A 57,367-nucleotide genomic window follows, 5' to 3' on the forward strand; every position below is an offset into this window, starting at 1 on the left:
GCGGCAGCAGGTTCCCGGTCGCTTCGCGCAGCGCGTCACGCATCGCCGCGCGCGGGGCCGGCCGGCCGGTGAAGTGCTCGGCCTGGCCGAACGCCTGGTGCAGCAGCATGTCCAGCCCGGTCGCGAGCTTGCCGCCGCGGACGGCGACGGCGTCGGCGAGCGGCGTCGGCCACGGGTGGTAGATGACGTCGAGCACGTGCGCGACGGCCGCGAGGTCGGCGACGTGCGCCGAGACGGCGTCCGGCGGGACGGTGTTCACCAGCACCGCGGCTTCGGCGGCCAGCGCCGCGAAGTCCGTTTCGGCCCACCGCAGCACCTCGACGTCGAGCGACGCCCGCTTCGCCGCGTCGAGGGTTTCGCCGGCCCGCGCGGGTTCCCGCACGACCAGCCGCACCTGACGCACACCCAGCGCCGCCAGCCCGACGACCGCCGCGGCCGCGGTACCGCCCGCGCCGAGCACGATCGCCGTGTCCGACGGCGACGGGCTGTACCCGCCCGCCGCGCGCAGGGCGCCGGTGACGCCCTCGACGTCGGTGCAGTCCGCGAGCCAGCCCTTCGCCGTGCGGACCAGCGTGTTGGCCGCGCCGACAGCGGCCGCGCGCGCCGTCACCTCGTCCGCGTGGTCGAGTGCCGCGCGCTTGCCCGGCATCGTGACCGAGAGCCCGGCCCACTCCGGGCCGAGGCCCTCGACCAGCGCCGGGAGCTCGTCGGCGGCCGTCTCGATGCGCTCGTAGGTCCAGCCGGTCAGGCCGAGCGCGGCGAACGCGGCGCCGTGCAGCACCGGGGACAGCGAGTGCGCCACCGGCTTGCCCAGCACGGCCGCCCTGCGCGGCTCAGATGACACCGCGATCCCTGGCCAGGTCCCGGTTCTTGTTGTGCTCGTCGTTCGTCACCGCGAAGCAGGACAGGCCGTTCTTCTCGCACTTGACGAAGTAGACCCAGTCGCCCGCGACCGGGTGCACCGCGGCCTGGATGGCCTCGGGGCTGGGCACCGAGATCGGCGTCGGGGTCAGCCCGGTGTTCTTGTACGTGTTGTACGGCCCGGCCTTGATCCGCTCGGTCTCGTCGGTCAGCAGGGTCGGCTTGTCCAGCACGTAGTTGACCGTGGAGTCCATCTGCAGCCGCATGTTGATCGCCAGCCGGTTGTAGATCACCCGGGAGAGCTTGCCGAAGTCGGCCTTCACCGCTTCCCGCTCGATGATCGAGGCGATGATCAGCGTCTGGTACGGCGTCATGCCCGGACCGGTCGACTGCGGGCTCAGCCCGGCGTTCTGGATCGCCTCGGTCGAGCTGCGGACCAGCTGGCCGATGATCTCGAGCGCGGTCGCCCCGGGCTTGACGTCGTAGAGGCCCGGCGCGATCAGGCCCTCCAGCCTGCGGTCCTTGCGGTCGGCCTTGTTCGCGTCGGCGACCGCCCAGTCGGGCACGCCGAGCGTCTTGAGGTCCGCCCCGTCGACGGCCTTGCGCAGGTCGTCGGTGGTCACGCAGGTGCTCTTGCCATCGATCTGCGCGCACGACGCCTTCGCCATCAGGCTGTACACGCCGGGCGTGATCTTGCCGTCGGGCTGGGTGATGTCGTCGAACTGCGTGTACGGCCGGACCTCCAGCTGCCCCACCCGCGAGGTCGGCGCGACGATCCGGTCGACCGCGCTGGCCCCGGACATGTGCGACTTCATGACGTAGAAGCCGTGCTGGATCTTCGACAGCTTCGGGTTGTCCGCGCCGGCCTTCACGAAGGCCTTGCTGCTGGCGACGACGCCCGCCGTCGTCAGCTTGGCGCCGATCGCCGACGTCGAGTCGCCGTCGTCGACCTGGAACAGGACGTCGCCGTCGCCGGCGCCGTCGTAGTCCTCGTAGCCGAAGAACCGGTTGAAGCCGTAGTAGGCACCGCCGGCGAGCAGGACGATCACCGCGACCGCGGCGATCCAGCCGAGCGCGCGCTTGCCCTTCTTCTTCCGGGGCTTCTTCGGCTCTTCCTCGTAGTCGTCGTAGTCCTCTTCGTACTCCGGCTCGTCGTAGCCGTCTTCGGCGTACTCACCGTCGTAGTCGTCGTCGTACTCCGCGTACTCGTCGTACTCGTCCTCGGCGAAGAGGGCGTCCCCGGCCGGCTGCTCCTCGCGCGGCGCGCGGACGGGCTCGGGCGCCGGGGGCGGTGCGGTCTGCGCGGGGATGATGTCGGTGACCGGCTCCTCGCGCACCGGCGGGGGCGGCGGGCGGCGTCGGCGCGGCGGCTCGGCGCCGGGCGCGGGCACGCCGGCAGGGCGGTCACCCGGCTGGACGGACCGTCGCGCGGGCGGCTGGGCGGCGGCGGGCGGCTCGGCGGCCGCACGACGGCGCTGCGGAGCCTCGCTTTCGACCGGTTCCGGGGCGGCGCGACGCCGTCTCGGGGCCTCGGCCGGCTCTTCGGGTTCCGGGCGACGACGCCGAGGCGCCTCGGCCACTTCTTCGGGTTCCGGGGCCGGACGACGCCGTCGTGGCGGCTCGGGAGCCTCTTCCGGCTCGGGAGCGCGGCGCCGTCGGGGGGCCTGGACCTCCGAACCCTCGTCGAGGCCGTGCCGGGCGTGGGCGGCGCGCGCCGGGGCGGCCCGGCGGGCCTGCGGGTCGAGCTCGTCGTCGACCGGGGGCAGCGCGTCCGGCGGTTCGAGCCGGCGACGGCGCCCGGTCGGCGGCGCGTCGCGGCGCGGGTCGGCGGCCGGGGGTTCGGCGGGCCGGCCCTGCCGGGACGGTTGCGGCAGATCGTGGTAGCCGCTCGGCTGCTGCTGCGCGCGCCGCGGCGGCACCTCGTGCCGGTCGCTCGGCTGCTGCGGACGGCGCGACGGCTGGGGCAGCTCGTGGTAGCCGCTCTGCGGCTGCGCACGGCGCTGTTCGGCGGCCCGCGGGTCACGCGGATCCGCGCGGCGGGCCGGCGGCGGGGCCGCGTCTTCCGGCTCCCGCAGCCTCCGGCGGCCTCGCGGGCGCTCAGGCTCCTCGTCGTTCATCGGTCTCCCTCCCGGGCGCGGTGCGCAGCAGCGGCGTCGATCCAGGCCTGCAGGATCTCGACGGCGGCGGCCTGGTCGACCACCGCTCGCTGCTTGCGGCCTTTGACCCCGCGCTGGGAGAGGATGCGGGATGCGGTGACCGTGGTCAGCCGCTCGTCGCCCAGCCGGACCGGCACGGGCGCGACGCGCCCGGCCAGACGTTCAGAATACGCGATCGCCAGCTCGGCCGCCGGACCCTGCCGGTTGGCGAGCGTGCGCGGCAAGCCCACGATCACCTCGACCACCTCGTGCTCGGTGACGAGGGCGGCCAGCTGGTCCAGATCACTGTCGTCGGTCGCATCGCGGGAGAGGGTAACCAATGGCGACGCGAGCACGGGCGCCGGATCGCTCAGAGCGACCCCGACCCGGACGGATCCGACATCCACCCCGAGCCGCCGGCCACGGCCCGGATCGCCGGGGCCGGGGCGATCCGGGCCGCGGTTTCCGCGGTTAACCAATGCCGGCGATCGCCGCGCGCAGGGCCGTGACCGCGTCGGCCGCGCCGGCCGGGTTCGTGCCACCGCCCTGGGCCATGTCGGGCTTGCCGCCACCGCGGCCGCCGATCTTCCCCGCGAACGACGGGACGAGCTTGCCCGCGGCGACGCCCTTGTCCTGGGCCGCCTTCGTCGTCGCGACGACGAAGCTGAGCTTGTCACCCGCCGGCGAGAACAACGCCACCACGCCGGGCCGCGAGCCGAGGCGGCCGCGCAGGTCCGAGGCGAGCGCGCGCAGGCCGTTGCCGTCGACGTCCGGGACGACCTCGGCGACGACCGTGACGCCGCCGACGTCCTGCGCCTTGTCGAGCAGCGCGCCCGCCGAGCCCAGCACCTGCTGGGTCTTCAGCTGGGCGATCTCCTTCTCGGCGTTCTTCAGCCGGGTCAGGACGTCCTCGATGCGGCCCGGCAGCTCGTCCGAGGGCACCTTGAACGTGTTCGCCAGCTGCGAGACCAGCAGCTGCTCCTTGCGGACGTACTTCAGCGCGTCACCGCCGACGAGCGCCTCGACGCGGTGCACGCCGGAGCCGATCGACGCGTCGGAGACCAGCTTGACCAGGCCGAGCTGGCCGATCCGGTCCACGTGCGTGCCACCACAGAGCTCGCGGGAGTACTCGCCCATGTCGACCACGCGGACGTCGTTGCCGTACTTCTCGCCGAACAGCGCGACCGCGCCCAGCTCGAGGGCCTTGTCCTTGGTCGTGGTGAAGCTGTTGACCTCGATGTCGGTCTGCAGGTAGTCGTTGACCTCCTGCTCGACCTCGGTCAGCACGTCCGCCGAGACCGAGCCGGGCGTGGTGAAGTCGAACCGCATCCGGCCCGGCGAGTTCAGCGAACCCGCCTGCGCCGCGCGCTTGCCGTAGGCGCCGCGGACCGCCGCGTGCACCAGGTGGGTCGCGGAGTGCGAGCGCTCGATGGACAGCCGGCGGTGCGCGTCGACCGAGCCGGTGACCTTCGAGTCCAGGCCGACCTCGCCGTCGAGCACCTCGACGCGGTGCACGAACAGCCCCGGGACGATCTTCTGGACGTCCAGGACCTTCAGCTCGACGCCGTCGCCGAGCAGCACGCCGGTGTCGGCGACCTGGCCGCCGCTCTCGGCGTAGAACGGGGTGCGGTCGAGGACCAGCTCGGCCTTCTTGCCCGCCGAGACGCTGCGGACCGGCTGCCCGTCTTCGAGCAGCGCGACGACCTTCGCCTCGGCCTGCAGGTCGGAGTAGCCGAGGAACTCGGTCTCGCCGTGCTGCTCCAGGACCTTCCGGTACTCCGAGAGGTCGCCGTGGCCGGTCTTGCGCGCCGCCGCGTCCGCCTTCGCGCGGGTGCGCTGCTCGTTCATGAGCGTGCGGAAGCCGTCTTCGTCGACGCTCAGGCCCTGCTCGGAAGCCATTTCGAGGGTCAGGTCGATCGGGAAACCGTAGGTGTCGTGCAGCTGGAACGCCTTGTCGCCGGCCAGGACGTCACCGCCGCCGCGCTTGGTCTCCTCGGCCGCCATGTCGAAGATGCGCGAACCACTGGTCAGCGTGGCGAGGAACGCCTCCTCCTCGATCCGGACGACCTCGTTGATCCGGTCGAAGCCGCTGACGAGCTCGGGGTAGGTCGGGCCCATCGTGTCGCGCACGACCGCGGCGAACGACTGCAGCACCGGCTCGTGCACACCCAGCAGGCGCGAGGAGCGGACGATGCGGCGCAGCAGCCGGCGCAGCACGTACCCGCGGCCGTCGTTGCCCGGGGTGACGCCGTCGCCGATCAGCAGGACGCCGGTGCGGGCGTGGTCGGCGATCACGCGGAAGCGGACGTCGTCGGCGTGGTTGCCGCCGTAGCGGCGGCCGGAGAACTCCTCGGCGCGGCCGATCACCGGGCGCACCAGGTCCGTCTCGTAGACGTTCTCGACGCCCTGCAGGATCGTCGCGACGCGCTCGACGCCCATGCCGGTGTCGATGTTCTTCTTCGGCAGCTCACCGATCGGCTTGTGCCCGAGCTTGGGGCTCAGCTCGCCGCGGATGTCCTGCATGAAGACGAGGTTCCAGATCTCGATGTAGCGGTCCTCGTCCGCGACCGGGCCGCCCTCGCGGCCGTACGCCGGGCCGCGGTCGTAGTAGATCTCCGAGCACGGGCCGCCGGGACCGGGCACGCCCATGTCCCAGTAGTTGTCCTTGCCGTCGCGCACCTGGATGCGCTCGCCGGGCAGGCCGGTGAGCTTGCGCCACAGGCCGGCCGCCTCGGCGTCGTCCTCGTAGACCGTCGCCCACAGGCGGTTCGGGTCGAGGCCGTAACCGCCGTCGCTCTGGGGCTTGGTGATCAGCTCCCAGGCGTACTCGATGGCGCCTTCCTTGAAGTAGTCGCCGAAGGAGAAGTTGCCGGCCATCTGGAAGAACGTGTTGTGCCGGGTGGTCTTGCCGACCTCGTCGATGTCCGGGGTGCGCACGCACTTCTGCACGGAGGTCGCGCGCGGGTACGGCGGCGGCGCCTCACCGAGGAAGTACGGCTTGAACTGGACCATGCCGGCGTTGACGAAGAGCAGGTTCGGGTCGTCGAGGATCAGCGGCGCGCTGGGCACGCGCGTGTGACCCTTGCTCTCGTAATGGCGCAGGAAACGGTCGGTGATTTCGTGTGTGTCCACGGGTCAGGTCCTTGTGCTGGTGCCGGAGTACGGGATGACGACGGCGGCGGAGCGGCTTCCGGGTCGCGAAGACGCGACCGGTCAGCCCTCCGCCCGGCGAGCTCGCCGGACGGGCCGCCGGGCTTCGGCGGCGTGCCGGCCCGAGGCCTGCGGCGTCACCACACCCGACCGCTGCTCGACCATCTCGTGCAACTCCTGCTCCCGCTCGCTCATGCCCGCGCGTACCTCGGCGCCGAACGAACCCACGGCGCCCGCCAGCTCGCGCACGGCGTCACCCAGGTTCGATGCTATCCCGGTGGGAGTGGCCTGACGAGCGGTTTCGGCGGCCTTGCGGGACAGCGCGACCCCGGCGACCACGCCGACGCCGAGCCAGAACAGCCGCTTCACTTCGCGGCCTTCTTCGCGGCCTTGGCGGCGTTCTTCTTCTTGCGCGCCCGGATCGCCTTGCTGAGCCCGTAGGACAGCGCGGCGGTCTTGACCAGCGGCCCGCCCAGCGTCGCGGTGAACACCGACGTCAGCGCGGAGACGTTCCCGGTGACGGCCTGCGCGTTCGACGTGATCCCGTCCACCCGCTCGAGCTGGGCGTTGACGTGGGTGATCGTCTGGTTCGCGCCGACCAGCAGCGGATCGGTGTTGCTGTTGGTGCGCTCGATCGCCTCGGTGGCCGCGTCCAGCGTCTTGCCGAGCTTGATCAGCGGGATCGCCAGCAGGACGACCAGCACCACGAATGCTCCTGCGGCGATCAACGCGGCGATCTGCCCTGCCGACACGGGCCCTCCTCGGTTCACTGTGACTTGGAGTCTTGGGTGCTGGTGAGGTTACCGCCTGGCCGGGTCCCCGACCGTGTCACCCCGCCGCACTGTCACGGTCCGCACCGGGGGCCGCGGACGTGGACCACTCAGCCACGCTCCTTGAGCACCGCCCGGTAGAGGGCCGCCATGTCCTCGTCGCCGTGGCCGGCTTCGACCGTCGTCTCCAGGTGCGACAAGACCGCCCGGGCGCCCGCCACGTCTACGGTGTCGCCTGCGGCCTCGACGACCAGGCCGGCGTCCTTCGCCGCCAGGCTCGCCGGGAACGACGGCTCGTAGTCGCCCGACAGCATCGCCGCGCCCTTCACGTGCGCGTAGCCGACGTCCAGGCCGCCGCCCTTGATCGTCTCCAGGAACAACGCCGGGTCCAGGCCCAGCGCGCCGGCCAGGCCGAGGCTCTCGGCCGTGCCGTTGGTGAGCGTCAGCACCCACGCGTTCAGCACCAGCTTCAGCCGGCTGCCCTGGCCGGCCGGGCCGAGCCAGCGCGTGCGGATCGCGACGGCGTCGAACACCGGCGTCGCGGCCGGGCGGGCCTCCTCCGGGCCGGACGCCAGGACCTGCAGCTGCGCCTGCTCCGCCGGCTGCCGGGTGCCGAGGACCGGCGCGTCGACGAACACCACGCCCGCTTCCGCCGCCAGCGCGGCGAGCCGGTCGGTCCAGTCGAGCCCGACCGTGCTCATCTGCAGCCACAACGTGCCCGAAGCGGGCGAAGCGGCTTCGAACGCCGACGCGACGGCGGGACCGTCGGCCAGCATCGTCACCAGGATGTCGGCGCCGTCGGCCGCCGCGGCGGCCGAATCGGCCACCGTCGCGACGTCGGCGAGGGGCTCGGCCTTCGCCCGCGTCCGGTTCCAGACGCGGACGTCGAAGCCCGCCTTCGCGATGTTGGCCGCCATGGCGGCGCCCATGATCCCGGTACCGAGGAACGCGATGCTCATGCGCCCCATCGTGCCGAAGACTCCGCCGCCGCGCAGTCCACGGACGGATGAGCGAGGGAGTTCCGCGCCACCGAAGGCTTCTACGGCAAGCACTTCGCGGCGGAAGTACCCGCGGTCAGTAGTCGCCGAGGAGGCAGAACGGGTGGCCCGCCGGGTCGGCGTAGACGCGCCAGCCCCGGCCGCCGAGGTCGGGGTCGAGCAGCCGGCCGCCGTACGCGAGGACCTGGTGGTGCGTCTGGGCGAGGTTGTCGACCTCGAAGTCGAGGTGGAACTGCTGCGGGTGGGCCGGATCCGGCCAGCGCGGCGGCTGGTGGCCGGGAGCGCGCTGGAACCCCAGGACCATGCCGTTCACGTGCAGGGTCGACCAGTCCTCGTCCACCCGCCAGCGGGGGTCCGGGAGATCCACCTCGCCGCCCATGATCGCTTGGTAGAAGTACGCGAGCACGACGGGTTCCGGACAGTCCAGGACGATGCACTGCAGCGTCGCGGGCACGGGGATGCCTCCTGCCTTCGCTGGGCCGCCCCCCTGTGTTCAGGCCGCCCCAAGCCGCGAAGCTTACGAAACCCGATGATCTTGCTGCCTCCGGCCCACGTTCGGTGCCCGTTCCCGCACGGGCCGTGCGGGAGCGGGCCCGCGATCCTCAGGCGTCGCCCGGGTCCGCACCGACCTGTGCCGAGCCACCGGAACCGCCGAAGCCGCCCGTCGCGGTGTGCAGGCCCGCGGTGCGGCGCAAGGAGAATCTGTCGATTTCGACGCCGTCGTTGCGCAGGGTCCGCACGGTCAGCGTGGTCTTCCGGCCGAACCACGCCGGCTCGACGTCGATCGCGAGGAACGAGTAACCGGTGTAGCGCACCCGCGACCAGCCGACGGTCTCCGTCTCCTGCCCGCCGCCCTTCACCCAGTGGTAGCTGGTGAATTCGCCGTCGAAGGTGTCCGGCACCGGGAAGCTGTAGACGCTGCGGCCGCCACCGCCGCAGGTGGCGTAGACCGTGCCGTCGCGGTCCGGGTCGACGGTGTCGCCGATGGCGACCTTCTTCGTGACGCGGCCGCCGCGCAGCGCGTCGGTGCGCTCGTAGATGTGGTTGTACCCGTTGACGACCAGGTCGACGTGGAACTGGTCGAACAGCGGCACCCACTCCTCCCGCACGCCGCCTTCGGACGCGTGCTGGTTGGTCGTCGAGTAGGCGCAGTGGTGGAAGAACACCACGATGAAGTCGACGTCCGGCTGCAGGCGCAGGTACCGCAGGCGGCGCTTGAGCCACGCCGTCTGGGAGCCGTGCGAGTAGCCGCGGTTGGCCGGGATCTCGTACGAGACGTCGTTGGCGTCCAAGGAGATCACGCCGACGTTGCCGTAGATGAACGAGTACACGCTCGGGCAGTCGGCCGGGCCGCTGCCGGGGAAGTCCCAGCGCTTGGTCTGGCCGCCGTAGCCGTCGGGCGAGTACAGCGCTTCCATGTCGTGGTTGCCGGTCGTGACCATCCACGGCACGGACGCGGCGACGCCCTCGATCTGGTTGTAGTAGGCGTCCCAGACCTTCGGGTCGTACAGGTCGTGGGTGCCGTCGGCGACCGGGCCGGGCGGCAGGCCCGCGCCGCTCGGGTCGGCGTAGGCGATGTCACCGGCGAGGAGGTGGAAGCGCGGGTGCTGCTTGGCGACCGCGCCGTCCTGGGCCAGCGCGGTCGTGGAGACACCCTGGTCGCCGAACGCGGTGAAGGTGAACTTCCCCGCCGGGAAGCCGCGCGCGGGTGCGGTGGTGAACGTCGAGAGCGCGGCGGGGCCGCCGTCGCCGTTCGCCGGGTCGTAACCGTCGTGGCCGACCGCGTAGGTGTAGGTGCGGCCGGGCGTCAGGCGGCTCGCTTCGGCGTGCAGGTAGTACTGGTCGTACGGCGCGATGACCCCGGCGACCTCGGAGTGCAGCGCCCGCGTCTCGGCCGGGATCCGGTGCCCCCACTGGTATCCGTGCCGGTCGTGGTGCTGTGCCGATGGGTTCTCGCCGGGAAAGCGTGGCTCGAACTCGGCGACGCGCAGGAAGGGGTTCTTCACGCGCGTCGGCACCTGCCAGGCGACGCGGACGTCCGTGCGCGGGTTGCGGCCGAAGGCCAGGTGACGCCCGGCCGGGGCGACCTTCGCGCCGTCGGCGTAGGCCGTGCCGGGCAGCAGCATCGGGCCGGCGGCGAGCAGGGCACCGGTGGCGGCGGCGCCCTTCAGCAGGGAACGACGGGAGAGGTACTCGTGCTGCTCGGCCATGGTGAGGCGGGCAGCCAGTGCGTCGGGAACGCCGACTCTCGGGATTTCCATGCGCGGATGCTCGCCGACGCACGTGCCCGGATCGCGTCGGCCGGGCGAACACCAGCCGTCCAGTTCCCCCGGGCTCCCCCAAGGGATTCCCAAGCCGCCTTTACCGCTCGCCGCGGATGGTCCGGCGCAGCTTCGGGACGCGCTCGGCGAGCGGGCGTTCCGCACCGCGCTGGGTCGGCTCGTAGTAGTCCCTGCCGACCAGCTCGTCCGGCGGGTACTGCTGCGCCAGCACGCCTTCCGGGACGCCGTGCGGGTAGCGGTAGCCCTGGGCGTTGCCGAGCTTCTTGGCGCCCGCGTAGTGGCCGTCGCGCAGGTGCGGCGGGACACTGCCGGCCAGCCCGGCCCGGACGTCGGCCAGCGCGGCGTCGATGCCGGTGACGACGGCGTTCGACTTCGGGGCCGTGGCCAGGTGGATCGTCGCCTGCGCGAGCGCCAGCCTGCCCTCGGGCATGCCGATGAACTGGACGGCGTGCGAGGCCGCGACCGCCGCCTGCAGCGCCGTCGGGTCGGCCATGCCGATGTCCTCGCTGGCGTGCACGACCAGGCGCCGGGCCAGGAAGCGCGGGTCCTCCCCCGCCTCGATCATCCGGGCCAGGTAGTGCAGCGCGGCGTCGACGTCGGACCCGCGGATCGACTTGATGAACGCGCTGATGATGTCGTAGTGCTGGTCGCCGTCGCGGTCGTAGCGCACCGCCGCCTTGTCCACAGTGGACTCGACGATCGGCAGGTCGATGGTCTTCGCCTCGGTGGCCGAAGCCGCGTCCGCCGCCGCTTCGAGCGCGGTCAGCGCGCGGCGGGCGTCACCGCCGGCGAGCCGGACGAGGTGGGCGCGGGCGTCCTCGGTCAGCGTCAGCTCGCCGCCGAGGCCGCGGTCGTCGGTCAGCGCGCGCTCGATCAGCCGTGTGATGTCCTCGTCGGTCAGCGGGCGCAGCTGCAGCACGAGCGAGCGCGACAGCAGCGGCGAGACGACGGAGAACGACGGGTTCTCGGTGGTCGCCGCGACCAGCAGCACCGTACGGTCCTCGACCGCGCCGAGCAGGGCGTCCTGCTGGGTCTTGGAGAAGCGGTGCACCTCGTCGATGAACAGGACGGTGTTCTCGGTGTTGTACTGCCGGCGCCGCCGGGCCTCCTCGATGACCCCGCGCACCTCCTTGACGCCCGCCGAGAGCGCCGACATCGCGACGAACCGGCGTCCGGTGGCGATCGAGACCAGGTTGGCCAGGGTCGTCTTCCCGGTGCCGGGCGGGCCGTAGAGCAGCACGGACGCCGGAGCGGCGCCCTCGACCAGCCGGCGCAGCGGGGCGCCTTCACGCAGCAGGTGCTGCTGGCCGACGACCTCGTCGAGCGAGCGCGGCCGCATCCGCACGGCCAGCGGGGAGCTCGCCGGGTCCGCCTGCCGCTCGTCCGCGTTCGACGTGGTGCGTTCAGGTGGGGGCGCCACGTCGGCGTTCACGGTGAAGAGCTCGTCTTGTGCCACCCGGATGACGTTAACCGACGCCACCGACAGAACCCTTGCCCCGGGGTTCGGGGGCGCGCTACCGTCGTGATGACCGGTTGACCAAAAGTGCGAATCCGGTCAACAGGTCAAACCCTCGACGGAAGAGCGGCATGAGCCATCCCAACCGCGAGCGCGGCGACCGCATCCTGGACGCGGCGGGCGAACTGCTGCTGCGCATGGGCTACCGCAAGGTGGCCGTCGACGACATCGCGCGCGCGGCCGGCATCGGCAAGGGCACCGTCTACCTGCACTGGCGCACCAAGGAACTGCTGTTCCAGGCGCTGATGATGCGGGAGTCCGCCGACCTGACCGAGGTCATCCTGGACGGGATCAAGGCCGACCCGGCGATGATCCTGCCGCACCGGATGATCTCGTCGTCGTTCCTCGCCACCCACCGGCGGCCGCTGGTGATGGCGATGATGCGCGGCAACGCGGAGCTGTTCGGCTCGCTCGGCGACCTGGCGCTGCGCAAGCAGCAGCAAGAGCTGAGCGGCCACTTCGAGGACGCCATGCGCCGGCACGGGCTGGTCCGCACCGACGTCCCGAACCTGGACTACGCGCTCAACGCCACGTCGATCGGCTTCTACCTCACCGACGTGGTGTCCGCCAAGTTCGAGGGCATCCCGATCGAGGAGCGGGCCGACGCCCTCGCGCACACGATCCGCGTCGCGTTCGAGCCGCCAGGGGAACCCGATCCCGCGGCGGTCGCGAAGGTGGCCGCGGAGCTCACAGCGGCGCTCGAGGAGCTCGTCTCGGGCTACCGGCAGGGGATCTACGCGCACGATCCGACCGAGGATCCCGGCTGATCCCGGGCCCACAAAGGGAAAAGGGGCGGACATGACCACCACACTCGCCGACACCTGGGGACTGCACGAATCCCAGTTCTGGCGGCGGGGGAAGCAACCGGCCGAACGCGTGCGGCACGCGGCCGACCTCGGGTTCTGGAACGTCTACGGGCACCCGGAAGCCGAGGAGATCCTCCGCGACCCGGGGACCTACTCCTCGGACACCACCCGGCTGGTGCCGAAGGAGCTGCTCGAGGACGTCGACCTGGCGGCGATGTCGGCGGGCAACCTGCTGCAGCTGGACCCACCGCTGCACAACAAGATGCGCAAGCTCGTCAGCCGCGCGTTCACGCCGAAGGTCGTCGCCGACCTCGAGCCGCGCATCGCCGCGGTGACGACCGAAATGCTCGACGAGGCCGGCGGTTCCGGCCGGCTGGAGCTGGTCGAGGACCTGGCCTACCCGTTGCCGGTGATCGTGATCGCGGAGCTGCTGGGGGTCCCCGCGAGCGACCGGCACCTGTTCAAGGGCTGGGTGGACAAGCTGCTCAACGCCTCCGAGCAGTTCTCGCTGAAGGAGCAGAGCGAGGAGAACCAGGCGTCGGTCAAGAAATCCCTGGAAGGCCAGAAGGCGCTCGTCGAGTACCTCGGTGAGCACGTCGACGAGCGGCGCACCCGGCCGCGCGACGACCTGCTGACGAAGCTCGTCGAGGCGGAGCTCGACGGCGAAAAGCTGACCCGCAACGAGGTCGTCAACTTCGCGAACGTGCTGCTGCTGGCCGGGCACATCACCACCACGATGCTGCTCGGCAACGCCGTGCTGTGTCTGGACACGCACCCGGAGTGGGACGAGCGGGCCCGCGCCGACCGGGCCCTGGTGCCGCCGCTGATCGAGGAGTCGCTGCGCTACCTCTCGCCGTTCGCGGCGGTGGCCCGCACGACGAATCGCGAGGTGCGGCTGGGCGGCACGACGATCCCGGCCGAGCAGATGCTGATGGTGTGGGTCGCCGCGGCCAACCGCGACGAGCGCGTGTTCGCCGAGCCGGACACGTTCAACCCGCTGCGCGATCCGAACCCGCACCTGGCGTTCGGCCGCGGCATCCACTTCTGCATCGGCGCGCCGCTCGCGCGGCTCGAAGGGCGGGTGGCGCTGAACACCCTGTTCGACCGCTACCCGGCGCTGCGCACGATCCCGGGTGAGCCGCCGAAGTTCCAGGTGAACCCGAACATGACCGGCGTGCGGGAGCTGCCGCTCACCACAGGCTGAACCGGTTGCGCCCTGGGCGAAACCACTCGCCCGGGGCGCGTCCGTGCCCGAGGGTGGGCGGATGCGGATCGCGGTGCTCTCGGACATCCACGGCGTCCTGCCGGCGCTGGAAGCGGTGCTGGCCGAACCGGACGTCGTCGCGGCGGACCGGATCGTGCTGCTGGGCGACATGCTCGCCGGGCCGATGCCCGTCGAAACCTTGGAGCGCCTGGTTTCTCTGGGCGAGCGCGCGGTGTGGGTGCGCGGCAACGCCGACCGCGAGCTGGCGGCGTCCGCGCGCGGCGACGGGAAGTTCGTGCCGGACCCGATCTTCCCGTGGGCGGCGCGGCAGCTGCGTCCGGGCGATCTGCCGGTCCTGGACGCGCTCCCGCTGACGGTCACGCTCGACGGCGTCCTGTTCTGCCACGCGACCCCGCGCGACGACACCGAGATCGTGCTCGTCGACAGCGCGCTGGAACGCTGGGCGGAGGTCCTGGACGGCGTTCTTGCGGCCACGGTGGTGCTCGGTCACACCCACATGCCGTTCACGCGGCTGGCGGACCGGCGGCTGATCGTGAACCCCGGCAGCGTCGGAATGCCTTACGGGACCGGGGGTGCGCACTGGGCGTTGCTCGGCGACGGCGTCGAACTGCGGCGCACGAAGTACGACGTCGAGGCGGCGTGCCGGTTCCTGGCCTCGCGTTCCGCTTATCCGGACATCGGGGAGTGGGCGGACTTCTTCGTCCGCAACCCGGCTTCGGACGCCGAGGCGTTGCGGGTGTTCAGCGCGTCCGGACCGAGTTCCACATGATGACCGCGGCGTAGGGCAGGAACTCGCGGCCGCGGCGCCACAGCCACGGAATCCCCTTCAGCACCAGCCATCCCACGTGCCCCGTGGTGCTCGGCTCGACCCCGCCACCGCAGGTGAGGCTCACCGGCTCCGGGACGTCGAACCCGGCGTCGGCGAGCAGCCCGGTGAAGCCGTCCGCGAGCATCCGGTGCCCCAGTTCGGACGGGTGCAGCCGGTCGACGCTCCACGCCGTCAGGTCGTACGCGCCGGGCAGCCGGCCGAGGTCCAGGCAGGGCACGCCTTCGCGGGCGACGACGACGTCGATGGCCGCGTTCAGCTCGGCGACGCGGGCGCTGAGGGCGCGCTTGAGGGCCGGCGGGAGGCGGAACACCTTGCTGTGGTCGTGGAACCGGACGGGGATGACGGTGGTACCGACCGCACCGAGCCGCCGCACGACCTCGGTGAGATCGGCGGCGATGGCACCGGCGTCGAAGTCGGGCCGCAGGGTGTCGTTCATCCCGGCGACCACGAGCGCCACATCGGGCCGGTGCGCCACGGCGGCGGGCACCTGCTCACCGAGCACACAGCGCATCCGGGCGCCGGTGAAGGAGGGATTGAGGTAGCCGTCGGCCCCGACCCCGAGCGCCGCGGCGACCAGCGGGCCGACACCCCGCCACCCCCCACGCCGAGGCAGGGGATCCCCCAGCCCCACGGCGGTCGAGTCCCCGAGCACGACGAGCCGCCGCGCTCGCCTGAGCGACGGAAGGCTCGGACTGTTCGGGACTTTCGGGATGTTCGAGACGTTCGGGACCGCTTTGAGCGCGGGCCGGGAGGGTTCGGGACAGGGAGTGACTTCGAGGCTGGTCACGGTCACGCCCAAAACCATCGGCCACGGAGACTCACCTGCGGTGAGGACGAGGTAACGCGACCACGACACCACGCCGAATTCTTGACACTCAGCTCACGAATGTCCGAAATGTCCCGCGCCTGCCGCCCCTAAAGCAGCCCCCACCCTCCCTGGGGGCCGGCCCCGCATCCAGCGTATCGCCAGGGCCCGACGAAAGGCCGGGAGAAGCCCTGCCTGGGCCCGCTTGTCCACATCACGGTCGGGCTGTGGACAAGCGGGCCTGCCGCGGCCTGTCGTGAGCGGTCAGTCGGGTTAGAGCGGACCCGCCCTTGGCGACCTACCGATTCCGGCTGTGGTTTGTGGTTACCGAGGCGGGTGTGGTCGCTGGGGCGTTGCGGCTGGGGGTCGTGAGTGTTTAGGAGGGTTAGAACCCTCCTAAACACTCACGACCGGTACCGGTGTGGCGCGTGTGACTTCTGGTGCGGCGAGGTTGGCTTGCGGCGGCTGAGTGCCGGGCCTGCGTGACGCTGGCCAGCGGTATCCCGGTCGTGAGTTGGCGGTCGGGTTCTGACCCGACTGACCCCTCGCGTGGAGACAGAGCCGCGGAAACCGGACAGCACGCTGGGCTTAGCGAACTGCGTAGGCTGGGCGGAAGAACTGGTTGTTCGCCGGCCAGCGCGACCGGGCCGTGGACGAGTCCGGCCGAGGTCAGCAAGATGCCAAGCCGGACGCCGGGTCAGGCGACCCGACGCACGGCGTCTGCCCGGGGGATCTCGCCACCGGATCGCGGTCGTTGCGCCGCGCAAGCCGGGCCGGACGAACCGACCGAACCCGTCAGCGGAAGGCCGGGTAGAACGCCAGGTCCGCGTGCGGGCCCAGCCGTGCCGCCAAGGCTGCCGCCACCTTTGACGAGAACTCCGAGACCGCCGTCATGCGGACGTAGCCCGCGTGCTTGGCCAGGTCGCGCCACCACGTCACCAGGGCCGCCTCGCGGCTTACCGGGGCCGCGTGGCGGGAGAGGTCCAGGGCGCCCAGCTCCTCGCCCGTGATCAGCCAGACCCGCAGCAGCTCGCTCGACGTCAGGTGGCCGGCCAGCGCTTCGTCGTCGGCGAAGGCGGGCCACACGCCCGCCACCTCCGCGCGCCACGCCGCGATCATCGCCTCGCTCATGCCTGCGGGCAGCGCCAGCGCGTCCGGCCAGCTGGCGAACGGCAGGCGGAGGTTGGCGGCGTCGACCAGTGCCGAGCGGACCCGGCCGTACTCGAAGTCGAGGAACCGCACCCCCTCGCCGGTGACCAGGTTGTTGTCGGGGCTGAGCTCCACCGGGCTGAACGCGCGGAAGGCCGTCGACCGGGACTGCTCGACGGCGTGCGTGACCGCGTCGAGCACCGCTTCCGGCACCGGCGTGCCCAGCCGGTCCTGGATCAGCGACGGCACGCGCGCGCAGATCTCGTCGACGTCGTCGTGGTCGCACTTCGCCGGTCCGCCGAGCCGGCGCAGCAGGGCGTTGAAGTCGGCCTCGCGCCCGGCGGTGTTCGCGTGCAGCCGGCCCAGCGACCGGGCCCAGGACAGCAGCGCGCGCTCGGCGGCGCGGGAGTCGCGGGCGTGGAGCTTGTCCTCCAGGGTCGCCGTGCGGCCGAGGTCCTCCAGCACGAGCACGCGGTCGCGGCCGTCGTGGGCCAGCAGTTCCGGGCACATCCGCTCGTCCGGGGACAGCGCCGTGAACAGCTGGTAGCTGACCGCCTCCTGGGCGAACGAGTCCTCCTCGCCCGGCGCCGGACGATCCGGGTAGTGCTTGATGACCAGCGTGCGCGGCAGCGCGAAGGACGACGACACCACTCTCGCGCGGACGACCGTGGCCGGTCCGCTGCCCGCCAGGTCCTCGGGCGAAACCAGCGTGATCGCACTGCCGAACCGGCGCGAGAGAACGGACTCGCCCGCCGCGACCGCGGCGGCGATGTCCTGCTCGGCTCCTGCCCCGACCCCAGCGTCGCCGGTGGAGGAGGTGTCGACTGTCATTGTCACCGACCCTACTCGTGACTGAGCAACCATGACTACTGACATCCGGACAACAAGGAGCATCCCGCCCGGATCCGGGTCACCCGCGTGAAAGCGGACGCAGCTCCTTCAGGGAACCTTGCCCATTCCGGCGCACGATCAACACGACGGCCGCCGCTGCAACGATTCCGAGAAGGTTCACGAGCAGCTGCCCGATCGACTGGAGACACCTGCTCCACTCCCCTGCCACGGCCGCCACGACCGCGTATCCCGCGGCCGGCACCGTGGTCACCGAGATGAAGACCCCCACGAGCGCGGCCGATTTCGCCGACGTCATGGCGAGCATCCCGGCCGCTCCGGCGAGCATCGCCACGACCAGCGACGGTACGCCCACCGAGAACACGAAGTCGACCTCGTTGTGCTGCTTCAGCTCGAACGCCTGCGCGCCGAAGACGCCCGTCACCCGGACCAGCAGCGCACCGCCGAGCGTGACGACGATGGCCAGCGGGAAGCCGATCGCGAGCGCCGCGCCCGCCTGCCGGACCAGGTCCCAGCGCCGCAGTACGAGACCGACCGCGAGCGCGGCGAGAGGCCCGAACTCGGGGCCGACGACCATCGCGCCGACGATCGTCACCGCCGAGTCGGTCAGCACACCGACCGCGGCGAGCAGGCACGCGATGATGAGGAACGCCAGGAACGTCACGTTGAGCCGCGACTCCTCGCCGGTGCGGGACAGCAGCTCCTGCCACACGACGGCGTCGGCCCCCTCCCCCGGCGCGGCTTCTTCCGCCTCGTCGGCGGCGTCGGACAGCGCGGTGTCGAGCGCCTCCAGGGTGATCCCGCCGGTGCGGTCGAGCTCGAGCACGCACAGCGCGTCCACGATCTCGTCCGCCGCTTCGCGCGCGATGTCGGCCTCGAGCAGATCTCCCGCGGGCGAAACGGCGGCACCGCGGTGCACGATCAGGTGCGCGGTGCCGGCGTGTACCCGCAGGACGTCGAGCGCCTGAGCGGTCTTGTCCGGCGGGCACACGGCCCTGAGGTGCAGCATTAGTGCTGCGGAGCGGGGGCGGCCGGCTTCGCGTCGATGCCGGCCTCCTTGCGCTGCTGCGCGGTGATCGGCGCGGGCGCCGCGGTCAGCGGGTCGTAGCCGCCGCCGGTCTTCGGGAACGCGATCACGTCACGCAGCGAGTCGGCCTTGGCCAGCAGCATGACGATGCGGTCCCAGCCGAACGCGATGCCGCCGTGCGGCGGCGGGCCGAACGCGAAGGCGTCGAGCAGGAAGCCGAACTTCTCCTGCGCCTCTTCCTCGCCGAGGCCCATCAGCGAGAAGACGCGCTTCTGCACGTCGCCGCGGTGGATACGGATCGAGCCACCGCCGATCTCGTTGCCGTTGCAGACGATGTCGTAGGCGTAGGCCAGGGCGTTGCCCGGGTCCTGCTCGAACTTGTCGATCCACTCCGGGGTCGGCGAGGTGAACGCGTGGTGCACGGCGGTCCACTTGCCGGAGCCGACGGCGACGTCGTCGCCGATGTCCTCGACCGGCGCGAACAGCGGGGCGTCGACGACCCACACGAACGACCAGGCGTCCTCGTCGATCAGGCCGAGGCGCTTGCCGATCTCGTCGCGCGCGGCGCCGAGCAGCGGCTGCGTGCTCGCGGCCTTGCCGGCGGCGAAGAAGACGCAGTCGCCGGCCTTCGCGCCCGCCGCGGCGGCGACGTTCTCGCGCTCGGTCTCGGACAGGTTCTTGGCGACCGGGCCGCCGAGCGTGCCGTCCTCGTTGACGAGGATGTACGCGAGGCCACGCGCGCCGCGCTGCTTCGCCCACTCTTGCCACGCGTCGAGCTGGCGACGCGGCTGCGAAGCGCCGCCGGCCATCACGACCGCGCCGACGTAGGGCGCCTGGAACACGCGGAACGGCGTGTCGGCGAAGAACTCCGTCATGTCGGTGATCTCGAGGTCGAAGCGCAGGTCCGGCTTGTCCGAGCCGTACTTGGCCATCGACTCGAGGTAGGTGATGCGCGGGATCGGCCGCGGGATCTCGTGCCCGATCAGCTTCCACAGCGCGGTGACGATGTCCTCGCCGACCTTGATGACGTCGTCCTGCTCGACGAAGCTCATCTCGATGTCGAGCTGGGTGAACTCCGGCTGGCGGTCGGCGCGGAAGTCCTCGTCCCGGTAGCAGCGCGCGATCTGGTAGTACCGCTCCATGCCGCCGACCATGAGCAGCTGCTTGAACAGCTGCGGCGACTGCGGCAGGGCGTACCAGGACCCGGGCTTGAGCCGGGCCGGGATCACGAAGTCGCGGGCGCCTTCCGGGGTGGAGCGGGTCATCGTCGGCGTCTCGATCTCGACGAAGTCCTGCTCGTGCAGCACCTCGCGGGCGGCGCGGCTGACCTCGCTGCGCAGCCGCATCGCCGCGGCCGGGCCGCTGCGGCGCAGGTCCAGGTAGCGGTGCTTGAGGCGGATCTCCTCGCCGACGTCGACCCGGTCGTCGATCGGGAACGGCAGCGGCGCGGCCTCGGACAGCACCTCGAGCTCGGTCGCGAGGACCTCGATCTCGCCGGTCGGGATCTCGGCGTTCGCGTTGCCGTCGGGGCGCTTCGCGACCTCACCGACGATCTTGACGCAGAACTCCGAGCGCAGCGCGTGGGCGCGCTCGGCCATCTCGCCCTCGCGGAAGACGACCTGGGCCACACCGCTGGCGTCGCGGAGGTCGATGAAGATGACGCCGCCGTGATCTCGCCGCCGGGCCACCCATCCGGTGAGGGTGACGGTCTGTCCGGCCTGCTCGGCACGCAGGGTGCCGGCGTTGTGAGTGCGGAGCACTGCGACTGCTCTCCTTCGACATGGGCGGTTCTCGCTGCCTGGAAAGGCTAACGAACCACCCACTGCTTGCGGGGGTCCGGGTGGCGGAGCCCCCGGCTCGGGGCGAAGTCCCGAATGTCCCAGCCTACGACGTCGGCAGGTTTGACTTGCCCGCGGTGCCGGGCGTCAGAGCACGAACTTGGGGCGGGCCTCCAGCGCGGCCACCAGCCGGTGGGCCTGGGCGAGGTAGGCGGCGACCTGGTAGATCCGCCCGCCGGGGTGCGAGACCAGCCAGTTCGCGGCCGCCGACGCCGACGCGAAGAACGGCTGCCCGGCGCAGGCGACGGCGTCCACGCGGTCGAGGTCGAAGCCGAGGTCGACCGCGGCGACGACGGCGGAGGCCGGGTCGGCCTGCAGGATCCCCCACGGGGTGAGCTCGATGCGGATGCGCGTGCCGGTGACCGGGCAGGTCGCGACGGCGTGCACACGCTCGTTGGTCGCCAGGGCCAGCAGGAACATGTCGACGGAGCCGTCCGGGCCGGCCCCGAGGGTGCCTTCGGCGGGCTCGAGCCGCTGGTGGCTCCCGCGCGGCGCGGGTCCGGTCGAGACGAGGTCGCGGTGCAGGGTGAAGCCGATCAGCTCGACGAGCCGGCGCGCTTCGGCCGGGGTGACGCCGACGGTCCCGGCGAGCCGGTCGACGCCCACCGGGTGACGGCCGGCCCGGGTCAGCTTCAGCGCGGCCCAGGCGAGCCGGGCCGCCGCGACACGGTCGGTCTGCGAGGTCGTCAACGTCCGGCTCCTTTCGGATCGATCCCTTCGACGTTAGGCGTCGGTGAGGGGGCCCGACAACGACACGATCGGACATTTTCCCGCAAGCACCCGACACCACCCGCCGGGTTACGGCGAACGGTGCAGTGTCACGGTTGTCGGGGGTGACGGCCTCACTCACACGGCCGCCCGGTGGGAGGATCACGTACCGCAATCGTGGTCCATAAAGGACAGTCAAAGGACTCGCTGCGGACGCTGACCCACTGGGCCATCAGAGTAGCCGGAATCGCCCGGCGAGCGGGAGCCGTCCCGCTGAGTGAGCACCGGACGCGCTCCGCCGTGACAGGGCACCGCGGGGCCGTCACAGCAACCGCAGCTGTTCGGCGGGCGGTACGTCCTCCCCCTGCGACGACACCGACGGCACCGGCGGCTCCGGCGTCCGTACTTCGTACCCCGTCTTCGGGGCCAGCCCGTGCCGCCTCAGCAGCGGCGCCACCCGCTCGCCGAGCCGCTCGCGGTACGCCTTCTGCACGTAGCTCCCCTTCGCGTACAGCTCCCGGTAGCGCGGGACCAGCGCCGGGTACGTGCCCGCCAGCCAGCGGCCGAACCACTCGCGGGCGCCCGGGCGCAGGTGCAGCGGGATGACCGTCACGCTCGTGGCGCCCACCTCGGCCAGCCGCGCGAACAGCGCGTCGAGGGCCTCGGCGGAGTCGGTCAGCCACGGCAGCACCGGCGCCACCAGTACCGAGCACGGCAGCCCGGCCTCGCGGGCCTTGCGGACGAGCTCCAGCCGCGCCTGCGGGCTCGGCGTGCCGGGTTCGAGACGGTGCTGCAGCTCGCGGTCGAGCAGCGCGATCGACACGGCGAGGCCGACCGGGACGTCCGCCGCGACGCTCTGCAGCAGCGGCAGGTCCCGGGCCAGCACGGTGCCCTTCGTGAGCACCGACAACGGCGTGCCGGACCGCGCGAGCGCCGTGATGATGCCCGGCATCAGCCCGTAACGGCCCTCCGCGCGCTGGTACGGGTCGGTGTTGGTGCCCATCGCGACGGGCTCGCGCCGCCAGGACGGCCGCTTCAGCTGCGCCGCCAGCACCTGCGGGGCGTTGACCTTGACGACGACCTGGGTGTCGAAGTCGCGGCCGGCGTCGAAGTCCAGGTAGGTGTGGGTGTTCCGGGCGAAGCAGTTGTGCGACACCATGCCGTCGGCGATGAAGTCGCCGGTGCCGGTGGTGATGTCGAACAGCGGGAGCTGCAGGCCCAGCGGCTCGATCGCCTCGACGCGCCGCCGGCTGGCGCCGATCACCGAGCCGTCGAGCGAGCGTTTCCAGGCGACCGCCGGGTTGCTCAGGTGCAGGAACCGGAGGACCTCGCCGGCGCCGCCGAGCAACCGGACCTCTTGGCGCGTCGGGAACTTCGGCACTTCGTCGAGCTGGTGCGCGAAGCCGAAACTCGTGAGGGCCGCCACGAAGGCGTCGGCGATCTCCGGCTCGTCGTGCGCGACGGACAGCATCCCGCGGCCGTGGCTGCCGGCGAGGTCGAAGACGCCGGCGAGGAACCCGCGCCGCCAGTGCGCGTCCGGGTCGGCGGGCACCTTCAGGAAGCCGACCGACGCCCCGAAGTCGGGCAGGTACTCCAGCGCCCGCGCGGCCGCGTCCGCCTCCGCGCCGAACCCGCCGGAGCGCAGCATCCCGCACAGGTAGCCGGCGCGGTAGCCGAGCGTCTCGTCGGGCGTCGGCGCGAACCGGCCGACGCCGATCAGCTCGGCCCCGGGGGTCAGGTGCGGCCGCTGGGCGGCGCCGAGCTTGCTGCCGGTGACGTGCTTCCAGCCCTTCGAGGTGAGGAACCGGTGATCGCCGCTCGCGACGAGCCGCGTGCCGTCGTCGAGGGTGACGCGGTAGGCGTCGCGCAACGTCGTCCAGTGCGCGAGCACCGTGGTCGGCACCAGCCGCCGGGCCGCGCCGTGGCCGCGGGTGCCGTAGATCGCGTCGCCGACCTTCAGCTCCGACAGCGCCCGCGTCCGGCCGTCGGCGAGCAGGATCCGGGTGCCGCCCTCCAGGCAGTAGGTACAGGCGTGGGAGCAGCCGCGGTACGGGTTCACGGTCCAGCTGAACGGCACCCCGGAGCCCGCAGGCACCTTGTTCAGCACCGAGCGGGCGTTCACCTCGTGAAAGGTGACGCCGTCGAATTCCGGTGACCGCACGGAACGCACCAGGCCTTCCAGCCCGGGCAGTGCCGGCTCACCCTCCCCTGCTCGCTGCCGATCCCATCGCACTCCGGCAGTCGAACACATGTTCTATTGGGGTGTCAAACGCGTTCGCGACTGGCTGCGTACGGAAGCCGTGCCGGCGACCCGGACGACGAAGCTCACCTGACGCTCGGCGCGGGTTGTCGTGAGTGTTTAGGAGGGTTCTAACCCTCCTAAACACTCACGACCCCTGGTGTCACAGAGCCTGGCGAATTCGGCGACGACGGCGTCAGGAGGTGAACCGGTCCAGGGCGCGGATCTTGTTGGTGGCGTCCAGCGCGGCCACCTTGTAGGCCTCCGAGAGCGTCGGGTAGTTGAACACCGCGTCGACGAGGTAGTCGACCGTGCCGCCGCAGCCCATCACCGCCTGTCCGATGTGGACCAGGTCCGTGGCGCCCGTGCCGAACACGTGCACGCCCAGCAGCTTCCGGTCCTTCGTGGACACCAGCAGCTTCAGCATGCCGTAGCTGTCGCCGGTGATCTGGCCGCGCGCGAGCTCGCGGTAGCGGGCGATGCCGACCTCGTACGGCACCGACGACGACGTCAGCTGGGCCTCGGTCGCCCCGACGTACGAGATCTCCGGGATCGTGTAGATGCCGATCGGCTGCAGCGCGCCGAGGCCGTTCGCCGGCTCGCCGAACGCGTGGTAGGCCGCGAGCCGGCCCTGGTCCATCGACGTCGCCGCGAGCGCCGGGAAGCCGATCACGTCGCCGACGGCGTAGATGTGCGGGACCTCGGTGCGGTAGTGCTCGTCGACGACGAGCCGGCCGCGCTCGTCCGCGGCCAGCCCGGCCTGGTCCAGCGCGAGCGAGCCGGTCATGCCCTGGCGGCCGGCGGAGTACATCACGCCGTCGGCCGGGATGCGCTTGCCGCTGACCAGGGTCGTGATCGTCGCGTCGTCGGACACCGCGACGTCGGCGACCTTCTCGCCGAACCGGAACGTGACGCCGAGGTCGCGCAGCTGGAACTTCAGCGACTCCACGATCTCGGGGTCGCAGAAGTCGAGCATCTGGTCGCGCTGCTCGACCACGGTGACGCGCGAGCCGAGCGCGGCGAACATCGACGCGTACTCGATGCCGATCACGCCCGCGCCGACCACGACGAGCGACGACGGGATCTGTTCGAGCCGCAGGATCTCGTCGGAGTCCAGCACGCGGGCGGCGTCGAAGTCGACGTGCCCGGGCCGCGCGGGCCGGGTGCCGGTGGCGATCACGACGTAGTCCCCGGTCAGCGTCCGGCGGTCCCCGGCGTGCTTGCCGTCGACGACCACGGTGTGCGGGTCGGCGAACGAGCCGAGGCCGGCGATCAGGTCGACGTGGTTGCGCATCAGCTGGGCGCGCACCACCTGGACCTCGCGCCCGACCACGTGGTGGGTGCGCGCCAGCAGGTCGGCGATGGTGATGTCCTGCTTGACCCGGTAGCTGGCGCCGTACAGCTCGCGCTGGTTCATGCCGGTCAGGTAGAGCACCGCTTCGCGCAGGGTCTTGGACGGGATCGTGCCGGTGTTGACGCACACCCCGCCGACCATGTCGTGCCGGTCGACGACCGCCACCTTCTTGCCCAGTTTCGCGGCCGCGATGGCGGCCTTCTGCCCACCCGGGCCCGAACCGATGACGATGAGGTCGTACTCGTGCTCGCTCACGGTGTCGAGCCTGCGCACCCGGAGCCCGCCGCGCAACCCCCAGCGGGTGAAGAGGGGTGCACGCTCAGGCCCGGAGGGCGCCCCGGCGCCGCTGCCAGTCGGTCACCGCGTCCAGACCGGACTCGATCTCCTCCGTGAGCAACGCCGTCAGCTGGGCCGCGACGTCCACACCGAGCAGCTTGCCGGCCCGGCCGTCCGAGATCAGCGCCAGCGCCTCCCACGGCGACGTCGCCAGCTCGTCCACGGTCGTCCCGGCCGCCGGCGGCGTCAGGCCTTCCTCCAGCCCGAACCGCCCGGCCGCCAGCAGGGCCGCGACGACCAGGTGGGGCTGGGCGTCGGCGCCCGGGAACCGGAACTCCAGGCGGCGGTTCGCCGCGGGCCCCGCCACGCGGACCGACGCCGTCCGGTCGTCGTGGCCCCAGCGGATCTCGCGCGGGGAGAACGGCGCCGTCCGCAGCCGGACGTAGCCGTTCCACGTCGGCGCCCACACGGCCGTCAGCGCCCGCGCGTCCCGCAGCACGCCCGCCAGGAACCCGCCCAGCAGATCCGGCCCGGAACCGTCCACGGCGGACAGTGACAGGTGGACGTGCCCCGAGTTGCCCTGCCCCGGCGCGGGCGCCGCGAGGTAGTCGGCGGTGACGCCGTGGCGTGCCGCGACCCGGCGGACGATCAGCTTGTGCAGCAGGACGTCGTCGCAGGCGGCGAGGGCGTCGCGGTGGCGCAGCACGATCTCGTACTGGCCCGGGTGGCACTCCGCGCGCGCCGACTCGACGCCCAGCCCGGCCTCGTCGAGCGCCACCCGCAGGTCGCGCAGCAGCGGCGCCAGGCGCTCGGTGCCGCCGACCGCGTAGTCGACGCCGTGCGCGGTGAGCGGCTCGCCGGCCGCGTCGCGGAACACCACCTCGTGCTCGATGCCCACCGACGGCACCAGCCCGAGCCCTTCGAGGGCTTCGAGCTGCCCCCGCAGCACCTCGCGCGGGGCCAGCTCCGCGACCGGTCCGGCCGGCCACTCGGCGTCGCACACCACCGCCCACGTCCGGTCGCCGAGCGGGATCGCGCTCGCCGCGTCCGGCCGCATCCGCAGGTCGCCGTAGCCCTCCAGGTAGCCATTCAGGTAGCCACCGAGCGCCCCGGACTCCGGCAGCGCCGCGCGCTCGGGCGTCCACGCGAAGACGTAGCTGCAGACGCCGTAGCCGTCGGTGAGGACGTCGGCGGCGAACGGCGCGGCCAGCTCGACGGCGGCGAAGCGGGCGTGCGGGTCGGGCACCAGCAGGAGCAGCCGCGCGCCGTCCCCGGCGAGCACCCCGCGCAGCACGCCTTCCCCGGTCACGGCCGCCGCACGCCGGGCGGCCAGCGACCGCGGGCCGGCCGGGCGCGCGAACGGCGTCACCACGCGCCGCCGGGATCCGCGCTGTGCAGCGGGTTCGGCACCCGGCCGAAGCGGACGTCGAACTCGTCGTCGCGCTCCACCTTGTCGAAGCCCTGCCCGGCGAAGTGCTCGCGGTTGAGCGTGACGCGCTCGACGTCCGGGGCGAACAGCCGGCACGCGTCGAACCGCGCGGCGACGTCCGGGTTCTCGTCGCGGTAGCGGCCGACGATCTCGCGCACCGGCGCCCAGAACCTCGCCCGCGGCAGGTCCAGCTCGTCGAGCAGCACCTCGGCCCAGAACCGGAACTGCCCGGAGAACACCGAGCTGAACAGCGACTGCGCGAGCAGGTGCGCCGGCCAGCGCAGCATGTCGGCGGCCGCCTCGGGCGGGAGGCTTTCGTAGCTTTCGAGCTGTTCGTCGAGCAGGTCGACGCCCTGCGCGAAGTCCTTGATCAGCACCCGCTGCGGCACGCCGGCGGCGTCGACGACGAGGATCAGGTTCTGGCCGTGCGGACAGAAGCCGACGCCGTGGCGCAGCAGCCACTGCAGCAACGGCGTGAGCGTCAGGTCGAACAGCCGCGTCAGCCACGCCGCCGGGTCGCCGTCGCCGATCAGGTGGGCCAGCACCGAGACGCCGTCGGGGCCGCGATAAGGCAGTGCGGCGAACGAGATCGCGCGCTCGCCGGCCGCCAGGTGCGCGGTGAGGGGTTCCCGCCACAACGCACCGAGGGTCTCGTGGAACCGGTACGGCAGCTCCTCCAGGTGCCCGAACAGCGGGTGCTTCACCGACACGCTCGCGACCTCGCCGAGCAGCCCGAACCGGTACTTCTCGGCCAGCAGCGGATCGCCCGCGCTGACCCGGCGCAGCCACGACGTCACCGACGGCCCGGCGAGCGTGGCCGCGGAGTTGAGCCCCCGGTAGACGAGCGTGTTGCGCACCGACACCGCGGTCTTGACGTCGTGCCGGCCCGGCGTGCTCACGTTCGCGAGCGTCCGGACGGTCTGGTGCGCGCGGTAGCCGTCGGCGCTCTCGCCGAGGTCGATCATCACGCCGGTGGCCAGCTCGGCGGCGTAGAGCGTGCCGAGGATTTCGTCGGCCTGCCAGGGATGTACCGGTACCCACACGTAGTCGTCGGGCGCACGGTCGGCGAATTCGGCGCGCAGGTCGCCGAGTTCGGCGGCCAGCAACGCGTCCCGGCTCAGTTCGTCGACACAGCGGAACTCGGCGTGCTCGGGGTGGACGGCGAACCAGCGCAGCCGGACGTCGGCCCCGGCCTCCGGTGCGAACCGCGCGCGGTCGAGCGCCGAGAAGCCGACGCGGCCCTTGTTGAGCACCAGCCGCGGGTGCCCCGTCAGGTGCCCGTCGGCGACGTTGTAGTCCAGTGTGGACAGCTCCGCCGCGGTCGGCGCGCGGCGCAGGCGGGCGGCCTCGTTGGCGACCGTCGCGGTCAGCTCGGCCAGGACGTCGGCCAGCCGCAACCCGCTGAGTCCCACCGTCTTCCGGGCGTCCACGACGAGCGTGCGCGGGTCGGTGGCCGGCTCGCCGGACCGGTGCGCGCTGCCCGCGACCACCGTCCAGGCGTCGAAAGCGCCGCGCCGGGCCCGGAACGTGTAGGTGACGTCGTCCGGCAGCTCGAGCCGGTAGCTGTCGCCGTCGGCCACCGGCTCCAGCATGTGCTCGTACGACAGCTCGCCGAGCATCTTGTGCGTGATCAGGGCACCGGCCGCGCGCCAGGCGGCCGCCTCGTCGATGCTCACTTGTCCTCCAGGCCGAACGTGGTGAAGGCGGTGCGGTCGGGCAGCTCGTGCACGGTCTTGCCGCACACGGCGTTGAGGATCACGGCCGCCCGCCAGGCGCCCAGGCCGAGGTCGGGGGCGCCCGGCCCGTGCGTGTGCCGTTCGGCGTTCTGCACGAACAGCGGCCCCGGCACGTCGAGGGCGACGCGGTGGTCGGCGCCGACCACGAGCCGGCCCCGGTCGTCGCGGTGCACGGCGTCGCCGAGCCCGGCCAGCAGCGGCCCGGTCGGCGTTTCGGTGTAGCCGGTGGCCGCGACGACGGCGGCGGTGCGCACGGTCCCGTTGCGGCCCTGCTGCGCGTGCCGGAGGCCCAAGTCGACTTGTCCATCCACAGTGGACGCCGAGACGACCTCGACGCCCGGGCTCAGCACCGCGGCGGGCCAGCCGCCGCCGATGCTGCGGCGGTAGAGCTCGTCGTGGATCGCCGCGATCGTCTCGGCGTCGATCCCCTTGTACAGCTGCCACTGCGTGGGCAGCAGGCGGTCGCGGACCGCGCTCGGCAGGCCGTGGAAGTAGGCGGTGTAGTCGGGGGTGAACTGCTCCAGTCCCAGTTTCGAGTACTCCATCGGCGCGAACGCCGGGGTGCGGGCAAGCCAGCGGAGGCCGTCCACAGTGGATCGCGCGCGCAGCAGGTCGAGGACGACCTCGGCCCCAGACTGCCCGGACCCGACGACCGTGACGCTCTCGGCGGCGACCAGCGCGGCCCGGTGGGTGAGGTAGTCCGCGGAGTGCAGGGCAAGGGTGTCCGGGTCCGAAACCAGGTCCCGCAACGGTTCCGGTACCGACGGCACCGAGCCGACGCCGAGCACGACGGCGTCGGCCAGCACCGGTTCGGCGCCGCCGACCGTCAGCTCGAACGCCGCTTCCGCCGCGTCCCAGCGGACGCCGGTGACCTCGTGGCCGAACCGGCACGACGGCAGCCGCGCGGCGGCCCAGCGGCCGTAGTCGTCGTATTCGGCGCGCGGCAGGTGGAACCGCTCGGCGAAGTAGAACGGCAGCAGCCGGCCGCGGTCGCGCAGGTAGTTGAGGAACGACAACGGGTTCGTCGGGTCGACCAGCGTCACCAGGTCGGCGAGGAACGGCACCTGCAGGCTCGCGCCCTCGACCAGCAGGCCCGGGTGCCACCGGAACTCCGGGCGGGCGTCGAAGAACACCGCGTCCAGGCCGTCGACCGGGGCGGCGAGCGCCGCGAGCGAGAGGTTGAACGGCCCGATCCCGATGCCCGCCAGGTGGTGGCGCCTCACGAAGCGACCGGGCTTTCCCGGTTCGCGACGAGCTCGGCGCCCGCGGTGGCGGCGATCCGGTCCAGCAGCGGGCGGTAGTCCTCGACGGTGGTGCCGGGGTGCAGCAGCGTCAGCTTGAGCCACAGCTGCGGCGCGCCGCCGGGGCCGGTCGGCAGCGCGGCCCGGCCGATCACCGCGGTGCCCGCCTCCAGCAGCGCGCGGCGCACCCGGGCGATCAGCTCGTCGGCTTCGGCGTCCGCGAGGTTCCCGGCGACGACCGGGCGCAGGACGACGGTGGACAGCTCCGGCGCGCCCCAGAGGCGCAGGCCGGGATGGGCGTCGACGACGGCCGCGACCTCGCCGGCGGTGTCGCAGCAGTGCTCGACGAGCGCGCCGAGGCCGTCGGTACCCAGCGCTCGCACGGTGACGGCCATCCGGAACGCGTCCGGCCGCCGGGACGTCCGGATCGAGCGGCCGAGCAGGTCCGGCAGGCCGGCCTCGGTGTCGTCGTCGGCGTTGAGGTACTCGGCCCGCACGGTCAGCGCGCCGAGGTCGGCGGCCTCGCGGGCGGCGAAGAGCCCGGCCGCGACCGGCTGCCAGCCGAACTTGTGCAGGTCGAGCGCGACGGAGTCGGCCTGCTCCAGCCCGGCGAGCTGCGTCCGGAGCGCGGTGCTGCACAGCGCCATCCCGCCGTACGCGGCGTCGACGTGCAGCCGGGCGCCCGCTTGGCGGCAGATCTCGGCGATCTCGGGCAGCGGGTCGATCGTGCCGGTGTTGGTGGTGCCGGCGGTCGCGACGACGACGGCGGACGCGCCCAGGTCGCGGAGGGTTTCGGCGAGCGCGGCCGGGAGCAGGCGATCGCCCTCGCAGGCGACGACGACCGGCGCGGGCAGGCCGAGCAGCCAGGCCGCGCGGGCAACGCTGTGGTGGGCGTTGACGCCGCAGACGGGCCGGACGTGCGCGTCCCGCTCGCGGGCCAGCAGCAGCCCGAGCAGGTTGGATTCGGTGCCACCGGTGGTCACGACGGCGTCCGGCGCGGCGGCGTCCGGGTAGCAGAGGCGGGCGATGCCGGTGGTGAACTCGCGCTCCAGCTCGCTGGCCACCGGCGCCTGGTCCCAGGAGTCCATCGACGGGTTGAGCGCGCTCGCCACGACGTCGGCGGCGACGGACACCGCGAGCGGCGGGCAGTGCAGGTGGGCCGCGCAGGCCGGGTCGGCGGGATCGGCCGAGCCCGCCGCGAGCAGCCGGCTGAGCTCCTCCAGCGCGGCTTCGGCGCCGACGCCGTGGCGTGGCAGCGCGCCCCCTTCACCGGCGAGCGCCGCGGCCACCGCGGCGGGTCCACCGGCCGGCACCGGCCCGCCGCGTTCGGCCACCCCGGCCGCCATGCCGCGCAGTGCCGCCGGGATCAGCTCCCCGAGCCGGTCCGCGCCGCCTTCGCCCCCGGCCAGCCCGTCTGCCCGCATGTACCCCCGCCTTCCTTAGGGTTGCCTTGCCTACGCTGAGCAACAGTACGGCGACCGAAGGCTGCCTGTCACCCGGCCCCGTTCCAGCATGCGCGACCGAGCGGCGGGAACGCGTCGGCCATCGGGAGTAGGTTCGGCCCCGAAGGTGATCGGCTGTGACGACGGGCTGCGAGCGCGGATCGCCGGGTTAGTCCCGATCGGGCCGGCCGAGGCGCCGGCGGACGCGGTCCCGGGCCTCGATCACTGTCTTCCCGGCCGACGCGGTGTCCGATATCCGGTCGACGTACTCGGCGAGCGTGCTGCCGACCACTTGCGCTTCACGCGGCGACGCCGGGCTGCAGCCGTTGTGCCGCGCTTCCGCCCGGATCTCGTCGGGATCACCCGGCGCCGCGCGCGAGGCGAGGCTTTCGTGCGCGCGGTTGGCTCGCCGCACGAAAGCCTTGCCTCGCGCCGGTTTCTCGCGCGACGACTCGGCGAAGGTCAGCGCGGGGCCAGGGCCCGGACCTGCTCGAACGGGTCGCCGCCCGTCGGCAACAGCGCGATGATCGGCGTGGTCAGGCCGTTGTCCACATAGGACTGGATCTGTTTCCGGCACGAGTCGAGGCTGCCGTGGACGATCAGGTCGTCCACCACCGCGTCCGGGATGACCTGGTTGGCCTTCTGGCGGTCGCCCGCCGCCCAGGCCTCGTGCATCGGGGCCAGCGCCTCGCCGCGGCCGAGCCACTCGTGGAACGCCGCGTACACCGGGACCGTGAGGTAGCTCGAGATCAGCATCCGGCCCAGCCCGCGCGCCGCGGCGGCGTCCTCGGTGGGGCAGACGAAGATCCGGGCCGCCAGCTCGACGTCCGGGCCCACGACCGAGCGGATCTTCGGCACATCCGTCGGCGCCAGCCAGTTCGTGATCGCGCCGTCGGCCTCGCGCGCGGCCAGCTTGAGCATGCCCGGGCGCAACGCGGCCAGCATGATCGACGGCGGCGGGTCGGCCGGGCGCTCCAGGCGGAACTTCGAGACGGCGAACGTCTCGTACTTCTCGCTGACCTTCTCCCCCGTCAGCGCCGAGCGCAGGAACCGCAAGCTGTCCCGCGACCGCGCGAACGGCGCTTCGAACGGCGCCGCGTTCCAGTTCGAGACGATCACCGGCGACGACGCGCCGATGCCGAGCACGAACCGGCCCGGCGCCAGCTCGGCCACCGTCGCCGCCTGCATCGCCAGCAGACCCGGACCACGCGTGTACACCGGCACGATCGCGGTGCCCAGCCGCAGCTGCGGCGCCCACTGCGACGCGAGCACGAGCGGCGTGAACGCGTCCGTGCCCGCCGTCTCGGCCGTCCACGCGTCGGTGTAACCCAGGTCCGGCAGCTGCTCGACCAGCTCGCGGTGCGCCGTCAGCGGCACCCCGGTCAGCGGAATCGTGAGGCCCCAGCGGCTCATGCGATCTCCTTCTCCACGACGGAAAGCTCACGCAGGATCCAGTCCACCTGGGTGCGCATCAGGTTCTCCGCGACCTCTTCGGCCTGCGGCGTCATGTGGGTGGCCCCGGCCAGCGGCAGGAACACGTGCGAGCGGCCCTTCGCCAGCAGCGCCGACGACAGCCGCAGCGAGTGGGCGACGAACACGTTGTCGTCGGCCAGCCCGTGCACGATCAGCAGCGCGCGGCTCAGCTCGCCGGCGCTCTCGATCAGCGAGTTGTGCGCGTAGCTCGCCACCTCGTCCTGCGGCTTCCCGAGGTAGCGCTCGGTGTAGTGCGTGTCGTACAACGACCAGTCCGTGACGGGCGCGCCCGCGACCGCCGCGTGGAAGACGTCCGGGCGGCGCAGCACGGCCAGCGCGGACAGGTACCCGCCGTAGGACCAGCCGCGGATGGCGACGCGCTCGACGTCCAGCTCGGGGAACCGCGCGGCCGCGGCCTGCAGCGCGTCGACCTGGTCCTGCAGGGTGACGTCGGCGAGGCGGCCGTGGATCTCGCGCTCCCACACCGCGCCGCGCCCGGGCGTGCCGCGGCCGTCGGCGACGAGCACCGCGAACCCCTGGTCAGCCAGCCACTGCGACGTCAGGAACGCGTTGCGGCTCTGCAGCACGCGCTGGGCGTGCGGGCCGCCGTACGGGTCGAGCAGCACCGGCAGCTTGCCCTCGCTGGGCTCGTAGCCGCGCGGCAGCAGCAACGCGGCGCGCAGGCCGCGCTCCCCCAGCGTCAGCCAGGTCAGGTTCGGCACGATGTCGGGGTCCACAGTGGACGACGCGATCGCCACGGCCTCGGCGCCGTCGCGCAGCACCGAGACGCGCGGGCCGCTGTGCTCCAGGCTCCACGACGACAGCACGGTCACCGCGACGGACCCGGCGCCGTGGTGTACGCCGTCCACAGTGGACACCCGGTGGATCGAACCGCCTTCGGTGCGGTAGACGTGGATCTGCGTCGAGTCCTCGTCGGACGCGCTGAAGAGCAGCTCGTCGCCGACGTCGAGGACCGCGCGCAGCTGCAGCCCGGCCGGGGTGACGGCGTCTTCGCCGACGTAGAGCCGGTGGTCGCCGTCGACCATCCGCTCGGTGACCAGGCGCCCGTCCGGCGTCCACGCCGGGACGCCGCCGACGATGTCGATCCAGTGCTGGTCGGTGGCGGTGTGCACGACCGACGTCGAGCCGTCGGTGACGTCGAGGGCGAGCACGTCCAGCCGCGTCTGGTCGCGCGGCTCGACGGCCAGCAGCGGCGCGCCACCCGCCGACCAGTGCACCGAGGCGAGGTACTCCCACTCCCCCGGCGCGACGTCGACGCGCGAGCCGTCCAGGCCGAGGACGGCCAGCGTGACCAGGGCGTTCGTGGTGCCCGCGGCCGGGTAGGCGACGACGTTGGCCGGGTTCTGCGGGTTGGCCGGGTCGGCGATGGTCCAGCGCGGCACCGGGCCGCGGTCGGCGCGCTCGGCCAGCAGCGCGGCGCCGTCCGGGGCCCACCAGTAGCCGCGGGTGCGGTCCATCTCCTCGGCGGCGATGAACTCGGCGAGCCCCCAGGAGACGTCTTCGTCGTCCTCGCCGGCCAGCACCCGGTCGTCGCCGGTGGCCAGCTCCACGACGTGCAGCCGGCGGTCCTGCACGTACGCGACGTGCGTGCCGGTGGGGCTCGGCCGCGGGTCGATGATCGCGCCGTCGACTCGCAGCGTCACCTCGCCGGACGCGAGATCCAGGGTGTAGAGCTTGCCCGAGAGCGTGAAGGCCGCGACCGTGAAGCCCGCGTCGACGCCGTAGTGCACGACCCCGCCGCCGGTCTCGCGGGCCCGTTCGCGCCGCGCCCGCTCCTCGGCCGGCAGCTCCTCCTCGCCGGGCAGCAGCTCGGCGGCGTCGACGACCTTCGTCTCGGCGCCGGTCGCGAGGTCGGCCGACCAGAGGCTGTGCCGCGGGTCGGTACCCGACTCCGCCCGCAGGAACAGCACGCGCGAACCGTCCGGGGCGACCCGGAACGCCTTCGGCGCGCCGAGGGTGAAGCGCTGGGTACGGGCCTGTTTGCGGAGGAACGGGAGATCGTCGACATCGGTCACGCCCGCACTCTTCCAGACGCTCAGGCCGGTACGCCAACACCCTTCAGCTTCGCCAGCTCGGCGTCGACGTCGTAGTCCGGCTGCGGGAACTTCGGGTCCAGCTCGGTGAGGGTCTCGATGAGCAGCTCCGCGACGGCCCAGTTCCGGTACCACTTGTGGTCGGCCGGCACGACGTGCCACGGGGCGTAGTCCGTCGACGTCTTCTTGAAGATGTCGGCGTAGGCCTTCTGGTAGGCGGGCCAGTGCGACCGCGCCTCGAGGTCGCCCGGGTTGTACTTCCAGTGCTTCTCGGGCGTCTCCAGCCGGGCCTTCAGCCGCTTGAGCTGCTCCTCGGGCGAGATGTGCAGGAAGACCTTGACGACGGTGGTGCCGCCGTCGGTCAGCTCCTTCTCGAACGCGTTGATCTCGCTGTAGCGGCGGCGCCGCTCCTCCGCGCTGAGCAGCCCGGACACCCGCGGGACCAGGATGTCCTCGTAGTGCGAGCGGTCGAACACGCCGATCTGGCCGGGCACCGGCAGCTGCTTGCGGATCCGCCAGAGGTAGTGGTGGCGCCGCTCGGCCGCCGTCGGCGCCTTGAACCCCGAGTAGTGCACGCCCATCGGGTTGACCAGGCCGAGCACGTGCGAGACCGTGCCGCCCTTGCCCGAGGTGTCCATGCCCTGCAGCACCAGCAGGACGTTGCGTTCGCCGCCGCCGACGCCCTCGGCGTAGAGCGCCTCCTGCAGCGCGGACAGCCGCTCGCTCGCGGTGCCGAGCTTGGCGAGGGCCTTCGGCTTCTTGCCGGGCCCGACCGGCGCCGAGCCCGGGTCCGGCAGCTCCCCGGTGATCCGCAGCGCGTCCCGGACCCGGCTTCCCTCGTCGTTCTTCTTGCCCATCCCGCGAGGTTAACGACTCGGGCGGCGGCTTTCCTGTCGACGCACCCGGCCGGGTGGCGGCGCAGCGATTCGGGGGTCCGATCCGCGGATTGCGCAACGAACAACGGGTGAAAGCAACGATTCCCGGCTGAACTCTGCGTCTGCGGTCTCTAACCTGAACGCATGACGACGTTCGCCGGCCGGGAAACCGCCGCCCCCACCGCCGCGAGCTTCATCGCGCTCGACGAGCAATGGAGCACGCACAACTACCACCCGCTGCCCGTCGTGATCGCCGAAGCCTCCGGGGCGACGGTCACCGACGTCGAAGGCCGGTCCTACCTGGACTTCCTCTCCGGCTATTCGGCGCTGAACTTCGGCCACCGCCACCCGGACCTGATCGGCGCCGCCGTCGAGCAGCTCGGCCGCGTCACGCTCACGTCGCGGGCCTTCCACCACGACCAGCTCGGCCTGTTCTGCCGCGAGCTGGCCGAGCTGACCGGCACCGAGATGGTGCTGCCGATGAACTCGGGCGCCGAGGCCGTCGAGTCCGCGGTCAAGCTCGCCCGCAAGTGGGCGCACACGGTCAAGGGCGTGCCGGACGGCACCGCCGAGATCATCGTCGCCGACTCGAACTTCCACGGCCGGACCACCACGATCGTGTCGTTCTCGACCGACGAGACCGCGCGTGCCGACTTCGGCCCGTTCACCCCGGGCTTCGTCACGGTGAAGTACGGCGACGCCGCCGCCCTGCGCGACGCGATCACCCCGCGCACGGCCGCCGTCCTCCTCGAGCCGGTCCAGGGCGAGGCCGGCGTCATCGTGCCGCCGTCGGGCTACTTCGCCGACGTCCGCGCGGCCTGCGACGACCACAACGTGCTGCTGATCGCCGACGAGATCCAGTCCGGCCTGGCCCGCACCGGCACGGTGCTGGCGCTGGACCACGAGGGTGTCCGCGCCGACGTCTACACGCTGGGCAAGGCCCTCGGCGGCGGCATCCTGCCGGTGTCCGCGGTGGTCGGCAGCCGCGACGTGCTGGGCGTGCTGAAGCCGGGCGAGCACGGCTCGACGTTCGGCGGCAACCCGCTGGCCTGCGCGATCGGCCGCGCGGTGGTCAAGCTGCTGCGGACCGGCGAGTTCCAGCAGCGCTCCACCGAACTGGGCGCCCACCTGCACGCGCGCCTGACCGAGCTGGTCGGGAGCGGGCTGTCCGAGGTCCGCGGCCGCGGTCTGTGGGCGGGCATCGACATCGCCCCCGGCGGCCCCGAGGGCCGTGCGGCGTCGGAGGCCCTGGCCGCGCGCGGCGTGCTGTGCAAGGAGACGCACGACCGCACGCTGCGCGTCGCCCCGCCGCTGGTGATCACCCGTGAGGAGCTGGACCGCGGCATCGACGCCATCGCCGAGGTCATCCGCCCCTGAACCCCGGTTGTCCGTGAATGCCACATCGAGGGACGTAGTGTCCCTCGATGTGGCATTCACGGCGTTCGGGAGCGAACCGGGCGGATCGGGCGTTGGGCAGGTATGGGATCAGGGGAATGGGTGGAGCGGCCGCTGGCCGGTGCGGACAGCGTCACGCCGGCCGAGCTGTACGAGCAGGGGAAGCGGCTGCGGGACAAGACGCCGGTCACCGCGCACGACCACGAGGCCGCCGCGACGGACCGGCCGACGCCCGCGCAGTACTTCGAGGCCAGTGGTAAAGGACGGCTGCCCGAGCTGGTCGAACTCCGCCGTGAGCGGATGCTCGCGTCACCGTTCACCTTCTTCCGCGGTGCCGCCGGGTTGATGGGCGCCGACCTCGCGCGCACGCCCGTCTCCGGCCTCGACGCCCAGCTCTGCGGTGACGCGCACGCGGCGAACTTCGGGCTCTACGGCACGCCCGAGGGCAGGATCGTGATGGACATCAACGACTTCGACGAGACCGTCCCCGGCCCGTGGGAGTGGGACCTCAAACGGCTCGCCGCGAGCCTCGTGCTCGCCGGCCGCGAGGGCGGCATCGGCGAGTCCGGCTGCCGCGAAGCCGCCGAGGACGCGGCGAAGTCGTACCGGCGGACCATCCGCGCGCTCGCCGAACTGCCGTTCCTGCGCAGCTGGAACGCGCTGCCGGACTCGTCGGTGCTGTCGAAGGCCCGCGCGGACGAGCTGATCGACGACTTCGCCGATGCCGCAGAGAAGGCCCGCAAGAACGACAGCGCCAAGGTCGCCGCGAAGTGGACCGAGCGCGTCGACGACCACCGGACGGGCCTGGCGCGCCACCGGTTCGTCGAGGACCCGCCGGTGCTGACGCACGTCGACGAGCAGACCGCGGAGGCCGTCGCCGCCGGGCTGGCGTCCTATGTGGACACCCTGCGCGAGTCGCGGCGGACGCTGATCTCGCGCTACCGCCTCGCCGACGTCGCCTTCCGCGTCGTCGGCACCGGCAGCGTCGGGCTCCGCAGCTACGTCGCGCTGCTGCACGGCAACGACGACGAAGACCTTGTCCTGCAGGTGAAACAGGCGGCGTCACCGGCGCTCGGGCCGTACCTGGACCTGCCCGCGGCCGAGCACGAAGGCCGCCGGATCGTCGACGGCGCCCGGCTCGTGCAGGCCGAGACCGACATCCTGCTCGGCTGGACCACGATCGGCGGCGTCCCGTACATCGTCCGCCAGTTCCGGAACCTCAAGGGCGACATCGACCCGGCGGAGCTGGAGAAGGACCACCTCGACGACTACGGCAGGCTCGCCGGGGCGCTGCTCGCCCGCGCCCACACGCGGTCGCTGCACCCGCAGCTGCTGTCCGGCTACTTCGCCGACGACTCCGAGCTGGACGAGGCGATCGGCGCGTACGCCGTGCGCTACGCCGACCGGACGGAGGCCGACCACGCCGCCTTCTCGGGGACCTGACTGGACAGGAAGCCGGTCAACGCTGGAGAACGAATTCCCCGCCGTGCTAGATCTTCGTGAACGGGTGACGGCGAGGGAGGCGGCGTGGCGGATCTCAAACGGCGGTCGGTGCTCACGGGAGCGGTCGCGACGGCGTTGGCGGCCACCGCCGCGCCCGCACTGGCCGCCCCCAGGCGGCGGCCGTTCCGGCTGGGCGTCAACTACACACCCTCGACGCGCTGGTTCCACATGTGGGAGGACTGGCGCGAAGCCGACCTGCGCCGCGACCTCGACGACATCGCCGCGCTCGGGCTCGACCACATCCGGATGATGCTGCTGTGGTCGGCGTTCCAGCCCGAGCCGCACCTGGTCAGCGGCGAGAAGCTCGACCGGCTGCACCGGTTCCTCGACCTCGCGGGCGCGGCCGGCCTCGACGTCGAGGTGACGGTCTTCAACGGCCACATCTCGGCCCGCTACTGGACGCCGCACTGGCTGCAGACCACGCCGGAGCCGGTGAACTGGTTCACCGACCCGGCGGCCCTCGACGCCCAGCGCGCGCTGCTCACGGCGCTGGCCGCGCGGATCGGGAAGCACCCGCGGTTCCTCGGGTTCGACCTGTCGAACGAGCCGTACTACTACTGGGACTCCTTCGCCGGCCTGGCGGTGACGCCGCAGCAGGCCGACGCGTGGGCGCACACCCTGTGCGAGACGGCGGAGAGCGTCGCGCCGGGAAAGGCGCACACGGTCGGCTGCGACCGCGCGCCATGGGACAACGGCCGCTACTTCACCCGCGCCGGCCTGGCCGACGCCGGGAACATCGTGGCGATCCACCCGTGGACGTCGTTCTTCGGCACGCTCAAGACGACCCCGCTCGGCGCGTTCGAGACGCACAACGCGGAGCGCCTGATCCAGGTGGCCCAGGCGTACGCGACGGATCCGGCGAGGCCGTGCTGGATCCAGGAGGACGGCGCGGCGCCGTCGATCCACTTCAGCGACGCGACCCGCCCGCAGTACGCCGAGTGGCTGTCCCGTTCGATCCGCAACGCGGCGTCGTGCGCGCACACGCTGGGCTTCACGTGGTGGTGCTCGCACGACGTCGACCCGGCGCTGGTCCCGAACCTGAACCCGCTGGAGTACGACCTGGGGCTGTACACGAACGACCGCCGTCTCAAGCCCGCGGGCCGCGCGTTGCAGGCGCTGGTGGCGGAGTTCGACCGCACCCCGCCGAAACCGGCGCCGCGAACGACGGCGATCGTCATCCCGGACGCGGACCCGACCCGGGGCTCGGACCGCTTCTTCGCACTGGCCGACGCCGGGACGCGGGCGGCGTTCGTGCTGCAGAGCCGAGCCGGCGACGCGGGCTACCTGGCGCAGCGGGGCATCACGGCGCTGGTACAGCCCTGACCAGGTCGGAGACGTCCGCCGCGCAGCCCCCGGACCGGGCGACTACTACCCTCGCGGGGGTGAGGACGATCTGGGTGCTCGCCGCCGGGTGCGGTCTGCTGGCCCTGCTGCTGGGGCTTCCGTTCGCCGGCGGTGACACGCCCAGTGCGCTCGACTCGGCCGCCGCGGGCGCCGTCGCGCACCTGGGGCCGGTGGCGGCGCGGATCCTGGTGCTGCCGACCGAGCCGTACGTCGTGTTCGCGCTGGCCGCCGTCGCCGTGTTCCTGTGCCTGCGCGCCGGGCGGCGGTGGGAAGCCGCGCTCGCGCTGGGCGGGCCGCTGCTGGCGATCCTGCTCAACACCTGGCTGCTCAAGCCGCTGTACGACCGGTGGAAGAACGGCACACTCGTCTACCCGAGCGGCCACACCGTCAGCCTGGTCGCGGTGCTGACCGTGCTGGTGCTGCTCACGCGCAAGACCTACGTCGTCGTGCTGAGCGCCGTGGCCCTGCTCGCGGCCACCGCCGGGCTGATCGGCATGGGCTACCACTACCTCACGGACGTCGTCGGCGGCACGCTGTTCGCGGTCGCCGTCGTGCTCGTCACGTGGTCTGTGCCGCGTCGCGTGCCAGCGCCGTCAACCGGCTGATCGCGCGCAGGTACTTCTTGCGGTAGCCGCCCTCGATCATCTCGTCGGTGAACAGCGCCGGCAGCGGGTCACCCGAGACGACGACCGGGATCGCGCGGTCGTAGAGGCGGTCGGCCAGCGCCACCAGCCGCAGCGCGACGTTCTGGTCCGGCGCCGGGTGGATGCCGCGCAGGTGCACGCGGGTGACGCCGTCCAGCAGCCGCCCGTAGCGCGACGGGTGCAGCTCGCCCAGGTGGGCGCACAGCGCGTCGAAGTCGTCCACAGTGGACCCGTCGTGGGCCGCGACGGACGCCTCCAGCTCGTCGGCGGAGACCGGCGGCGGCGCGTCCGGCAGGCCGCGGTGCCGGTAGTCGGGGCCGTCGACGCGCACGACGCCGAACCGGGCCGACAGCGACTGGATCTCACGCAGGAAGTCCTCGGCGGCGAAGCGCCCCTCGCCGAGCTTCTCCGGCAGCGTGTTCGACGTCGCCGCGATGTACACCCCGGCGTCCATGAGCTCCTGCAGCAGCCGCGTGACCAGCGTGGTGTCGCCCGGGTCGTCCAGCTCGAACTCGTCGATGGCCAGGATCCGGTGCTCCGACAGCCGCCGCACGGCCTCGGGGAAGCCCAGCGCGCCGACCAGGTGGGTCAGCTCCACGAACGTGCCGTACGCCTTCGGGGACGGCGCCGCGTGCCACGCCGAAGCCAGCAGGTGGGTCTTGCCGACGCCGAAGCCGCCGTCGAGGTAGAGCCCCATCGGGCCGGACGGCGCCGAGGAGGAGCCCCCGAAGAGCCGGAACTTCTTCTTCTCCGGTCGCGCGCCGATGCGGCCGGCGAACGCCGCGCAGGCCTCGACCGCGGCGGCCTGGCTGGGCTCGTCCGGGTTCGGGATGTAGGTGTCGAACCGCACCGCGTCGAAACGCGGCGGCGGCACCAGCGCCGTGATCAGCTCGTCGGCGCCGAGCACGGGACGGCGGTCGGTCAGGTGCGCGGGCATGGTCGCAGAGCCTATCCGCCGCCGCGGCGGCCCCGGATCACCGGTGAGTAGCCACATCCCCCGGTGGAGAACGGGTTTCCGGGCGTGCTGGGATGGTCGGGTGCGGAGCGTGTGGCCACCATCACCGGGCGAGCTGACCGGGGCCGACCTGGAGGCGATCTACGCCTACCCGGCGGCCCTCGACCGGTCGTGGGTCCAGGTCAACTTCGTCGCCTCCGCCGACGGCGCCGTCGAGGTCGACACGACGTCCGCGGGCCTGTCGCACGCCGCCGACCGCGAGGTCTTCCTGCTCGGGCGCGATCTCTGCGACGTCGTCCTGGTCGGCGCCGGCACCGCGCGCGCCGAGGGCTACCGCGGGGTCCGGGCGAGCGCGAAGCGGCTCGAGCGCCGGCGCCGGCTCGGGCTGGCGGACGTCCCGCCCATCGCCGTCGTGACGCGCACCGCGGACCTCGACCCGCACTCTCCGTTGTTCACCGACACGATCGTGGCCCCGATCGTGGTCACGACCACCGGCGCCGACACCGCGCACCTGGCCGGCGTCGAGGTCCTGCGCGCCGGGGACGCCGACGTCGACCTCGCGCTCGCGCTGGACCTGCTGGCCGGGCGCGGCCTGCGCCGCGTCGACTGCGAAGGCGGGCCACGCCTGTTCGCCGGGCTGATCGCCGCCGATCTCGTCGACCAGCTGTGCCTCACCGTCGCGCCGCTGCTCGTGGCGGGCGGCGCCGGGCGCATCGCCGCGGGTCCGGCCCTCGCCGCGCCGCGCGCGCTGGCCCTGGCGTCGGTCCTGGTCGAGGACGGCTTCACGCTCCTGCGCTACCGCCGGGGTGGCGGATGACCGACGACGCCACGCTGGTCGAACGGGCCGCCGGCGGCGACGAAGCCGCGTTCGGCGTGCTGGTGCGCCGGCACACGCCCCGGATGTACCGGGTCGCGCTGCGGATCACCGGCAGCGCCGCCGAGGCCGAGGACGTCGTGCAGGAGGCGTGGCTGGCCGCCTGGCGCTCGCTGGGCGGCTTCCGGCACGAGTCGGCCGTGTCGACGTGGCTCTACCGCGTCGTCACCAACGGCGCGCTCGCGATGCTGCGCCGCCGGAAGCCGACGATCTCCCTGGACTCACCCGAGCCCGCCGGGAAGTCCACTGTGGACAGCGCACTGCTCGCGGCGGCCGAACCCGGGCCGGAGGGGCGCGTCGTGCGCGCCGAGGAGGTCGACGCCGTGCTGCGCGCGATCGGCCGGCTCGAGCTGTCCCAGCGGGTGCCGCTGGTGCTGCGCGAACTGGAAGGGCTGAGCTACGAAGAGGTCGCCGAAGTGCTCGACGTGAACGTCGGCGCCTTGCGCTCCCGCCTGCACCGGGCCAGGGTGGCGCTGCTCGCCGAGCTGAGGGAGCGGTGATGGACCCGGAACAGGACCCCCGCTGGGACGCCGTGCGCGCGGCCGCCCGCCGCCGGGTGCCGACCCCGCCCGGCCTGGTCGAACGCGTGCTGCGCACGGTGGCCCGCGGCCGCCGGACGGCGGTGGACGTGCCCGGCGAGGAAGGCAGCCTGCGCGTGACCGAGCGGGTCGTCGGCCGCCTGGCCTCGGCGATCGCCGCCGCACGGGCGCCCGCGGGCGTGCGGATCTCGGCCGTCGCGGTGGAGGACGACGTGGTCCAGGTGCTGGTGTCGGTCCGCTTCGGCCTCACCGCCGACGAAGCCGCCGAGACGCTCCGGCGGGAGATCGCCGCGGAGCTGGCGCGGCAGCTGGGCGTGGCCACCGTGGTCAACGTGCACGTCGTCGACGTCCACCCCGACTGAAACATTCCCCCGAATGGGTGACCTTGCGTGAGAGCCCCGTGGTCGCGGGCATCGTAGGGACGACAAGACCGCTCGAAAGGAGCCTGCAGGCATGCATCCGGAACGGACCGAAAGCCCCGGCCTGGTGACCCCGCTCAACGAGGAGGGCGCCGCCGGCCGCACCACGATCTCGTCGCTGGTGGTGCAGAAGGTCGCCGGGATGGCCACCCGCGAGGTCACCGGGGTGCACGCGCTGGGCGGCGGCATGTCGCGGGCGTTCAGCGCCCTGCGCGAGCGCATCCCCGGCTCCGGCACGGTCACCACGTCCGGCGTGTCGGTCGAGGTCGGCGAGAAGCAGACCGCGATCGACCTCGACGTCGTCGTCGAGTACGGCGCGCGCATCGCCGACGTCGCCCGCGCGGTGCGGCGCAACGTGATCACCGCCGTCGAGCAGATCACCGGCCTCGAGGTGATCGAGGTCAACATCGCCGTCAACGACATCCACCTGCCGGGTGAGGACGAGCCCGAACTCCCATCGCGGGTGGAGTGACCGGGCGGGGTGCGCGGGACGACCCGGAGGCCCGTGCGGCCTTCCGGGAGTTCGTGCGCACCCACCACCCCGACGTCGGCGGCGACCCGGCCGAGTTCGCCGCCGGGCTCGCCCGGTTCCGCGCCGGCAAGTCCGAAGTGGACCCGGCGATCGGTGACGCCCGGTTCGACGCGCCAATCCGCTTCGTGGTGAACCGCCGCGGGGTGGCCGCGGTGCTCGCGCGCCTGCGCAAGCGCCGCCGTCCGCCCCGCGTCAAATGACCTCCCCGCAGTGAACATCCGGGGCCTTGCCCCGGGCCGGGGGCTCCGCCACCCGGACCCCCGCAAGAAGAGGTTTCTCCCCGCCTGTCCTTGGAGGACAACGTGAACGCAACGCAGACCGGGCTCCTGGCCGGGCTCATCCTCGGCCTGGCCGCGACCCAGGGGTTCACCGCGTTCCTGGTGACCCTGGCCGTCGGGATCATCGGGCTGGTCGCCGGCCGGGTGCTCGACGGCGAACTCGACCTCGGCGAGCTGTTCGGGAAGGGCCGCGACAAGTGAGCCGGCTCCTCGACGTGCCGCGCGAGCTCGCCGAACCGGACGAGCGCGGCACCCTCACCATCGGGCACGCGGTGGTGCGCAAGGTCGCGCAGCACGCCGCCGACCAGGTGCCCGGCACCGCGCGGGCCGGCAAGAAGGGCGCGCACGCGCGGGTCGGCGGCCACGACAACGACGTCGATCTGGCGCTCGACCTGGCCCTGCACTACCCGGCGGCGGTGCGCGCGGTCGTCGGCGTCGTGCGCGAGCGCGTCGTCGACGAGGTCGAGCGGATCACGTCCTACCAGGTGCGGACCCTGGCCGTGACGGTGTCGGCGCTGCTGCCCGACGTCCCGCCGAGGGTGCGGTAACCGTGCGCCTGTTCGTCCGGCTCCTGTCCACCCTGCTCGGCCTGGCCTTCGCCGGCGCCGGGATCCTGCTCGCGCTCGAGGTCGGCTGGCACTGGTGGCGCCCGGGGTCCGGGCCGCTGCTGGTGCCGTGGCCGCGCTGGCAGGCCGGGCTCGCGGCCCTGGGCTGGGACGCCTACACCGTCCGCGTCGGCGCCGTCGTGCTCGCCGTCGCCGGCCTGGTGCTGCTGCTGTGCGCGCTGGCCGCCGGCAACCGCGCGGTCCGGCTGACCGACCCGGCCGACGAGGTCAGCGTCTCGACGTCCCCGCGGTCGCTGGCCCGGCTCGTCGGGCTCGTGGTGCGAGCGCAGGACAACGTCGCGGGCGCGACGGTCACCGCCAGCGCCCGCCGGGTCCGGGTCCGCGCGACCAGCCGGCTCGAAACCGAGGGCGAGCTACGGCCGCGCCTGCTGGAGACCGTGGCCACGCTGCTCGACGACGTCCCGCTGGCCCGGCGGCCGAAGGTCAGCGTCGTCGTCGACTCGCCGAAGGACCGCCGATGAGCAAGTCAGCCGCCACGAAGGCGCTTTCCCGGTCGTACGCGGGCGAACGCGTGCTGACGTTCCTCGTCGGGCTGCTGGCCCTGCTCGGCGGCGCGCTCGCGCTGGTCGTCGGCGCGGGCTGGCTCGGCGAGTTCCGCGGCCGGCGCCCGCTGCTCGACCCGATGGCCGTCGACTGGCTGGGCGGGCACGCCACGCCCGCTCGCATCGCCGCGATCGTGCTCGGCCTGCTCCTGTTCGTGCTGGGCCTGCGCTGGGCGGTGCGGTCGCTGCGCCCGGAACCGCGGCCCGACCTGGCCCTCGACGACACCGAAGGCGCCGAGCTGGTCGTCACGGCGGGCGCGATCTCCGACGCGGTCCAAGCCGACGCGGAGCAGCTCGACGGCGTCAGCCGCGCCCGGGTCCGCGCGGTCGGCTCGCGGACTTCTCCCGCGTTGCGCATCACCCTGTACCTGCACGAGGGCACCGACCTCAAGCGCGTCTGGGAGGACCTCGACCTGCGCGTGCTGACCAGGGCGCGCGAGTCCCTCGGCCTCGACGTCCTGCCGACGGCCGTGCGCCTCGAGCTCGACACGGGCCGGGCCGAACGCGTGCGCTGAGCGGCGTTGTTCCGCAGAATGCCGTCATGCCCCTACCGCTGCAGCCGCCGCTGAAGCCGATGCTCGCCAAGCCCGCCAAGGCCATCCCGGACTCCGGCGGGCTGCTGTTCGAGCCCAAGTGGGACGGCTTCCGCTGCATCGTGTTCCGCGACGGTGACGAGCTGTACCTCCAGTCCCGCGCCGAGAAGCCGCTCAACCGGTACTTCCCGGAGGCGGTCGCGCGGCTGCTCGAGATCCTGCCGCCGAAGGTCGTGCTGGACGGCGAGCTCGTCGTCGCGCGGGACGGGCGGCTCGACTTCGACGCGCTCACCCAGCGGATCCACCCCGCCGAAAGCCGCATCACGCTGCTGGCGGACGAGCAGCCCGCCGAGTTCGTCGCGTTCGACCTGCTCGCCCTCGGCGACGAGTCCTTCCTCGACGAACCGACGTCGGCCCGCCGCGAACGGCTCGAGAAGCTGGCCGACGGCCGCATCTCGCTCACCCCGGCGACCACCGACCCGGACACGGCGCGGCACTGGTTCGAGCTGTTCGAGGGCGCCGGCCTCGACGGCGTCATCGGCAAGCCGCTCGACGAGCCGTACGCCCCCGGCAAGCGGGTGCTGCTCAAGTACAAGCACCTGCGCACCGCCGACTGCGTGCTGGCCGGGCTGCGCTGGCACGTCGACGGCGGCCCGGGCGACCTCGTCGGCTCGTTCCTGCTCGGCCTGCACGACGACGCGGGCGTGCTGCACCACGTCGGCACGATCGGGTCGTTCCCGAAGGACCGCCGTCGCGAGCTGGCCGAGGAGCTGGCGCCGCTGATCACCGACGGCGAGGACCACCCGTGGGGCGGCAAGGCCACCGGCGAGGCGCAGCGGATCCCCGGCGGGATCACCCGCTGGCGCGCCACCGAGCACGAATGGGTGCCGCTGCGGCCCGAGCGCGTCGTCGAGGTGGCCTACGAGAACACCGAGGGCGGCATGCCGTCGCGGTTCCGGCACAACGCGCGGTTCGTGCGGTGGCGCCCGGACCGCGAGCCCGCGTCGTGCGACTACGGCCAGCTCGACGAGCCGGCCCGCTACGACCTCGACGCCGTGTTCCGCGGCCAGGTGGTGCGCACCCGCTAACCCGCGTCCCACACCGGACGTGGAAAGCTCACGGGTGTTCCGGCCTTGATCTACGTGAGGACTTCGCCCGTGCGCCGCCGTTCCCGTCTGCTGGTCGCGCTGCTCGCCCTGGCCTCCGCCGCGGGCTGCGCCGCGGGGCCGTCGGTGCGCCCCGCGCTGGTCGAGAACGACGGCCCGGCGAAGTCGGCGGCGCCCAGCGCGACGCCGCCGGTCCCGCTGCCGCCGCTGGGCGAGCCGCAGTCGTCGACGTTGAAGTGGTCCGACTGCGACGACGACACCCGCCAGCGGATCGGCACCCCGCCGGTCCCGGACAGCCTGCACTTCACCTGCGCCCGCGTGTCGACCCCGGTCGACGCGCCGGGCGAGCCGCGCCGCTCGGTCATGCGGCTGCTGGCGCTCAAGGTCGGCGCCGGGCCGGTGCCGCTCGTCGTCGTCAACGACGTCGGCGGCGAACCGGGCACGATCTACGCCGCCCGCCTCGCCACCACGCTGCCGCCGGCGTTCCTGGAGAAGTTCTCGCTGATCGGCCTGGACCGGCGCGGCACCGGGATGTCGGGCGCCGTGCAGTGCGTGCCGGCCGAGATCCGGCACGACCTGATCGACGCCGACCCGGCGCAGGGCGGCCTCGCCGATGTCCTGGACGCCGCGCGCAAGGCCGGTCAGCAGTGCGCCATCGAGCTGGACGACACGCAGACCGCGCTGGACAGCTGGCGCGCCGCGGGCGACCTCGACGAGCTGCGCAAGCAGCTGGGCATGGAGCGGCTCGACGCGCTCGGCCGCGGCGACGGCTCGAAGGTGCTTGCGGAGTACGCCGTGCGCTTCCCCGGCCAGGTCGGCCGGATGGTGCTCGACGGCGTGCCCGACCCGGGCCCGGACTCGGCCGCGGTGCTCGACGCCGTCGCAGCCGGCGCCCAGTCCACTTTGGACGCTTTCGCGGCCGACTGCGCGGCGCGCGGGTGCTCGCTCGGCGACCCGAAGGCCGCCCTCGCCACCCTGACCGACCAGCTGCGCGCTTCGCCGCCGTCGAACGACGACGGGAGTGCGTTCGGCCCGGGCGTCGCGATGTTCGCCGTCTACTCCGGACTGACGCAGCGCTCGCGCTGGCCCGAGCTGGCCGACGCGATCACGGCGGCCAAGGGCGGGACCATCGCGCCGCTGGCCGCGTTCGCCGCGCCGGCGCTGCACGACTCGCGGGCCCAGCCGTCGCGGCTCGACTCCACCATCGCGACGCACTGCAACGACAGCCAGACGCGCCTGTCGGCCGACCAGCTCGACCAGGTCGTCGGCGGGATGCGCGCCAAGTACCCGCAGTTCGGCGCGGTCGTCGCCCAGGAGCTGGCGTGGTGCGGCCCGTGGCCGGTGCGGACCGAGCCGCTTCCCCCGGCGGGCGCCCCGGGCGCACCGCCGATCCTGGTCACGGCCACCGCGGCCGACCCGGTCACCCCGCAGGTGGGCACCACCCGCGCGGCCGACCAGATGCCGTCCGCGGTGACGCTGACCTGGCAGGGCGCGGGCCACGGCGCGCTGGGCGCGTCCCCCTGCGTCACGGACGCGGCCCGCGGCTTCCTCATCGACGGCAAGATCCCCGCCGACGGCACCCTCTGCCCCGCCTGACCCGTGATCAGCGGGTCAGCACGCGTGATTGAGCAGTCATCACTCGTGATTGAAGGGTCGACACGGCGTCGCGCATCGTGTCGACCCTTCAATCACGCGTGTCGACCCTCTGATCACGCGTGTCGACCCCTCCATCACGCCGTCTACTGGCGGTAGGACTCGACCTCGGAGACCGGGCGGGCCTGGGCGTCTTCCGGGTTCTCGTGGAACTCGGTTTTCGCGCGGCGCTGCCGGAGCAGGTCCCAGCACTGGTCGAGCTGCTGCTCGACCGAGGTGAGCCGGTCCTTGTCGGTGCCGGCCAGGCCCACGCCCACCGAGCGCGACCGGAGCTCGTGCTCCTCCGCGATCAGTTCGTCGATCCGGCCCAGGATCTCGCTGTCGGCCATGTCTCCTCCTCGGGTCACGCGGGTTTCGCTCGTGCAGACGCTACCGCGCGCCCGGGAATTCCCGCCGCGCCCACGTCGTTGACCAGGTCATGAGCACCGTTGAGCTGACCGCCGAGAACTTCGACCAGACCCTCAATGACCACGAGTTCGTCCTCATCGACTTCTGGGCGAGCTGGTGCGGCCCGTGCCGTCAGTTCGCGCCGGTGTACGAGAAGGCGTCGGAGAAGCACGAGGACATCGTGTTCGCGAGCGTCGACACGGAGGCGCAGCAGCAGCTCGCGGCCGCCTTCGACGTCCGGTCGATCCCGACGCTCGCGATCATCCGCGACAAGACCCTGATCTACGCCCAGCCCGGCGCGCTCCCCGAGCCCGCCCTGGAAGAGCTGATCAAGCAGGCGCGCGACATCGACATGGCCGAGGTCAAGCGCAAGGCCGCCGAAGCCGAGACGGCCGAGCAGGCGTAACGCCCGAAAGCCGTGAAGGCCTCCTTACCGGCCGTAAGAGCCGGTAAGGAGGCCTTCACGGCGTTTCAGGACCGGGTGGCCAGCCCGCGCAGGAAGAACCCGAGGTTGGCCGGGCGCTCCGCGAGACGGCGCATGAAGTAGCCGTACCACTCGTCGCCGTAGGGCACGTAGACGCGCATCCGCGAGCCCGACGCCGCGATCCGCGCCTGCTCCTCCGGGCGGATGCCGTAGAGCATCTGGAACTCGTGGTCGTCGGACGACCGGGTGTTCTCGATCGCCAGCGCCGCGGCGATCTCGATCATCCGCGGGTCGTGCGAGGCCACCATCGGGTAGCCCTGTCCGGCCATCAGGACGCGCAGGCAGCGCACGTACGACTTGTCGACGTCGCCCTTGTCCTGGAACGCGGCCGACTCCGGCTCCGCGTAGGCGCCTTTGCACAGCCGCACCCGTGAGCCCGGGCCGGACAGCTCGCGGCAGTCCTGCTCGGTGCGCCGCAGGTACGCCTGGAGCACCGCGCCGACCCACGGGTACTCGCCGCGCAGCTCCCGCAGGATGCCGAGCGTCGAGTCCGTGGTGGTGTGGTCCTCCATGTCGAGCGTCACGGTCGCGCCGACCGCGTCCGCCGCCGCGCAGATCTTCCGGGCGTTCTCCAGCGCGACGTCCTCGCCGTTCGACGGCAGGAACTGGCCCACCGCCGACAGCTTCACCGAGACGTCCGCGCCGGCAGCGAGCCCTTCCGAGGCCAGGGCCGACAGGACGGCTTCGTAGGCCGCGACCGTCGCCGCCGCCTGCGCGGCGTCGGTGGTGTCCTCACCCAGGTGGTCGAGGGTGATCCGCCGGCCATCCGCGGCCAGTTCCCTGGCCACGCGGACGGCGTCGGCGGTCTCGGACCCGGCCACGAACCGGCGCACCACGGATCGCGTGGCGGGCACCGCTTCGACGAGCCGCCGGATGCCCTTCGAGCGGGCGGCGGCGAGCAACGGGGCACGCAACATGACGGGACCTCCTCAGCCCTGGTGGGGGTAGCGGACGCTGGTCGGCGGGACGAAGGTTTCCTTGATGGACCGCGGGCTCGTCCAGCGCTGCAGGTTGAAGATCGAGCCGGCCTTGTCGTTGGTGCCCGAGGCCCGCGCGCCGCCGAACGGCTGCTGGCCGACGACCGCGCCGGTCGGCTTGTCGTTGACGTAGAAGTTGCCGGCGGCGAACCGCAGCGCCTCGGACGCCTTCGCCACGGCCGTGCGGTCGTTCGCGATGATCGCGCCGGTCAGCGCGTAGGACGCCGTCTCGTCGACGAGCTTGAGCACGGCGTCGAAGTCGCCGTCTTCGTAGACGTGCACCGAGAGGATCGGGCCGAAGTACTCGGTCGAGAAGATCTCGTGCTTCGGGTTGTCCGAGACGAGGATCGTCGGCTGGACGAAGAAACCGTCGGTGTCGTCGGCCGTGCCGCCGGTGAGGATCTCCACCGAGGCGTCACCCTTGACGCGGTCGAACAGCGAAGCGTGCTTGTCGAACGCGCGCCGGTCGATCACCGCGCCGCCGAAGTGCGACAGGTCGGTGACGTCGCCGTAGGACAGGGCTTCGGTCTCCGCAACGAGACCGTCCTTCACCCGGTTCCAGACGCTGCGCGGGATGTAGGCCCGCGACGCCGCGGAGCACTTCTGGCCCTGGTACTCGAAAGCGCCGCGGACCATCGCGGTGCGCAGGACGTCGACGTCGGCCGACGGGTGCGCGACGATGAAGTCCTTGCCGCCGGTCTCGCCGACCAGCCGCGGGTAGGAGCGGTACCCGGCGATGTTCGCGCCGATCGTGCCCCAGAGGTGCTGGAACGTCGCGGTCGAGCCGGTGAAGTGGACGCCGGCCAGGTCGCGGTGGGTCAGGGCGACCTCGGAGACGGCCTGGCCGTCACCCGGCAGCAGGTTGATGACGCCCGCGGGCAGACCGGCCTCTTCGAGCAGCCGCATGGTCAGGTGCGCGGCGAACGACTGCGTCGGCGACGGCTTCCACAGCACGGTGTTGCCCATCAGCGCGGGCGCGGTCGGCAGGTTGCCGGCGATCGCGGTGAAGTTGAACGGCGTGATCGCGTAGACGAAGCCTTCGAGCGGCCGGTGCTCCAGCCGGTTCCACACACCCGGCGAGCTGATCGGCTGCTCGGTGAGCACGCGGCGGCCGAACTCGACGTTGAAGCGCCAGAAGTCGGCGAGCTCGCAGGCGGAGTCGATCTCGGCCTGGGTCGCGGTCTTGGACTGGCCGAGCATGGTGGCGGCGTTGATCGTGGCGCGCCACGGGCCGGTCAGCAGGTCGGCCGCGCGCAGCAGGATGGCGGCGCGGTCGTCGTAGGACAGCGCGCGCCACTCCGGCGCGACCGTCGCGGCCGCGGTGATGGCGTCCGTGGTGTCCTGCTGCGTGGCGCTGTGGATGGTGCCCAGCACGTGGCGGTGGTTGTGCGGCTGCACGACGTCGATCTTCTCGCCGCCGCCGGGACGCTGCTCGCCCCCGACGGTGACCGTGAGGTCGACGGGTTCCGCCTGGCCCAGCCGCTTGAGCGCGCCCTCGAGTTCCGCGCGCTCCGCGCTACCCGGCGCGTAGGTCAGCACCGTCTCGTTCTTCGGGGCGGGGGTCTGGGTCACGGCGTCCACGGCGGCTCCTCTGCAGCGCTCTTCCAAGTCCTGATGCCCCGAACGGTAACCCCGGACACGTGTTCTGGGTTTGTCCGAACGGCTAAAATCACCGACATGAGCTTGTCCGATCGGCTGACCCGCAGGTGACGGCCGGGACGTCGCTGCGGCATGTGCTCGCCACCCTCGGCGAACCGCTGGTCGAGGTCATCGTGGCGCCGCACGGCCTCGGCGTGCCGGTCTCGGACGTCGTCATCCTCGACCCCGAAGACCCCTTGGAAGCGAGCCCCGGCGACCTGGTGCTGGTCATCGGCGCGCGCGGGCGGGCCGCGGCACCCGCGATCCGCGCGGCCGGCCGCGGCGGTGCGGCGGCCGTCGCGGTCAAGGGCACCGGCGGTGCCGAGGTGGCCGCGGACGCCGGCGTCGCCCTCCTCACCGTCGGCGCCGAAGCCCGCTGGGAGCAAGTGGAGTCACTCGCCCGTGGTGTCGTCGAGGCCGCCCGCGCGGGCGGCGAAGCGGCGAGCGGCGAGGTGCTCGGCGACCTGTTCGCCCTGGCGCAGACGATTGCGACCCTCACCGGCGGGCTCGTCAGCATCGAGGACACGGCCAGCCGCGTGCTCGCCTACTCCCGCGCCGGCGACGAGGTCGACGAGCTGCGACGGCTGTCGATCCTCGGCCGCGAAGGCCCGGAACGCTACCTCGCGCTGCTCCGCGAATGGGGCGTTTACCAGCGGCTTCGCGCCGGCGAGGGGATCGTGCGGATCGACGAGCGCCCGGAGCTCGGCATCCGGCGGCGGATCGCCGCGGGCATCCACGCCGGCACGCAGCCGCTCGGCACGATCTGGGTCCAGGAAGGCGCCCAGCCGCTCACCGAGCAGGCCGAGCTGGCGCTGCTCGGCGCGAGCCGCGCGCTCGCCCCGCAGCTGATCCGCGCCCGCACGCTGCCCAGCCCCGAGCTGCGGCTGCGCGAGGACCTCCTGGCGAGCCTGCTGGAAGGCAGGCTGGACGCCGAATCCGTCGCCGACGACATCGGCGCCGACCCGTCGCGGCCGGCGCAGGTGCTCGCGTTCGCCCTGGAGCGATCGGACAACCGGCAGCTGCGGCGCGCCGAGCTGGTGCACCTGATCGCCGTGCACACCGCCGCGTACCGGCGCAGCGCGCTGGTGAGCGTGATCGGCGGCCGTGTCTACGCGCTGCTGCCGGACCTGCCCGAGCACTCGGACGCCGCGGTCCTGGCGCTGGCCCGCGAGATCGCCGGCGCGGCCCGCCGGCACCTGGACGTCCCGGTCCGGGCGGCGCTCGGCGGCGTCGTGCCGCGGCTGTCCGACGCCGTCGCCTCGCGCGGGGACGCCGACCGCGTCCTGGCCACGATGGCGCGCGGGCACTGGCCGTCCGACGTCGCGTCGCTGGCCGACGTCCGCGCCGAGGTGCTGCTGTCGGAGGTGCTGGCCCACCTCGGCGACCAGCCGCGGATCCGCGACCCGCGGCTGACGACGCTGGTGGCGCACGACGCCGAGCACGGCGGCATCCTCGTCCCCGCCGTGCTGAGCTGGCTCGACGCGTTCGGCGACGTCCGCGCCGCCGCCGCGGCGCTGAACGTCCACCCCAACACCGTCCGCTACCGCGTCCGGCGCGCCGCCGAAGTGTCCGGTGTGGACTTCGGCGACCCCGCGCAGCGGATCCTCACCCAGCTGCAGCTGCGGCTCTGAATCGCTACCTTGGCCGACGTGGATCTCTTCTCGCGGTCGTGGACGGCGTTGCGCGCGGCGGTAGCCGGTCTCGAAGGCGGCCAGTGGGCCCAGCCGTCGGGCTGCACCGGCTGGCTGGTGCAGGACCTGGTGTTCCACCTGGTCATCGACGCGCAGGACGTGCTGATCACCTTGGTGACGCCGACCGACGCGGAACCGGACATGGACGCGGTGACGTACTGGCAGCCCGCGGACCTGCCGACGGGCGTCGACGCGGAAGCGGCGTTCGTCCGCCGCGGCGCGGCGGCCTACCGCGACGCCGACGGCCTCCGCCACCACTTCGACGACCTGGCGGGCGCCGCCGGCCGAGCGGCGGCCGCGGCGGACCCAGCGCGGCGGGTGGGGACGACCGACCGGGTCATCACGATCGCCGACTACCTCGGCGTGTACGTCGTGGAGTGGACGCTGCACCACCTGGACCTGGTCGCGCACCTGCCGGAGGTGGCCGGGCCGCCCGCAGAGGGGTTGGCGTACACCCGGCAGGTGCTGGAGAAGTTCGCCGGCACGACGATCAGCGACCGGCTGGACGACACGGACGCGCTGCGGGTGGTCACGGGCCGCCGCGCCCCGACGGAAGCGGAGACGGCCGCGCTGGGCACCCTCGCCGCCCGGCTGCCGTTGGTCCTCGGGTGATCGCGCGAGAACGACGTCGCCGAACCGTCACGGATAATTGACGACACGATAGTCCGATACTCGGAATTTCATTCACCGACGCGATATCGCTCGAATTGGTCGACGGCTCACGGAATTCAGGCGGGAACGCGAAGATCGGCCAACTCAGCCAAGGCGGCGAAAGAATCGAGACGCGCCGTTTGGTCGTAGGCCGCCGTCGTCGAGAGGACTTCGTCGGCCGCGGTGGTCTCGACCAGTGCGCCCAGCCAGTCGGCGGCTTCGGCCGGGGTGCCGGAGATCTGGCCGTCCAGGGTCTCCTCCAGGCGGCGGCGTTCGCGGTCGGTCATCGGCAGGGCCAGGACCTCCGCGGGCGGGGACAGCGGCGGGAAGACGCCGTGGGAGCGCGAATAGACCGTCGCCCAGGCCTCCGAGACGAGCAGGCGCCGGGCGTCGGCCGCCGTCTCCGCGACGGCGATGGCCGTCGAGACCACGACGTACGGCTCCTCCGCCCACGCCGACGGCCGGAACCCGTCGCGATAACGCGTGACGGCTTCTTTCAGGGCCTGTTCGCCGCGGACCGGCGCGATCACCAGCGGCAGTCCCAGCTCGGCGGCGAGGTCCGCACCGGAGCCGGTGGCCAGCAGGAACGGCGCGACGCGGGCACCCTCGGCCGGGTAGGCGTGCACGCCGGGATAGCCGTGGCCGCCGGTGAAGAACCCGAGCAGCTCCCGCACCTGCGCGCCGAAGTCGTCGGCGGCGTCCTTGCCGTGGCCGAGCGCCTCGCGGACCCCGCCGGTGAACCCGACCGAACGGCCCAGCCCCATGTCGATCCGGCCCGGGTGCAGCGCTTCGAGGACGCCGAACTGCTCGGCGACGACCAGCGGGCGGTGGTTCGGCAGCATCACGCCGCCGGTGCCGACGCGGATCCGCGACGTCGCCCCGGCGACGGCCGCGGCCAGCACGGTCGGCGCGGACCCGGCGACCCCGGGCACGCTGTGGTGCTCGGACACCCAGAAGCGGTGGTAGCCCAGCCGTTCGACGCCGGCGGCGAAGGCGACGGTGTCCCGCAGCGCCCGCGCCGGGGTGCTGCCGCGCCGCACGGGCGAACGGTCGAGCACGGAAAGCTTCACACCGGGTGCAACGCCCGGCGCGCGACGGGATTCCCGTCAGGGGCGCCAGCGCTCGCTGTAGTCCGCGTGGTCGGCGTAGGGCAGCGCCAGCAGGCGCAGCGTGAGGCACCAGTTCGAGCCGGCCTCGTCGGCGGGCACGTGGCAGGTCTCACACCAGTATTCGCTGCCGTAGAGCGGAAAGCCGGGGACCTTCTCGGACACCGTCGTGCGGTGGGCGAGCAGGATCCGCCGGGTCGCCTCGATCTCGTTGATCATCTGGTTGACGGCGTCGAGGTCCAGGTCGGTCAGCCCGCGGATCCGCTGCTCCACGGCGACCTTCGTCTCGCCGCGGTTCATCGTGTCGCCGCCCTTGGCCTTGTTGACGGCCTGCATGATCAACGCCTGCCGCGCGCCCACGCGCGCGGCGAGGAATGCGATCAGGTCGTCCACGAAGGGCCTCCCTCTGGTCGAGCCCGCCCCCGGCATTGTCCCGGGGAGTCGTCGATTCGGGACCGCACGTTACGCCGTTCGAGTCCATGATCGTGACGCCGAACTCGGCCGTGCAACATTTGTGACCCTATAGGCGACACCGCGCGCTTGGGTGATCACTCCGCGTTCTTTTCGGGCGGGAAACCGATAAAGGTTTTGACCACTTTCGCCGAGCGCGAGTGGCGCCCGGCACCCCTGTGGCGATGGTTACAACCCGCGCGGGACGCCGCGAGTGCCGAAGCCGCCGCGCAAGAAGTGGCCGTGGGCCGTCGCCGCGCTGGTCGCCCTGCCGCTGCTGGTGGCCGGTATCGCCGTGGTGGTCGTGGTCGGCAAGGCCGCCTCCGGCCCGTGCCTGGACAAGGCGCAGCAGGCCCCGTGCGTGGGCCCCGGCGGGACGTGGGTGTCGGCCGACGGCCAGGTGCGCCCGCGCGATGCCGTCGCTCCCGCGACCACCAGCCCGTCCATCCCCGAGCTGGTCGCGCCGACCAGCACCGAGCCCCTGCTGCCGGAGCCGGCGGCGAAGGACTACTCCGTCGCCCTCAGCGTCGTGTCCAAGCAGTGCTTCGGCTCCGCGGGCTGCAACGTCGTCGTCGAACCGAAGCTCAGCATGCTCGGCGCGAGCACCCTGCTCTGGGACTGCGACATCACCTACAGCATCTCGGGGGACGACTCCGGCGAGCTGATCGAGACCGCCTACTCCCAGGGCGGTTCCTCCTACCGCGTCGACCGCACCGTCATGTCCACCAAGAGCACCAAGGTCGCGCCCAAGGCGACCGTGACCGGTGTCAGCTGCCGGAAACCCTGAGTCAGGCCTCCGGCTCCGGGCGGGCCTTGCTCGGCTGGACCCGCTTCGGCTCCCCCGGCATCTTCGGATAGTCCGGCGGATACGGCAGATCCCCGAGCCCGTGGTCGCGCAGGTCGCGCTCGTACCACTCCAGGGCCGTCTCTAGGCCGTACGCCTTGTCGTCCAGGTGTGCGTGCAGGTCGCCGTGCTCGGCCAGGAAGTCCGGGACCGTGAGGACGTCGAAGTCGTCCGCGTCGACCTCGGGCAGCATGTCCCACGTCAGCGGGGTGGAGACCGTCGCTCGTGGGGTGCCGCGGACCGACCAGCTCGACGCGACCGTGCGGTCGCGGGCCGCCTGGTTGTAGTCGAGGAAGACGCGGCCGCCGCGTTCCTCCTTCCACCAGGCGATCGTCGCCTTGTCCGGGATGCGGCGCTCGACCTCGCGGCCCAGCGCGATCACCGCGTGGCGCACCTGGACGAAGTCCCACTCCGGGCGGATCCGGACCAGCACGTGCACGCCGCGGCCGCCGGACGTCTTCGGGTAGCCCGTCAGCCCGGCGGCCTCCAGCACCTCGCGGACGACCTGCGCGACCTCGACGGCGTCGGCGAACCCGGCGCGGTCCGGCGGGTCGACGTCGATCCGCAGCTCGTCCGGGTGATCGACGTCCGGGCGCCGCACCGGCCACGGGTGGAAGTCGAACGTGCCGAGGTTGGCCGCCCACGCGAACACGGCCGGCTCGGTCGGGCACACCTCGGCGGCCTTGCGGCCCGAGGGGAACGTGATCTCGGCGGTCTCCACCCAGTCCGGCGCGCCCTTCGGCAGGCGCTTGGCGTAGAACCAGTCGCCCTCGACGCCGTCGACGTAGCGCTTCAGCGTCGTGGGCCGCTCGCCGATCGCGCGCAGCAGCGGCTCGCCGACCGCCAGGTAGTACTCGACGACCTGCCGCTTGGTGATGCCGCGCTGCGGGAAGTACACCTTGTCCGGGCTGGAGACGCGGACGCTGCGCCCGCCCACCTCGTAGGTCACCGGGTCACCGTGCTTGGGCATGCGGCCACGCTAGCGGTGATCGCGCCGCCCGGCCCGCGTGAGTTTCCCGCCGAAACGACCCGGGGAACCGACGCTGTAGCCTCGAACGGGTGTCCGGCCGCACCAAGCTGATCGTCGCGCTCGCCGTGCTCGCCCTCTTCGCGGCGGCCGCGGTGCTGT

At 72.7% G+C, this 57,367-nt stretch carries 55 protein-coding genes (2 of these 55 only partly in view); 23 read left to right on the forward strand and 32 right to left on the reverse strand.

Annotation, left to right across the window (positions count from 1 at the left end):
• From OG570_RS45030 to OG570_RS45075, 10 genes are all read right to left on the reverse strand, one after another.
• A protein-coding gene (locus tag OG570_RS45030) for a shikimate dehydrogenase (RefSeq protein ID WP_326960335.1) crosses the window boundary here: on the reverse strand, positions 1-817 show its 5' portion. It extends 14 nt beyond the left edge of the window; 817 of the gene's 831 nt are visible here — the first part of the coding sequence; it begins with the start codon at positions 815-817; its stop codon lies off the left edge, out of view.
• A 16-nt stretch (positions 818-833) separates the two neighbouring features.
• The gene (mltG, locus tag OG570_RS45035; protein WP_326954744.1) at positions 834-2,978 is read right to left on the reverse strand and encodes an endolytic transglycosylase MltG; all 2,145 of its coding nucleotides are present in this window, start codon (positions 2,976-2,978) and stop codon (positions 834-836) included.
• On the reverse strand, positions 2,975-3,403 hold the full coding sequence (gene ruvX, locus OG570_RS45040) for a Holliday junction resolvase RuvX (RefSeq protein ID WP_230862612.1): 429 nt from the start codon (positions 3,401-3,403) through the stop codon (positions 2,975-2,977). Before ruvX ends, mltG begins: the two co-directional genes overlap by 4 nt.
• Positions 3,404-3,467: 64 nt before the next feature.
• The gene (gene alaS, locus OG570_RS45045) at positions 3,468-6,128 is read right to left on the reverse strand and encodes an alanine--tRNA ligase (protein WP_326954745.1); all 2,661 of its coding nucleotides are present in this window, start codon (positions 6,126-6,128) and stop codon (positions 3,468-3,470) included.
• 81 nt (positions 6,129-6,209) lie between these two features.
• A complete protein-coding gene (locus OG570_RS45050) occupies positions 6,210-6,515 on the reverse strand; it encodes a hypothetical protein (protein ID WP_247049107.1) in 306 nt (101 codons plus the stop codon).
• Positions 6,512-6,898: a DUF948 domain-containing protein gene (locus tag OG570_RS45055; protein WP_247049106.1), complete on the reverse strand. Its 387-nt coding sequence runs from the start codon at positions 6,896-6,898 to the stop codon at positions 6,512-6,514. The genes OG570_RS45050 and OG570_RS45055 overlap by 4 nt, the downstream gene beginning before the upstream one ends.
• A 128-nt stretch (positions 6,899-7,026) precedes the next feature.
• Positions 7,027-7,875 (reverse strand): NAD(P)-dependent oxidoreductase, encoded by an 849-nt coding sequence (locus OG570_RS45060; RefSeq protein WP_326954746.1) that lies wholly within the window; start codon positions 7,873-7,875, stop codon positions 7,027-7,029.
• A 115-nt stretch (positions 7,876-7,990) separates the two neighbouring features.
• Positions 7,991-8,368, reverse strand: a complete 378-nt coding sequence (locus OG570_RS45065) for a VOC family protein (protein WP_326947780.1) — start codon at positions 8,366-8,368, stop codon at positions 7,991-7,993.
• A 148-nt stretch (positions 8,369-8,516) separates the two neighbouring features.
• Positions 8,517-10,175 (reverse strand): purple acid phosphatase family protein, encoded by a 1,659-nt coding sequence (locus OG570_RS45070; protein ID WP_326954747.1) that lies wholly within the window; start codon positions 10,173-10,175, stop codon positions 8,517-8,519.
• Between the two features lie 100 nt (positions 10,176-10,275).
• Positions 10,276-11,652: a replication-associated recombination protein A gene (locus OG570_RS45075; RefSeq protein ID WP_247049100.1), complete on the reverse strand. Its 1,377-nt coding sequence runs from the start codon at positions 11,650-11,652 to the stop codon at positions 10,276-10,278.
• A 131-nt stretch (positions 11,653-11,783) separates the two neighbouring features.
• Between OG570_RS45075 and OG570_RS45080 the strand changes: the two genes are divergently transcribed.
• The 3 genes from OG570_RS45080 to OG570_RS45090 all read left to right on the forward strand — a co-directional run bounded on the left by OG570_RS45080 (position 11,784) and on the right by OG570_RS45090 (position 14,512).
• Positions 11,784-12,479 carry a TetR/AcrR family transcriptional regulator gene (locus tag OG570_RS45080; protein ID WP_326954748.1) on the forward strand — a complete coding sequence of 232 codons (696 nt, stop codon included), beginning with the start codon at positions 11,784-11,786 and terminating at the stop codon, positions 12,477-12,479.
• Positions 12,480-12,510: 31 nt separating this feature from the next.
• Positions 12,511-13,722 (forward strand): cytochrome P450, encoded by a 1,212-nt coding sequence (locus tag OG570_RS45085; protein ID WP_326954749.1) that lies wholly within the window; start codon positions 12,511-12,513, stop codon positions 13,720-13,722.
• A 61-nt stretch (positions 13,723-13,783) separates the two neighbouring features.
• On the forward strand, positions 13,784-14,512 hold the full coding sequence (locus OG570_RS45090; protein ID WP_326954750.1) for a metallophosphoesterase family protein: 729 nt from the start codon (positions 13,784-13,786) through the stop codon (positions 14,510-14,512).
• Here the strand turns inward: OG570_RS45090 and OG570_RS45095 are convergent.
• The 15 genes from OG570_RS45095 to OG570_RS45165 all read right to left on the reverse strand — a co-directional run bounded on the left by OG570_RS45095 (position 14,484) and on the right by OG570_RS45165 (position 35,049).
• The gene (locus tag OG570_RS45095) at positions 14,484-15,377 is read right to left on the reverse strand and encodes an SGNH/GDSL hydrolase family protein (protein WP_326954751.1); all 894 of its coding nucleotides are present in this window, start codon (positions 15,375-15,377) and stop codon (positions 14,484-14,486) included. The two genes, OG570_RS45090 and OG570_RS45095, sit on opposite strands and share 29 nt — an antisense overlap.
• A 795-nt stretch (positions 15,378-16,172) precedes the next feature.
• Positions 16,173-17,357: a phosphotransferase gene (locus OG570_RS45100; RefSeq protein WP_326947773.1), complete on the reverse strand. Its 1,185-nt coding sequence runs from the start codon at positions 17,355-17,357 to the stop codon at positions 16,173-16,175.
• Between the two features lie 79 nt (positions 17,358-17,436).
• On the reverse strand, positions 17,437-18,384 hold the full coding sequence (locus OG570_RS45105) for a DUF389 domain-containing protein (RefSeq protein WP_326947772.1): 948 nt from the start codon (positions 18,382-18,384) through the stop codon (positions 17,437-17,439).
• On the reverse strand, positions 18,384-20,162 hold the full coding sequence (gene aspS / locus OG570_RS45110; RefSeq protein ID WP_247049094.1) for an aspartate--tRNA ligase: 1,779 nt from the start codon (positions 20,160-20,162) through the stop codon (positions 18,384-18,386). The genes OG570_RS45105 and aspS overlap by 1 nt, the downstream gene beginning before the upstream one ends.
• 165 nt (positions 20,163-20,327) lie before the next feature.
• Entirely contained in the window at positions 20,328-20,930 is a 603-nt protein-coding gene (merB, locus tag OG570_RS45115; RefSeq protein WP_247049093.1) for an organomercurial lyase, read from the reverse strand.
• Positions 20,931-21,270: 340 nt separating this feature from the next.
• Positions 21,271-23,199, reverse strand: a complete 1,929-nt coding sequence (locus OG570_RS45120) for an intein-containing Rv2578c family radical SAM protein (RefSeq protein ID WP_326954752.1) — start codon at positions 23,197-23,199, stop codon at positions 21,271-21,273.
• A 184-nt stretch (positions 23,200-23,383) separates the two neighbouring features.
• Positions 23,384-24,796, reverse strand: a complete 1,413-nt coding sequence (gene sthA / locus OG570_RS45125) for a Si-specific NAD(P)(+) transhydrogenase (RefSeq protein WP_326947769.1) — start codon at positions 24,794-24,796, stop codon at positions 23,384-23,386.
• Positions 24,797-24,860: 64 nt separating this feature from the next.
• A complete protein-coding gene (locus OG570_RS45130; protein WP_326960337.1) occupies positions 24,861-26,186 on the reverse strand; it encodes a glutamine synthetase in 1,326 nt (441 codons plus the stop codon).
• Positions 26,183-27,922, reverse strand: a complete 1,740-nt coding sequence (locus OG570_RS45135; protein WP_326954753.1) for an IucA/IucC family protein — start codon at positions 27,920-27,922, stop codon at positions 26,183-26,185. The genes OG570_RS45130 and OG570_RS45135 overlap by 4 nt, the downstream gene beginning before the upstream one ends.
• Complete coding sequence (locus OG570_RS45140) at positions 27,919-29,205, reverse strand: lysine N(6)-hydroxylase/L-ornithine N(5)-oxygenase family protein (RefSeq protein ID WP_326954754.1); 1,287 nt, start codon at positions 29,203-29,205, stop codon at positions 27,919-27,921. The genes OG570_RS45135 and OG570_RS45140 overlap by 4 nt, the downstream gene beginning before the upstream one ends.
• The gene (locus tag OG570_RS45145) at positions 29,202-30,647 is read right to left on the reverse strand and encodes a pyridoxal phosphate-dependent decarboxylase family protein (RefSeq protein ID WP_326954755.1); all 1,446 of its coding nucleotides are present in this window, start codon (positions 30,645-30,647) and stop codon (positions 29,202-29,204) included. Before OG570_RS45145 ends, OG570_RS45140 begins: the two co-directional genes overlap by 4 nt.
• Before the next feature lie 187 nt (positions 30,648-30,834).
• Positions 30,835-31,080 carry a hypothetical protein gene (locus OG570_RS45150; RefSeq protein WP_326954756.1) on the reverse strand — a complete coding sequence of 82 codons (246 nt, stop codon included), beginning with the start codon at positions 31,078-31,080 and terminating at the stop codon, positions 30,835-30,837.
• Positions 31,081-31,127: 47 nt separating this feature from the next.
• Positions 31,128-32,078 carry an LLM class F420-dependent oxidoreductase gene (locus OG570_RS45155; protein ID WP_326954757.1) on the reverse strand — a complete coding sequence of 317 codons (951 nt, stop codon included), beginning with the start codon at positions 32,076-32,078 and terminating at the stop codon, positions 31,128-31,130.
• Complete coding sequence (locus OG570_RS45160; protein ID WP_326954758.1) at positions 32,075-34,174, reverse strand: S9 family peptidase; 2,100 nt, start codon at positions 34,172-34,174, stop codon at positions 32,075-32,077. Before OG570_RS45160 ends, OG570_RS45155 begins: the two co-directional genes overlap by 4 nt.
• A 20-nt stretch (positions 34,175-34,194) precedes the next feature.
• Positions 34,195-35,049 (reverse strand): PPK2 family polyphosphate kinase, encoded by an 855-nt coding sequence (locus OG570_RS45165; protein WP_326954759.1) that lies wholly within the window; start codon positions 35,047-35,049, stop codon positions 34,195-34,197.
• Positions 35,050-35,211: 162 nt separating this feature from the next.
• Here OG570_RS45165 and rocD point away from each other — a divergent pair, with 162 nt between their 5' ends.
• From rocD to OG570_RS45185, 4 genes are all read left to right on the forward strand, one after another.
• Entirely contained in the window at positions 35,212-36,444 is a 1,233-nt protein-coding gene (rocD, locus tag OG570_RS45170; protein ID WP_326954760.1) for an ornithine--oxo-acid transaminase, read from the forward strand.
• Between the two features lie 102 nt (positions 36,445-36,546).
• The gene (locus OG570_RS45175) at positions 36,547-37,905 is read left to right on the forward strand and encodes a DUF2252 domain-containing protein (RefSeq protein WP_326954761.1); all 1,359 of its coding nucleotides are present in this window, start codon (positions 36,547-36,549) and stop codon (positions 37,903-37,905) included.
• Positions 37,906-37,989: 84 nt separating this feature from the next.
• Positions 37,990-39,288, forward strand: a complete 1,299-nt coding sequence (locus tag OG570_RS45180; protein ID WP_326954762.1) for a glycoside hydrolase 5 family protein — start codon at positions 37,990-37,992, stop codon at positions 39,286-39,288.
• A gap of 74 nt (positions 39,289-39,362) precedes the next feature.
• Positions 39,363-39,914 (forward strand): phosphatase PAP2 family protein, encoded by a 552-nt coding sequence (locus OG570_RS45185; protein ID WP_326951477.1) that lies wholly within the window; start codon positions 39,363-39,365, stop codon positions 39,912-39,914.
• Here the strand turns inward: OG570_RS45185 and zapE are convergent.
• A complete protein-coding gene (gene zapE, locus OG570_RS45190) occupies positions 39,868-40,890 on the reverse strand; it encodes a cell division protein ZapE (RefSeq protein WP_326954763.1) in 1,023 nt (340 codons plus the stop codon). The genes OG570_RS45185 and zapE overlap by 47 nt on opposite strands.
• A gap of 109 nt (positions 40,891-40,999) precedes the next feature.
• Between zapE and OG570_RS45195 the strand changes: the two genes are divergently transcribed.
• The 11 genes from OG570_RS45195 (at position 41,000) to OG570_RS45245 (ending at position 47,953) form a co-directional block, all read left to right on the forward strand.
• Entirely contained in the window at positions 41,000-41,725 is a 726-nt protein-coding gene (locus tag OG570_RS45195; RefSeq protein ID WP_442788234.1) for a dihydrofolate reductase family protein, read from the forward strand.
• Entirely contained in the window at positions 41,722-42,282 is a 561-nt protein-coding gene (locus OG570_RS45200; RefSeq protein WP_326947757.1) for an RNA polymerase sigma factor, read from the forward strand. The genes OG570_RS45195 and OG570_RS45200 overlap by 4 nt, the downstream gene beginning before the upstream one ends.
• The gene (locus OG570_RS45205) at positions 42,282-42,683 is read left to right on the forward strand and encodes a hypothetical protein (protein WP_326954765.1); all 402 of its coding nucleotides are present in this window, start codon (positions 42,282-42,284) and stop codon (positions 42,681-42,683) included. Before OG570_RS45200 ends, OG570_RS45205 begins: the two co-directional genes overlap by 1 nt.
• 91 nt (positions 42,684-42,774) lie before the next feature.
• Positions 42,775-43,212, forward strand: coding sequence for an Asp23/Gls24 family envelope stress response protein (locus tag OG570_RS45210; RefSeq protein ID WP_247049077.1), 438 nt, complete (start codon positions 42,775-42,777; stop codon positions 43,210-43,212).
• Positions 43,209-43,472 (forward strand): hypothetical protein, encoded by a 264-nt coding sequence (locus OG570_RS45215; protein ID WP_326954766.1) that lies wholly within the window; start codon positions 43,209-43,211, stop codon positions 43,470-43,472. The genes OG570_RS45210 and OG570_RS45215 overlap by 4 nt, the downstream gene beginning before the upstream one ends.
• Before the next feature lie 102 nt (positions 43,473-43,574).
• On the forward strand, positions 43,575-43,751 hold the full coding sequence (locus OG570_RS45220) for a hypothetical protein (RefSeq protein ID WP_013224542.1): 177 nt from the start codon (positions 43,575-43,577) through the stop codon (positions 43,749-43,751).
• The gene (locus OG570_RS45225; protein ID WP_326947754.1) at positions 43,748-44,098 is read left to right on the forward strand and encodes a hypothetical protein; all 351 of its coding nucleotides are present in this window, start codon (positions 43,748-43,750) and stop codon (positions 44,096-44,098) included. The genes OG570_RS45220 and OG570_RS45225 overlap by 4 nt, the downstream gene beginning before the upstream one ends.
• Before the next feature lie 2 nt (positions 44,099-44,100).
• A complete protein-coding gene (locus OG570_RS45230; protein ID WP_326954767.1) occupies positions 44,101-44,637 on the forward strand; it encodes a DUF6286 domain-containing protein in 537 nt (178 codons plus the stop codon).
• Positions 44,634-45,233, forward strand: a complete 600-nt coding sequence (locus tag OG570_RS45235; RefSeq protein ID WP_326954768.1) for an alkaline shock response membrane anchor protein AmaP — start codon at positions 44,634-44,636, stop codon at positions 45,231-45,233. Before OG570_RS45230 ends, OG570_RS45235 begins: the two co-directional genes overlap by 4 nt.
• A 26-nt stretch (positions 45,234-45,259) precedes the next feature.
• The gene (locus OG570_RS45240) at positions 45,260-46,339 is read left to right on the forward strand and encodes an ATP-dependent DNA ligase (protein ID WP_326954769.1); all 1,080 of its coding nucleotides are present in this window, start codon (positions 45,260-45,262) and stop codon (positions 46,337-46,339) included.
• A 69-nt stretch (positions 46,340-46,408) separates the two neighbouring features.
• The gene (locus tag OG570_RS45245; protein ID WP_371827491.1) at positions 46,409-47,953 is read left to right on the forward strand and encodes an alpha/beta hydrolase; all 1,545 of its coding nucleotides are present in this window, start codon (positions 46,409-46,411) and stop codon (positions 47,951-47,953) included.
• A 143-nt stretch (positions 47,954-48,096) separates the two neighbouring features.
• Here the strand turns inward: OG570_RS45245 and OG570_RS45250 are convergent, their stop codons facing one another.
• Positions 48,097-48,339 carry a DUF2630 family protein gene (locus OG570_RS45250; protein WP_247049070.1) on the reverse strand — a complete coding sequence of 81 codons (243 nt, stop codon included), beginning with the start codon at positions 48,337-48,339 and terminating at the stop codon, positions 48,097-48,099.
• A gap of 89 nt (positions 48,340-48,428) precedes the next feature.
• Here OG570_RS45250 and OG570_RS45255 point away from each other — a divergent pair, with 89 nt between their 5' ends.
• Complete coding sequence (locus tag OG570_RS45255) at positions 48,429-48,803, forward strand: thioredoxin family protein (protein WP_247049069.1); 375 nt, start codon at positions 48,429-48,431, stop codon at positions 48,801-48,803.
• A gap of 65 nt (positions 48,804-48,868) precedes the next feature.
• Here the strand turns inward: OG570_RS45255 and OG570_RS45260 are convergent, their stop codons facing one another.
• Both OG570_RS45260 and pruA read right to left on the reverse strand, forming a co-directional pair.
• Positions 48,869-49,798, reverse strand: a complete 930-nt coding sequence (locus OG570_RS45260; RefSeq protein WP_326954770.1) for a proline dehydrogenase family protein — start codon at positions 49,796-49,798, stop codon at positions 48,869-48,871.
• A 12-nt stretch (positions 49,799-49,810) separates the two neighbouring features.
• Positions 49,811-51,439 (reverse strand): L-glutamate gamma-semialdehyde dehydrogenase, encoded by a 1,629-nt coding sequence (gene pruA, locus OG570_RS45265; protein WP_326947748.1) that lies wholly within the window; start codon positions 51,437-51,439, stop codon positions 49,811-49,813.
• A gap of 125 nt (positions 51,440-51,564) precedes the next feature.
• Between pruA and OG570_RS45270 the strand changes: the two genes are divergently transcribed.
• Both OG570_RS45270 and OG570_RS45275 read left to right on the forward strand, forming a co-directional pair.
• Entirely contained in the window at positions 51,565-53,127 is a 1,563-nt protein-coding gene (locus OG570_RS45270) for a PucR family transcriptional regulator (protein ID WP_326954771.1), read from the forward strand.
• An 18-nt stretch (positions 53,128-53,145) separates the two neighbouring features.
• On the forward strand, positions 53,146-53,799 hold the full coding sequence (locus OG570_RS45275) for a maleylpyruvate isomerase N-terminal domain-containing protein (protein ID WP_326954772.1): 654 nt from the start codon (positions 53,146-53,148) through the stop codon (positions 53,797-53,799).
• 116 nt (positions 53,800-53,915) lie between these two features.
• On the opposite strand, the gene OG570_RS45280 is transcribed toward OG570_RS45275, so the two are convergent.
• Positions 53,916-54,908: an LLM class flavin-dependent oxidoreductase gene (locus tag OG570_RS45280; RefSeq protein WP_326954773.1), complete on the reverse strand. Its 993-nt coding sequence runs from the start codon at positions 54,906-54,908 to the stop codon at positions 53,916-53,918.
• Positions 54,909-54,944: 36 nt separating this feature from the next.
• On the reverse strand, positions 54,945-55,337 hold the full coding sequence (locus OG570_RS45285; protein ID WP_247049063.1) for a DUF6221 family protein: 393 nt from the start codon (positions 55,335-55,337) through the stop codon (positions 54,945-54,947).
• A 271-nt stretch (positions 55,338-55,608) separates the two neighbouring features.
• On the opposite strand from OG570_RS45285, the gene OG570_RS45290 reads away from it, so the two are divergent.
• Positions 55,609-56,181 carry a hypothetical protein gene (locus tag OG570_RS45290; RefSeq protein WP_326954774.1) on the forward strand — a complete coding sequence of 191 codons (573 nt, stop codon included), beginning with the start codon at positions 55,609-55,611 and terminating at the stop codon, positions 56,179-56,181.
• A gap of 1 nt (position 56,182) precedes the next feature.
• Here OG570_RS45290 and ligD read toward each other — a convergent pair whose 3' ends face one another.
• Positions 56,183-57,208, reverse strand: coding sequence for a non-homologous end-joining DNA ligase (gene ligD, locus OG570_RS45295; protein ID WP_326954775.1), 1,026 nt, complete (start codon positions 57,206-57,208; stop codon positions 56,183-56,185).
• A gap of 89 nt (positions 57,209-57,297) precedes the next feature.
• Between ligD and OG570_RS45300 the strand changes: the two genes are divergently transcribed.
• On the forward strand, positions 57,298-57,367 hold the 5' portion of the coding sequence (locus OG570_RS45300; protein ID WP_326954776.1) for a TVP38/TMEM64 family protein. Its footprint extends 605 nt past the window's final position; the window shows 70 of its 675 coding nt (coding positions 1-70); its start codon is at positions 57,298-57,300; its stop codon lies beyond the right edge, outside the window.

The organism is Amycolatopsis sp. NBC_01286, assembly GCF_035982555.1.
GTDB lineage: Bacteria > Actinomycetota > Actinomycetes > Mycobacteriales > Pseudonocardiaceae > Amycolatopsis.

Excerpts from the sequence above, each read along its gene's own strand:
- OG570_RS45250 (WP_247049070.1), bottom strand. The coding sequence starts at position 48,339 with ATGGCCGACAGCGAGATCCTGGGCCGGATCGACGAACTGATCGCGGAG.
- OG570_RS45090 (WP_326954750.1), top strand. The coding sequence starts at position 13,784 with ATGCGGATCGCGGTGCTCTCGGACATCCACGGCGTCCTGCCGGCGCTG.
- OG570_RS45240 (WP_326954769.1), top strand. The coding sequence starts at position 45,260 with ATGCCCCTACCGCTGCAGCCGCCGCTGAAGCCGATGCTCGCCAAGCCC.
- OG570_RS45260 (WP_326954770.1), bottom strand. The coding sequence starts at position 49,798 with ATGTTGCGTGCCCCGTTGCTCGCCGCCGCCCGCTCGAAGGGCATCCGG.
- rocD (WP_326954760.1), top strand. The coding sequence starts at position 35,212 with ATGACGACGTTCGCCGGCCGGGAAACCGCCGCCCCCACCGCCGCGAGC.
- OG570_RS45060 (WP_326954746.1), bottom strand. The coding sequence starts at position 7,875 with ATGAGCATCGCGTTCCTCGGTACCGGGATCATGGGCGCCGCCATGGCG.
- OG570_RS45210 (WP_247049077.1), top strand. The coding sequence starts at position 42,775 with ATGCATCCGGAACGGACCGAAAGCCCCGGCCTGGTGACCCCGCTCAAC.
- OG570_RS45205 (WP_326954765.1), top strand. The coding sequence starts at position 42,282 with ATGGACCCGGAACAGGACCCCCGCTGGGACGCCGTGCGCGCGGCCGCC.
- zapE (WP_326954763.1), bottom strand. The coding sequence starts at position 40,890 with ATGCCCGCGCACCTGACCGACCGCCGTCCCGTGCTCGGCGCCGACGAG.
- OG570_RS45070 (WP_326954747.1), bottom strand. The coding sequence starts at position 10,175 with ATGGAAATCCCGAGAGTCGGCGTTCCCGACGCACTGGCTGCCCGCCTC.
- OG570_RS45235 (WP_326954768.1), top strand. The coding sequence starts at position 44,634 with ATGAGCAAGTCAGCCGCCACGAAGGCGCTTTCCCGGTCGTACGCGGGC.
- OG570_RS45255 (WP_247049069.1), top strand. The coding sequence starts at position 48,429 with ATGAGCACCGTTGAGCTGACCGCCGAGAACTTCGACCAGACCCTCAAT.
- OG570_RS45175 (WP_326954761.1), top strand. The coding sequence starts at position 36,547 with ATGGGATCAGGGGAATGGGTGGAGCGGCCGCTGGCCGGTGCGGACAGC.
- OG570_RS45120 (WP_326954752.1), bottom strand. The coding sequence starts at position 23,199 with ATGTGTTCGACTGCCGGAGTGCGATGGGATCGGCAGCGAGCAGGGGAG.
- OG570_RS45105 (WP_326947772.1), bottom strand. The coding sequence starts at position 18,384 with ATGCTGCACCTCAGGGCCGTGTGCCCGCCGGACAAGACCGCTCAGGCG.
- OG570_RS45155 (WP_326954757.1), bottom strand. The coding sequence starts at position 32,078 with ATGAGCCGCTGGGGCCTCACGATTCCGCTGACCGGGGTGCCGCTGACG.
- OG570_RS45085 (WP_326954749.1), top strand. The coding sequence starts at position 12,511 with ATGACCACCACACTCGCCGACACCTGGGGACTGCACGAATCCCAGTTC.
- OG570_RS45080 (WP_326954748.1), top strand. The coding sequence starts at position 11,784 with ATGAGCCATCCCAACCGCGAGCGCGGCGACCGCATCCTGGACGCGGCG.
- OG570_RS45200 (WP_326947757.1), top strand. The coding sequence starts at position 41,722 with ATGACCGACGACGCCACGCTGGTCGAACGGGCCGCCGGCGGCGACGAA.
- OG570_RS45100 (WP_326947773.1), bottom strand. The coding sequence starts at position 17,357 with ATGACAGTCGACACCTCCTCCACCGGCGACGCTGGGGTCGGGGCAGGA.
- mltG (WP_326954744.1), bottom strand. The coding sequence starts at position 2,978 with ATGAACGACGAGGAGCCTGAGCGCCCGCGAGGCCGCCGGAGGCTGCGG.
- OG570_RS45165 (WP_326954759.1), bottom strand. The coding sequence starts at position 35,049 with ATGGGCAAGAAGAACGACGAGGGAAGCCGGGTCCGGGACGCGCTGCGG.
- OG570_RS45145 (WP_326954755.1), bottom strand. The coding sequence starts at position 30,647 with ATGCGGGCAGACGGGCTGGCCGGGGGCGAAGGCGGCGCGGACCGGCTC.
- ligD (WP_326954775.1), bottom strand. The coding sequence starts at position 57,208 with ATGCCCAAGCACGGTGACCCGGTGACCTACGAGGTGGGCGGGCGCAGC.
- OG570_RS45095 (WP_326954751.1), bottom strand. The coding sequence starts at position 15,377 with ATGGTTTTGGGCGTGACCGTGACCAGCCTCGAAGTCACTCCCTGTCCC.